Here is a 57671-nt window from a genome sequence, read left to right as displayed (position 1 = left end):
TTTACTGCCTCCCAAGCTGTAAAGAAAGACTCTAAATACGATTCTTGAGCATTTTTCTGAATTTCTTGAGCATCGCTTAGTGCTTTATTAAATGCTGGGTCTTTACTGTTATTTGATAAACCGAAAAGGATATCTCTAACAGAAATTTGAAGAATAACATTTAATCCACCTTTAAGGTCAAGACCAAGATTCATGGCTTTCTCCTTAACTTCTTTACCTGTAAAACTTGCAATACCCATATTGTAAGCTTCTATATTAGACAGCGAGTCTATATAGCGTACTTCCTCTGCATTGACATCATCTGGGTTGTCATATTTACTTTCTGCAAATGTCTTTGCAGCTTCATCGATTTGGTTGTTTTTGAATGTAAATGATAATTGGTAGATACTTACCAATCCAAATAACACTGCAAAAAGCTTAACTAGTCCTTTGTTTTGCATTGTACTTTTTTTAGGTCAAATTTTTAATCGCGCAAATATAGAATTCACACCGAATTTGACAATTGTTTTTTATAATTATATGAAATTGTTGTAAGGCTTTTCAACTTAGTTGATCACCATTTAATTGATTGAGATATATCTCAATTATATACTGAAAGTATTGTGGGAATCTTAAGCAAATTAGCTTAATAGATCACTCACATTTGTAGTAGGCCCTGCCCTAACCTCAGGGATTTTGCGTGACCTATTATCTATTGCGATTGCAATATTTTTATTGAATCTGTAAGCGACTTTAACAATTCTGCTAAGTGCTCTATCATCTATGTTCTTTGTAGATAGAAAACTATTAGGATTTGAGAATCTATCATTTTCTGCTTTAGTCTCTAAGGCCAGTTTCCCATCTAAACTTGAAGCATCATCACCTTTTAGAATTTCATAAACATCAACATTGTAAGTGATTGTTTTATCTTCGGAAGGCACTTTGTTTTGATTATCCTCTTTAGAAACATAATCTATGGAAAGGTTATCATCTTCAGAAAGCAATGCTTTTATAATGGATACATCCGAACTACTGTAGTAAGAAATTTTTAATTGTCCATTAAGCTGCTCTTGTACTTTGATATCTTTAACATCAGCCGTTTGAAGTTTCTGCTTTACAAGAGCAATCGCATGCTGCGTATCCTGAGATGTAATAGAGCTGGATGTAAACTGTAGAACAATCTCTTGATTAGGTACAGACGTTTGATCATTACTAGCTATACTACCTAGTAAAGTTAACGTTATTATGAGAATACTAATGTACCATCTCGAATTCATGCGCCAAATATATAAAAAATAAAGAATCTATTGTTACACTTAATCGTTTATAGCAGAAGAGTTGACGAACTTTAGCTTAGGAATACGTCTATGTGAATTTAAAACTAATGCTAATATTTGTGCTTTATCTAAGGTAAACCCTCCTGTGATTTCTGTTTTACCAGCACTAATTGGTCCACTTGACACTGTTGGAGCCGAGTATATAATATTATTTACTGTAATAGCTATTCGAGAACCTTTTTGATATGCTATCTCTGTCATTCTTTCCCAACGTTGTGCTCCCTTTTGATTCATTACCATACTTATGGATGGACGATCGTTGAATGAATAGATTTGTTCTGCACTAACAATATGGGTTTCATTTACAAAAGCCCTACCACTGGAAGTGGATCTAATCCCATAAACATCGCGTTCACCTATATCATTTGGCAGTCCGAATAAGAATTTTGTCTTTTTCAATTCAGCAGGTAGCAATGCTCTTATGTCTTTCCTATTCAAAAAATTACTAATGGTTGCTGTATCCTTTGTTGCTACTGAAAAGAGAGCTCCAAAATGATCAGTTGGTGCTTTGATTATATCTACCGCAGATCCTGAATCATCAACTTCACTTGCAAAAGTTCCGATGGCTTCAATTATAAATGTATTTAAGTCATTTAGTTGTAAACATTCCCAAAAATCTAATTGTCCGCGATTTTCCAAGATAAGCTGTAATCTATCTAACTTAGCATTGGAATTAATATTGATTTCAATTTGTTGTTTATTATTCAATGTCACTTCGACATCTGAAGCAAGAGGTTTTAATCGAGTAATTAATGTAGCGATGGTTCCCTGTTTATCATTAGCAGAAACCGTCTCCGAATTTTCAAATTCGTAAATGATACGATAGTGATGTTTAGGTTTTACATTTCCGCAGGAAAGAAACAATATTGTAATACTAATAATATAGAGATACTTCATAGGTTATAGAAATAATAAAGGCTGTCATATCTAATAACAGCCTTAAATATATTTAAAAATGTATTGGTATTATAATTCTAACAAACCGTTAGTTTTCTTAACACCTTCAGCACTTTCATTTAAATGAGCTTCTTCGGCATCACTCAAATTGATTTTTACAATCTCTTCAATACCATTGCGTCCTAAAATAACAGGAACACCAATGCATAGATCATTCAAGCCATATTCTCCTTCTAATAATGTAGAGCAAGGGAACATTTTCTTTTGATCGCAAGCTATAGCTTGAACTAATCCACTTACAGCAGCTCCTGGCGCATACCAAGCAGAAGTTCCTAATAATTTGGTTAGCGTTGCTCCACCAACTTTAGTATCTTCTTTCACTTGATTTAAACGTTCGTTTGATAAAAACTCCGAAACCTTCACACTATTCCTAGTTGCATGTGCAGTTAGAGGCACCATACCTTTATCGCTGTGACCTCCAATTACCATTCCATCAACATCACTAATAGGAGCTCCTAAAGCTTCTGCCAATCTGTATTTAAAACGTGCAGAATCTAGTGCACCTCCCATACCAATAATTCGGTTTTTAGGAAGATCAGTAGTTTTATGAACCAAGTAAGTCATAGTATCCATTGGGTTACTGACTACAATGATGATTGTATTTGGAGAATGTTCGATTAAACTAGAAGATACAGATTTAACGATTCCTGCATTAATGCCAATTAACTCTTCACGAGTCATACCTGGTTTACGCGGAATTCCAGAAGTAATCACACAAATATCGCTATTAGCTGTTTTTGTATAATCGTTAGTAACACCTGTAATTTTAGTATCAAAACCATTTAAAGAAGCGGTTTGCATTAAATCCATTGCTTTACCTTCTGCAAAACCTTCTTTAATGTCTAATAATACAACTTCGCTAGCAAAATCTTTAATTGCAATATATTCTGCGCAACTTGCACCTACTGCTCCTGCTCCAACTACTGTAACCTTCATATAATTTTATGTTTTAAATTGTGTTGTTATTTGAGAGTGCAAAATTACAAATTTTTAGGCTTTTAATGAAAAAAGCGTAAGATAAAATCCTACGCCTACTCATTACTTTTTAAATTTACAAAATGTTATCTGAAACTAAAGGCAATTCCTGCTGTTGCTGTATTATAGTCTTGAAACGTATAATCTGCAAAAATCTTAAAAAACCCAATATTTAATCGAGTTCCTAAAGTTGCTCGCATCCCGTTGGCTTCAAAATCTAAATTTATCGGATTACGAATTGATTCGTCAATGGTTCCGATGACATTACCGTTGCTATCTACAACATCATAGGTCAATATATAATCGCCTTTCATTTTAGCGGTCGTCTTACCTTGATTATAACCTAGACTTCCATATAGTGTAATAATTTTAAAATCTAACGAAGCAATGGCCTGGATTGTCCAAGTATTCATTTTAAATTCTGCTTCTCCGTTACTTACTGCAACCTCATCTTCGGTATTTTCATCATCAATATCATAGGTCACTTTCATATTAGTAAATGCACCTAATATAGATAAACTCAAAGGCAATTTATCTAATGGTCCCAAATACTGCATAAGATCATGTTGTAAACCAAATCCAATGAGATTAGCATTGACACTATCATCAAAATTTAATTCTGGGAATAGTCTAAGTTTTATATCTGTGTTGAAAGGGAGTCCAAATCCTAATTGTACCATTGGTGTAGGAACTGCATTAATTGGTAAGTCATCAGTAATACCTCCAGGCATATCAAAACTAGCTACTTTAAAAGTACCCTCTCCTGTTGGAATACTAATATCTATTTGGGTCTCAGCATCATTTTCGCTCATTACTGTATTTAAAGATGTTTCTCCATTAGGTAATGATAGAAATGTATAGTCTCCTGGTACAAATGCAAATAGTTGATCTTGACTAGGAACAAAAGAGGCATTGGCATTAATCATAATATCGAAACCAAATTTTTTATGAGTTTTAGCTGTCGAGTACCAACCACCATTCATACTATACATTAAACCTTCCATAGCTGGATTTAGATAGTTTTGAGTAAGTAAGCTAGCATCATCTGCAGCCAATAGAATTGTTTCGAGTTCTTGTGATTTTGAATTTTGTATCGAGAAGAGTAGTATGAATACAATCAATAGATTTTTCATAGCATTTGATTTATAGGTTATTATAAATGTAATAAAAAAACAAGAATATCTGCTTTTTATCGTCAAAAAACCACCTTTTGTCGATATGAAAATAAAGATATTGTATAAAAAAAGCAACTACAGATATGTATGTAGTTGCTTATATTTTTATACTTAAGTTTAAGTAAGTGTACTTATTTAATTATGCATCAATATTAGCATAGATAGCATTTTTCTCGATAAATTCTCTACGAGGTGGTACCTCATCTCCCATTAGCATTGAGAAAATACGATCGGCTTCTCCTCCATTATCAATTTGAACTAAACGCATAGTTCTAAACTCAGGATTCATAGTTGTATCCCAAAGTTGCTCGGCATTCATCTCACCAAGACCTTTATAACGTTGTATTTTTGATCCGTCACCAAAGCCTTCAACAATTTCATCACGCTCTTTATCACTCCAAGCATATTGTTTTTTTGCTCCCTTTTTTACTAAATACAAAGGTGGAGTAGCAATATAGATATGACCATTTTCAATTAACTCTTTCATATATCTAAAGAAGAAGGTTAAAATTAAAGTAGAAATATGGCTACCATCAATATCGGCATCACACATTATAACTACTTTATGATATCTTAATTTAGATAAGTTGAGTGCTTTACTATCTTCTTCGGTACCTATAGTCACACCAAGAGCTGTGAAGATATTTTTAATTTCTTCATTTTCAAATACCTTGTGTGTCATAGCTTTTTCAACATTTAAGATTTTTCCACGTAGTGGAAGAATCGCTTGAAATGCTCTATCACGACCTTGTTTGGCTGTTCCACCTGCCGAATCTCCCTCGACAAGAAATACTTCACATTTTGCAGGATCTTGCTCTGAGCAATCACTTAATTTCCCAGGTAATCCGCCAATACTCATAACTGTTTTACGCTGCACCATATCACGTGCTTTTTGTGCAGCATGACGTGCTTGAGCAGCAAGAATTACTTTTTGAACAATGGTTTTGGCATCATCTGGATGTTCTTCAAGATAATCGGTTAACATTTCGGATACTGCCTGACTTACAGATGCAGATACTTCCCTGTTTCCTAATTTAGTTTTGGTTTGTCCTTCAAATTGAGGCTCTTGAACTTTTACAGAAATAATCGCAGTTAATCCTTCGCGGAAATCATCACCTGCAATATCAAATTTCAGTTTATCTAACATTCCCGAAGCATCAGCATATTTCTTTAAGGTATGTGTTAGACCTCTTCTAAAACCTGATAAGTGTGTTCCACCTTCATGCGTGTTAATATTATTAACATACGAATGTAAATTTTCAGCATATGAAGTATTATAGATCATAGCTACTTCAACAGGCACGCCATTTTTCTCACCTTCAAAAGAAATCACTTCGCGCATTAAAGGCTCACGGTTTCCATCTAAGAATTTGATAAATTCTTTAAGACCTTCTTCAGAATAAAAGGTTTCACCTTCAAACTCACCATCGTCCTTTTTATGTCTTTTATCAATTAGATGTACAGTAATTCCTTTATTTAAGTAAGCTAATTCTCTAAGTCTACTAGCCAACGTATCATAGCTGTACTCTAAAGTTTGTGTAAAAATAGTAGCGTCAGGCTTAAAAGTAACGGTTGTTCCTCTTTTATCTGTATCGCCCACTGCCTTCACAGGGTACATTGCTTTACCACGTTCGTATTCTTGTTCATAAATTTTACCACCTCTGTAAACTGTAGCCTTCAAATGCTCAGATAAGGCATTTACACAACTTACACCAACACCATGCAATCCACCTGAAACCTTATAAGAGTCCTTATCGAACTTTCCACCTGCTCCAATTTTAGTCATCACAACCTCAAGTGCAGACACACCTTCCTTCTTATGGAGATCTACAGGAATACCACGACCATCATCCTCTGTAGTTATAGAATTATCTTCGTTTATGGTTACTGTAATATTATCACAATGACCTGCTAATGCTTCATCAATAGAGTTGTCTACTACTTCATATACTAAATGGTGCAAACCACGAGTACCAACATCTCCAATATACATGGAAGGACGCATACGTACATGTTCCATTCCTTCTAATGCCTGAATACTATCTGCCGAGTAATTGTGCTTGTTAAATTCTTCTTTTTTATCGCTCATAAATTGTGATTTATTTGAAATATTAAATACTTAAAATTCATTCAATTTTTTAATTCTTACTGAAATAAAAAAAGATGCTTTTATAGCATCCTTTTGAATACAAACAAAGATACGAAATAATCATGCATTTTAAAAGCTTTTTATCGATTGAAAACAATAATTATCAACATTTGTTAATTACTTAAAAATGTCTTAAATCGTCTAAAAAGTAGCTTAAAATCGATTTTCTTGCTTTTTAACACCTGTGTAAAAACACTAAAATTGAAAAAGGCTTTAGAGGTGATATTTCAGATTTAAAAAATGTCTACAACGTCTAAATTTCAGGCGTGTTTTTTCGCTTTTTAAGCCATGGGAAATCATTCCATTTCCAAATTAAATAGGTGACTGCTAAAAGGGTCAATATTAAGCGTGTTGCTATGGGATATCTAGATAACAAGTGTTTTATATTATTTGGCATTTTCCTCCTTAATGTGATTAACAAAGAGATTTGATTTAAATAAGAGCTTAAAACCTATTAGTGTCATTATAGAAGGAAAGAACCCTCTAAATAGTGAATAATAGAATTGATTCCATTCGGACAAGTCGGTTTTTGAAAGTTCGGTAAATAGCAGCTCTCCAAAAGGCTGACTTGGATAAAAGCAGGTCATTATAAAATTATAGCCTATATGAAGCCCCAAACCCAGCATGATTGATTTAGTTTTATGAAATCCATAAGCCCAAACATATCCAGTAAACCCTGTAACCAGAACAACGTATATGATAGGAACAATTCTATCATTCGTCATTCCATAAGAAAAGACATGATAAACCCCAAAGATAAATGCAGATATCAAAATTGCCCATTTACTTCCTATTCTACTTATGAGGATATACAAAAGGGCTCCTCTAAACACCAAATCTTCTGTTAAAGCAGATCTAAGGTGATAGATAAATGCACTACCCATTGATTTATAATTAATCACTTGTTGTTTCCATGTAATCGACTTTATCTGCGTTTCAATATAGATCATTAAAAGACAGATTAAGCTTATCATTATTAAGCCAATTATAAACTGGATTGTTCGATTTTTATTCGGAATGATTCCTAGAACATTTAAGTTCTTTTTCTCAATGAAATGCAACAGCACCCATGAGATTACTATTATGACTAATAATCCTAACATTTGAAATGAAATTTTAAAAAGATTAAACTTTACTTTTTGGTTTTAAAAATGGAATAGAAAGGGGATAGTAGTATGTCCCTTTGCTTAAGGCAGACATTAAACTCTTAATGCTAAATACAATACCAAAAAGAAATACAGCAACAGTTCCAAAAAAATTATACCCAGGTAATGGAAAAAACAGTAATAGTGATACAATTAACATGAGATTTAAGGTACAGTGAAAGTTAATGACTGCTCTCCCATGCTCATCATAAACTTTATTATCTTCGCTCTTGCTAACCCATATAAATATTGGAATCAAGATGTTTGCAAATGGTATGAGCAATCCAAAAAATGGAGAACCATGAATTAACATCATCCATTTTCTTTTAAGAGTTTCTTCATTTGGATTATCTAAAACTAGTAAATCATTAACATCAATTTCTAGACCTTCTGCTAATAATTTTACAGTTTGCAAATGAGGTTGCACCTCTCCTTTTTCAATACGCTGAATTGTACGAACAGTAACTCCAGTTTGATGAGAAAGTTCTTCTTGCGTGTACCCTTTTAACTTTCGTTGGTATACTAAATTTTCTTTAAGTGTACGTTGTTTCATTTTGGTCATTTTTATTGACACAAATCTATAGCGTATTCTTGGTCTTTAACACGACATTTAAATGTCACCTATATGTCACATACAGTATCCATAAGGGTTTCAGCAAATATATAGCTTTGATTTTTAAACTAGCAAAAAAAAGATTAAGCGTGTAACTATTAAGGTTTAACCCACTATAGATCTAACCATTGTTTAAAAGAAGATGCTTTATTTTTGCCAATAACGATATCAATTTCCGAAGCAGGTTTCGTTTCTATTTTAAGAGAACTATTCCCAAATTTAATGATCTTATCTATAGCGTAGATCGACACAATTATTTGCCTATTAGCCCTAAAAAATAATTTTTGATCCAAAGACGAATAAATTTGGTCTAAACTATCATTAGCTGTATAGCGCTTTCCATCCTTTCTAACAATATAAGTAATGGTGTTTTCAACATAGATATAAGAAATGTCTTCTATTGAAACAGGCATTAATTCATTCCTAATGTAGGTAAGAAGTCTTTTTTTAGGCAATTCTTTTACTTGGTCTTCATCTTCTTTTTCAAATGCTTCAATTTCGGCCTTAGCTTGCTGTTCTTTTATAATTGCAATATTTTTTTGGTAGTTCTCCAATGACGTATTGAGCTTTGATAAATTAAGCATTCCGTCTTCTAAACGAGAAGAACGTTGTTCTAAAGCTTCATAATAATAACTACCTATATAACGTGTGATTCCTAATAGAAAAATTAAAATTATGAGTCCGAGAATAAGAAACACAAACAAAAAGCCACTTTTAAAACTATCTAGTTTGCTAATAATGTTTTTTAAATTGATATGAGTAGCAATGATCATATCAGAATTTGGTATGGGATCAAGACGAATAATCTCAGAAGTGTTTTGCTCTTTACCTTCTAAATTATAATCGCTTATAAAAGCATAGAGGTCTTCAATTGAAACTTCATTTTTTACACTAGAGACCAAAGGGTTCTCCCTAGCATCAACGGCTCCAACCTTTGTAATATCTGGATAACAAACAATCTTACCAGACCAATCGATTACTGATAAAAAAATATTTTCTTCGTTAACATCTTCGATACTTTTTTGAATTGCGTCTACAACATTATTCTTTTCTAACTTATTTTCAAGAGCTTTTGAGCTTATCAAAGAAATCTCTTTAGCTCTTCTTTTTGCTGAATTAATTTCATTTTCAATGAGCAAAATTGAACTGCTCTTAGAAATAAAGTTTATTGCTAAATAAGATATTATCAAGTATAAAACACTAAAAATGATTGATATCAGAATATAAATTCTATAATTTTTCATTGTTGGTTTGTAAGGTTATCTAATTTATACCACTAATTTAAACGTTAGGTAATCAAAACATAAAAAATTCAAAGCTCAAAATTCCACTTTAAGATTCATTTTTCCGTTTCAATTATTTTGTGCTACTATAGACGTTTTTTTGGGAGTTTAATTACATACTTTTACATTAATTATTAGAAATAGTAACCAATTTAAGGTAGTATATAATAGGTTAAATAATTAATTAGAATTATGATAAAGCGACATTTGGATAAAATTTTTGTAGCCGTGTTTTTACTTATTTCGATTACAATTATAACAATAGATTTAATAACCAAATCTGATAGTAATACGAATCAGAAACAAACTACTAAACAACTAACAACAAATGAATTGATTTTTGAATATAAAAATCAATCGCTTGGACAATTTATAGAAAAAGCTATTGAAGTTGATGGTATTTTAAAAGAGATAAAATATAAAAATGATATCTATACGCTGTATTTAACTGATGGCAATCATAAAACATATATTTTATGCGAATTACAAAGTGATCAAATTGAAAAAGTATCACAACTTAACATAGGGAAAAGAGTTAAAATTAAAGGCATATTAAAAGGTCATTTAATGGATGTTATATTATTGAATTGTGTTATTATATAAAAAGAGTATTCATGAATAAAACTTTACTATTAATTCTTATCGCTTTTATTAATTACCCTTCTCATTTTCCAAACAAAAAAGATTATAAAGAAGAGTACATTGAAAGACAAGGCGAAGTCTCTTTTTTCTCTTATACTCCAGTAGAAAACATTCAAGCAACTAACAATCAAGCCTTAAGTATCTTTGACACCAAGACAAATGAAGTTGCGGTAAGAATTTTGATGAGGGCCTTCGTTTTTAAGAAATCATTAATGCATGAACATTTCAACGAAAGTTATATTGAATCCGACCTATATCCTGAAGCAACATTTAGTGGAAAAATCATAGATTTTGACCCAAGTATTGAAACCATGCAAACTCGCATTATAAAAGGTGATTTTACATTGAAAGATGTTACCAAATCAGTCGACATTAAAGCTACCATATCCATAGTTGATGGAAATTACATTATCAAAGGAGGTCTAGACATTTTAATAGACGATTATAATATCAAAGTACCCGCTTTATTGTCACCCAATATTTCAAAAAAAATAGAAGTTACTTTTAATTTTAAATATTCTCAACATGAAAAGTAAAATACTACAGTTTGTACTTTTCTTAAGTATACCATCATGTTTATCATCTCAAAATTTGCTAGACAAATTGGCCAATGAAGATTTAGAAACAAAAAATTATGTAATGTCTACATTTAAAGGTACTCGACTTTCTATTGGTCATTCTATTGAGACTCGGAAAAAGAATACATTAGAAATTTCCTTTATGAGCCGTTATTGGAATGTTCCACAAGAGACAAGTAATTCTTTTATAGCTGATAGAATGTGCACAAGAGTAGGATTGGATTATGGGATTTCCGATCGTTTAACCTTTGGAATAGGCTCTGGAAACCCAAATGGCATAATCGATTCTTACTTAAAGTATAGGCTATTTCAACAAAGTACAACAAAAAAAGGAAGTCCTGTAGGTATAACCTTATTGCAAACAAGCACTTACCGAACGCGATCCATAAAAGGAATTGAACGTAGAAATACTTTTGGTGAAAAATTGGCTTTTACAACTCAACTATTAATTGCAAGAAAAATAACGAGAGATTTTTCGCTTCAAATATCACCGACATTCGTTCATAGAACATCTTCTAATTTTAGTGTCGATGATCATAATCATTTCGCTGTAGGTTTTGGCTCACGTTATAAAGTAAGCAATCACGTCTCTATTGTTTCAGAATATTATTATGTTGCAAATCCTCTAAAATCTATAGAAACTTTTGGTGCGTTCTCACTAGGAGCAAATTGGGAAGTTAGTGACTTATTATTACAGTTTAAAATGACCAATAATCAAATTTTCACTGAAGATGCTTTCATCACTCAAACTGCCCAAAACTTTAATTTTAGAGATGGAAATTTCTTCTTTGGCTTCCACGCTACTTATCATATTCAATTGTAATAATCCTTTTGAAATAAATAAGTCTACAAATTTTCCGTTTTAACTGGCAATTTTCCGTTTCGCACTTTTTTGTTGTCAGGATGCATAAAAACAGACGTCATTTACGGTATCAAATAATTTAAACAAATTTAAACGCAATGAAAATGAAAAATTTTTTTTTATTCATGATACTAACAGCTTTATTTGCAAGCTGTAGTTCAGATGACGACACTATTAATCCAATTGATATTGGCGAGAGTATTATTCGCATTACAGAGGTAAATGCCGACACAGACGAAATTATTATTTCAAATTTTGGTGATGCTTCAGTAGATATTGGTACTTACTGGCTATGCTTAGGTCCTGGAACTTATGTTCAAATTTCCGATGCTACAAATAGTTCAACAAACTTAAGTCCAAATCAAAACATCACTCTATCATATGATGTTAACCCTACCGCAGACGGACTTAGTATTTTTACTACCAACACATTTGGATCATCAGACCCAAACGTACTTTTAGATTATGTACAATGGGGAGCTGCCAATCAAGCTCGAGTTAACCAAGCCATAACAGCTGGACGTTGGGATAATGCTAACAACTTCGTTCAAGAAGGGTCTCCTTACATTTTTAATGGACAAGCCAATCAATTTGGATCTACTTTTTGGGAAGGAACAACTGTAGTAGTCACACCAACTCCTAGTGTTGTAAAGATTTTGGAAGTCAATACCACAACAGACCAAGTTACGATATCTAACCTTGGAGGTACAGCAATAGATATAGGAGATTACTGGTTATGTCTTGGACCTGGAACCTATGTTCAAGTTTCTAATGCGGCTTCAGGTTCAACAAACTTAGCACCTAATGCTAGTATTACATTATCTTATGATGTGAATCCAACAGCAGATGGGTTAAGTATTTTTTCTACAAATTCATTTGGATCTACAGATCCAAACGTACTAGTAGATTATGTACAATGGGGTGCTGCCAATCAAGCTCGAGTTAACCAAGCGGTAACTGCTGGACGCTGGGATAATGCCGATAATTTTTTACAAGGAGGATCCCCTTACAACTTTACTGGAGAAGCTGATGATTTTGGCTCTACATTTTGGAATTAAGCCCGATTAACGTTACCTACTTATATTTAATAACCAACCTAAAAGGCATCAATAGTATTGATGCCTTTTTTCTTTATTATAATTCCTTGTGTCTTTTAGAATAAAACTAAACTCATTTAGATTAAATACAAAAAAGTCTCACTATGGTATATTAATACAATTCACTTAAAAAAGGTTTAATTCTTCAAAATTCTTCAAATAAACGCCAATAACTTCTAAGTCGTAGTGATTTCCAAACAAAAAGATGACAACACCACTGTTTACAATACTTTCAACAATTCCGTTTTAAAGCCCCATTTTCCGCTTCGCTATAATTTAATTGTATTAAGGTTCCTTTCCTCATTTTATTTGCATCATCAAATTAATAAAACATTTTAATCACAAAAAAAATTGAATGATGAAAAAAGTACTCAAAAAGTGGCCCACGATTTCTGCCACACATTTTAACAAAGTAGTGTTTCTTTTTTTCTTTTTATTCGCAGTTAGCTTTTCACAAGCTCAAATTGTTATAAATGAAGTTAAAGAAAACGGAAGCGTAGAACTTAAAAATTTAGGTGCTACAACAATAGATGTCTCAACCTATTGGTTATGTGACTTCCCTAGTTATAGACAATTGAATAATGGTTCTATCACTGTAGAGTCCGGAAACCTTAATATGACTCCAGGAGCAATCTTAGAAATAAGCGGATTCAACTTTATCGATAGTGCCGATGGTGAATTAGGTTTATACTCAACTAACTCTTTTGGAAGTAGTTCTGCTATAGTAGATTATATTCAATGGGGATCTGGAAATCACGGTCGTGCAAACGTTGCGGTAGGCGCAGGAGTTTGGAGTATTGCAACAGATTTTATTCCTGCATTTGGAGAATCTCTATCTCTACAATATGATGGCACAGGTGATAGCCCTTCTGATTATTTTGAAGATACTGACACTCTAGGTAGTGATAATAATATTGTTATATGTAATGCGCATGCTGCAGATATTACAATTGATAATACTAATTTAAACAATACCACTACAGTTGCTGCTGACGGTTTAAACGCTGTTATTTGTGTTGATAACCAAGATGACTTCATTAATGTAAATATAGGCTCTGGCAGTGTAGGTACTAATTCAGGATTTATTATTACTGATGCCGCTACGAATGAAATCTTAGGACTTCCAAGTAGTGGGCCTTTTAATTTAAATGGCGCAGGAACTGGTATATGTGAAATTTGGTATGTACGCTACGAGAATGATTTTTCTGGAAATATAGTTGGTAATAGCTTATCAGATTTAACTGGATGCTTTGATTTATCAAATCCAGTACAAGTCATCCGTGAAGCTGCCGATGGTGGTACTGTTGCTATCGATCTTGCAGCTACTGGAAATCCTAATAATACAACTTCTTTTAATGGTGACACTGAAGCTGTTATTTGTGTTGATTCACAAGCCGATCCTTTAGTGATCATTCATGAGAATCCTGGAGCTGAGAATTTATCTTATAGATATGTGATTACCAACGAAGATGCTTCGGTAATCTTAGCTATATCTCCTTCTGCAACTATCGATCTTAATGGCGCTGGTGTTGGTACTTGTCAAATTTGGGGATGGTCATACAGAGGAATGGCTGATAATGGTGCATCGTTTATTGGTGGACCTTTAGCTGATCTTGATGCTGCTGAATGTTCAGACATCTCTGATAATGCTGTAAATGTTATCCGCGAAGCTGCCGATGGTGGTACTGTTGCTATCGATCTTGCAGCCACTGGAAATCCTAATAATACAACATCTTTTAATGGTGACACTGAAGCTGTTATTTGTGTTGATTCACAAGCCGATCCTTTAGTGATCATTCATGAGAATCCTGGAGCTGAGAATTTATCTTATAGATATGTGATTACCAACGAAGATGCTTCGGTAATCTTAGCTATATCTCCTTCTGCAACTATCGATCTTAATGGTGCTGGTGCTGGTACTTGTCAAATTTGGGGATGGTCATACAGAGGAATGGCTGACAATGGTGCATCGTTTATTGGTGGACCTTTAGCTGATCTTGATGCTGCTGAATGTTCAGACATCTCTGATAATGCTGTAAATGTTATCCGTGAAGCTGCCGATGGTGGTACTGTTGCTATCGATCTTGCAGCTACTGGAAATCCTAATAATACAACTTCTTTTAATGGTGACACTGAAGCTGTTATTTGTGTTGATTCACAAGCCGATCCTTTAGTGATCATTCATGAGAATCCTGGAGCTGAGAATTTATCTTATAGATATGTGATTACCAACGAAGATGCTTCGGTAATCTTAGCTATATCTCCTTCTGCAACTATCGATCTTAATGGTGCTGGTGTTGGTACTTGTCAAATTTGGGGATGGTCATACAGAGGAATGGCTGATAATGGTGCATCGTTTATTGGTGGACCTTTAGCTGATCTTGATGCTGCTGAATGTTCAGACATCTCTGATAATGCTGTAAATGTTATCCGTGAAGCTGCCGATGGTGGTACTGTAAGTCTTTCAAATGGAGATACAGAAATTTCAATTTGCGCAGGAGATGGCCTTCCAAACCCGTTAGACGTTATACATGAAAATCCTGGTGCTGAAAATCTATCCTATAGATATGTTATTACAGACGCAAATACTGGATTAATTTTAAATGTTGTTAATACTAACGTTATTGATTTAGACGGTGCTGGAGCAGGTGTATGTGAAATTTGGGGATGGTCTTATAGAGGTGTTCCTAATAACGGACTTGATCAAATTGGCCAACCTTTATCATCTCTTGACAACTTAGATTGTTCTGATATTTCTGATAATGCAATTATTGTAACACGCTTAACTGGAACTGACTGCGAATCATTAAGTGTAGATGATTTTAGTCTTTCTAATACACTAAATGTATTTCCTAATCCAGCTATAGATATAATTAATATTAGCAATAATTCAAGTGAGAGTATTAATGCTTCAGTAGAAATGTACGATTTAAGAGGAAGAAAAGTATATCAAAATACTTCTAATTTAAGCAATGCTTTACAAATTAATATTTCAAATTTTGAAAGTGGTATGTATCTCATAAACATTACAGATACAAATAGTAAAGCCATTGTTACTAAGAGAATAATAAAAAGATAATTAAGCTGTTAATACTTGGGAAGGTGATTGTATTAACATAGCCTTCCCTTAAAAAAATGATTATGAAAACAACTAATAAAAAACAATTTAGCTTTTATAATTTAATATGGATTATACTATTTTCTATATCTAGCTTTGTTGCAATTTTAAGTCTTATAGAAATATATAAACTCGTAATAAAATAAGTCATACTCAGGTTTATAATTTTGGGATGGAGAGATTAATAATTTTTAGGGATAAAATTATTAATCGAAAAAAAAGGAGAGCTATTAGCCTCCTTTTTTCTTTTTATTAATAAGCATCGGCATGAACTTTTGCTACTGCTCTACCAGAAGGATCATTCATGTTTTTAAATGCCTCATCCCACTCTAAAGCAATTTTTGTACTACATGCAACACTAGGCTCTTGCGGAACACTTAAGGCTGCAGCATCGCTTGGGAAGTGACTTTCAAAAATGCTTCTGTAATAGTATTCCTCTTTATTTATTGGAGTTTGGATTGGATAACGAAATTTAGCATTGTTCATTTGCTCATCAGTAACTTCTCTCTCAACAAGCGCCTTTAGCGTATCAATCCAGCTATAACCTACTCCATCACTGAACTGTTCCTTTTGCCTCCAAGCTACACTTTCTGGTATCATATCTTCAAATGCTTTACGAATAACCCATTTCTCCATACGTTCGCCATTGATCATTTTATCTTTAGGATTGATACGCATGGCAACGTCCATAAATTCTTTATCTAAAAACGGAACTCTCCCTTCAATTCCCCAAGCTGCTAAACTTTTATTTGCTCTTAAACAATCATACATATGTAATTTATCTAATTTACGAACTGTTTCTTCATGAAACTCTCTTGCATTTGGTGCCTTATGAAAATATAAATAGCCTCCAAAAATTTCATCTGCGCCTTCACCAGATAACACCATTTTAATACCCATTGATTTAATTACTCTCGCCATTAAATACATTGGTGTGGATGAACGGATTGTCGTAATATCATAAGTTTCTATATTATATATCACATCTCTTATAGCATCTAAGCCTTCTTGAATTGTAAACTTTATTTCATGATGCACTGTACCAATGTGATCAGCTACTTTTTTAGCAGCAGCCAAATCAGGAGATCCCTCTAAACCAACAGAAAATGAGTGCAGCTGTGGCCACCAAGCTTTTTCTTTATCATTAGCTTCTATACGTCTTTCAGAGTATTTTTTAGCTATGGCTGATGTTACCGAAGAGTCCAATCCACCAGACAAAAGTACTCCATAAGGCACATCACTCATAAGCTGTCTATGTACAGCATCTTCTAAAGCTTGCTTTACTTCTTCAATACTTGTATCATTATCCTTTACAGCTTCATACTCGATCCAATCACGCTTATACCACTGTACAAATTTTCCATCTTTGCTAGACATATAATGTCCAGGAGGAAACAATTCAATTTTGGTACATACGCCTTCTAATGCTTTCAATTCTGAGGCGACATAAAATGTTCCGTTTTGATCCCAACCTATATAAAGAGGAATAATTCCCATATGATCTCGAGCTATAAAATACTCATCCTTTTCAGCATCATAAATTGCAAATCCGAAGATGCCGTTCATCTCATCCACAAAATCAACACCTTTTTCTTGATATAAGGCTAAAATCACTTCACAGTCGCTTTCGGTTTGAAACTGATATTTACCTTCAAATTGTGAGCGCAATAATCTATGGTTATAAATTTCTCCATTGGCAGCCAAAATGAGTTTTTTATCTTCACTAAATAAAGGTTGTTTACCCGAAGCTGGATCAACAATAGCTAAACGTTCATGAGCCAAAATGGCTTTCTCATCACTATAAATTCCACTCCAGTCCGGTCCTCTGTGACGAATACTTTTCGCCATTTCTAATATTTGAGGTCTTAAGTCTTCCGATTTCTGTTTTAAATCAAACGCACATACAATTCCACACATAGCTTTAATCTTTATATTTTTTTAGTATTTATTTAATTTGATAAAGCAAATATGATGCTAAGATTATAATTATTAAATATAAAACAATAAAATACTTATAATTTAAAACTTTATTTGATTATTTAATGCTTTATTGTAATTATTGTAACATGATTTCATCATTTTTTAGGAAAAATTGTAAACTTTAACATCAAGGCTCGACATTTAATATAATATTAAGACCTATGCGGTTTAACTTTATACAATTCAAATTAACTAAAAAACACATCATGAAAACAAAATCAATTATTTCTGCAATTACCATGGCATTCTTAATGCTTATATCGGTAAACATGAACGCTCAAGACTTTCCAAAAATGGATAAGAGTCCGATGGATGTCGCTTCCTTTCCTACAAACTGGAGAAATGCAGACAAGCTCATTAAAATATCATATAGCAGACCGCAGCTTAAAGGACGTAGTCTTGACAAATTGGCTCCAAAGGGAGAAGTTTGGAGAACTGGAGCTAATGAAGCTGCAGAACTAACACTATACAAAGATATGATGTTAGGTTCTACAAAAGTTCCTGCTGGGACTTACACATTTTATGTTATTCCTGGTGATACAGAATGGACCGCAATAATAAGTAAAGACCTCAACGTTTGGGGAAGTTATTTCTATAAAAAAGAAAATGATGTGGCGCGACTCAACGTACCTGTGACTACTGCTAAGGACTCTCTAGAATCTTTCGCTATCGTATTTGAAGATTCTAAAGATGGCGCTCATATGCATTTAGGTTGGGGAACTGTTAGGATAGCTGTTCCGTTTACCAAATAACTACTCTATTCAAACAAAAAAGCTCTGAAAATTCAGAGCTTTTTTTATGTTTTTTTGTTCAAATGTTCTCTAGTACTTAAAATGAATTTTAGCTTACTGTAAGCAATATTCCATTTTTCGGTATTCTTGAAGTAAATAATATTGTCATTTTTTAAATCTATGTTTTCTGTTAAATCAGAAGCTTCAAATGATTCTTCACATTGATGCAAACGTTTAAGATACCCAAGTAATTCTCTTGTATCTTTCTTTTCTAATTCCAAAGAACTTAATACTACAGGGTTCTTCCTCTTTGGCATATTAAATTTGATTAACTATACTATTCTATTCTATGGTATATTTAAATACTTGTGTGTTTGCAAAGAGACTTTCCATTTAGGATTATCCATGACATAGTCAACAATTTGAGGCACTACTTTATCACGCTTGCTCCATTCTGGTTGCAAGTATAAAATACAATCCTTACTAACTCTTGCAGCTTGTTCTTCGGCAAAGCGAAAATCATCTTTATTGTAAATGATGCATTTTAACTCATCTGCTTTGGCATAAACTTCTTCTGTAGGCAGTTTCATTTTTTTTGGTGAGAGGCAAATCCAATCCCAAATTCCTGATAACTTATAGGCTCCAGAAGTTTCAATATGTGTTTGTAAGCCTTTGGCTTTGAGCTGCTCTGTCAAAGGTCCCATATCCCAAGTTAATGGCTCTCCACCAGTAACTACAATAGTTTTACTGTATTTTGCAGCATTTTCAACTATTTTTTCTGTTGCTGTTGGAGGATGCAATTCAGCCAACCAGCTTTCTTTAACATCACACCAATGACAACCTACATCACAGCCACCAATTCTTACAAAATACGCAGCCGTTCCTTTATGATATCCTTCTCCTTGAATTGTATAAAATTCCTCCATTAAAGGAAGTAACAAACCTTTGTCTATCAGTTCTTGTCGTTCTCTTCTCGTCATAGCCTGCAAATATACTTTAAAAGTTAGAAGTTATTTTATTTATTTCACTGCAATAACGTCTATTTCGATATTAGCATTAACTGCTAAACCTGAAGCAGCGAATGTTGTTCTTGCTGGTTTATTAGGAAAATAAGTTTTATATACCTCATTGAAAGCAGCAAAATCGTTAATATCTTTTAGTACAACAGTACATTTCACAACACGATCCAAGGAAGATCCATGCAGACTCAAAACGGCTTTTATGTTTTCAATACATTGTTTCGTTTCTGCTTCTATTCCACCTTCTACTAATGTACGTGTACTATGATTCATTCCTACTTGGCCAGCCAAGAACAAAAGACCATTAGCTTCAACCACATCACTAAATGGTGCTTGAGCTTTTTTAGGTTCATGCGATTTATGAAATATAACATCTTGATTATTTTGTTGGCAAGACATCATTCCGAAGAGAAATAATAAAATTATAAAAGGAGATGTGTTTTTCATTTTAGTTCATTTTAAACTTGACTAAAATTACACTATTTTTATGCAAATTTTGAATTATGAGTAGAACGGACGATTTTTTAAAAGAAATCACAGACGGAAATACTAACAAAGGCGACTACATTACGCTAGGTTCTGCTATGTTAGATGGCGAAACATTAACCAATGCTTATGTCAATGTACCATTAAAAACCATGAATAGACATGGTTTAATTGCTGGTGCTACTGGAACTGGAAAAACAAAAACGCTTCAGGTTCTAGCTGAAAATTTGAGTGAAAAGGGTGTTCCAGTACTTTTAATGGATATCAAAGGAGATTTAAGTGGGTTAGCACAACCCAGTCCTGGACATCCAAAAATTGATGAGCGTCACGAAAAAATTGGTTTACAATTTGATCCTAAGTCATTTCCAGTAGAAATTTTAACATTATCAGAACAAGATGGTGTACGCTTACGTGCTACAGTTAGTGAGTTTGGGCCTGTACTACTCTCTCGAATTCTAGACCTATCTGAAACACAATCTGGTGTGGTTGCAGTTATCTTTAAATATTGTGACGATAATAAATTACCATTATTAGATTTAAAAGATTTTAAAAAGATACTTCAATACGCAACTCAAGAAGGGAAAAAAGAATTTACCGAAGCTTATGGAAGAATTTCTACCGCTTCGACAGGAGCAATTCTAAGAAAAGTTGTTGAAATAGAGCAACAAGGTGGCGAGCTCTTCTTTGGTGAAACATCATTTGAAGTAGACGATTTACTACGTGTTGATGATGACGGAAGAGGATACATCAACATTATTCGTTTAACAGACATTCAAGACAAACCTAAGTTGTTTTCAACTTTCATGCTAAGCTTACTGGCCGAAATATACTCGACATTTCCTGAGCAAGGTGATAGTGGTCGACCAGAGTTGGTTATGTTTATTGATGAAGCGCACTTAATCTTCAATGAAGCGTCCAAAGCACTACTAAACCAAATTGAAAGTATTGTCAAATTAATTAGAAGTAAAGGTATTGGTTTATATTTCGTCACTCAAAATCCAACAGACGTTCCTGAAGCTGTTTTAGGTCAATTAGGTTTAAAAGTTCAGCATGCATTGAGAGCCTTTACTGCAAAAGACAGGAAAGCAATCAAGCTAACTGCGCAAAATTATCCTGACACCGCATATTATGACACCGCAGATGTACTTACATCACTGGGAATTGGAGAAGCTTTAGTTTCGGCATTAAATGAAAAAGGAAAACCAACGCCGCTTGCTGCCACGATGATGCGTGCACCAATGAGCAGGATGGATGTATTAACTGAAACAGAATTAGGAAGTTTACTTGGGAAATCTAAACTTGCTAAAAAATACAACGAGGAAATTGACCGAGAGAGTGCCTATGAAATGCTCAATAAAAAAATTGAAGTCGCTGAAGCCGAAGAAGCTAAAGAAAAAGCGCGCAAAGAAAAAGAAGCTCTAGAAAAAGAAGAAAGCAAACGAAAAACATCTCGTTCCAGAAGTAGAAGCACAAGACAAAACCCTATTGTTAAAGTTTTGACAAGTCCAACTGTAATAAGAAGCGTTCTTGGTATCTTAACAAAGATGCTTAAATAAAAAACACCTCAAATTAATAACCATATTTAATACTAAATTAGTGAAAACACAATTAAAATACATTTCGATCTTAACCATAGCTTCAATAGTTATAGCTAGTTGTACTAAAGAAAAAAAGCAAGATCCTTTTCAAATTAGTAAGCAACATATTGGTTTACTAACAGACTCTACAATGGTGAAGGATTTAGATATTGCATTTCCTAACGACTCAATTGTAACCTCTATAAAAGGAGATGAATTTGCTGGAGATAATAATGACATAGAAATTTATAAAGAAGGGAAAAAGTCGCTTATCTTAACACCAAGTCAGGCATTAGATTCAACGGCTGTGATTGAGAGTGTTCTTATCTTAAACGAAAAGTACAAGACCGATAAAAATATTTCTACACTAAGCACGTTTAAAGACATTAATGACAACTATAAAATCTCCAGTATCAATAATTTGATTTCTACAGTGGTTGTCACCGTAAATGAAATCAATGCCTCATTTACCATTGATAAAAAAGAATTACCAGCAAATCTAAGATTTGATATGACGTTGAATATTGAAGCTGTTCAAATTCCAGATAATGCAAAAATTAAATATTTTATAGTGCATTGGTAATTAAAAGATCTTTATGTTGAGTAAAAAACCGTACATCATTCAAAATTCGCCATTTGTGGTACCAACAACAGATGGAAAACTAATTGAAGAACACTTTGGAAATGCTACTGATGGAAACACTCAATTAAGTATTGCCCACATGGTTGCTCCTCCTGGTTGGAGCGAACCTTTTCAAACTCCAGAATTTGATGAGTACACCTATATAATTAAAGGAAAAAAACAATTTATCATTAATGATGAAATTTTGATTCTTGAAGCAGGCCAATCCATTAAGATTAATAAAAATGTAAGAGTACAATACTCTAATCCATTTACAGATGCTTGTGAGTATATAGCCATTTGTGTGCCTGCATTTTCGATGGATTTAGTAAATAGAGAAGATTAATGAAACAGGTGCTTTTCAAAGTTATTGGAATGTCTATCAACATTATTAGTGTATTCTCACGCAAAACGGCTGGAAAACTTGCTATAAGGCTATTCTCTTCTCCACGTAAAGTAAAACTTAAAGAAATAGAAGTTGATTTCTTACAGACCGCTTATACTGAAGATCTAGATTATGAAAACTTAAGTATTAGGACCTACCGTTGGCTTGGCAATAAAGAAACTATATTACTAGCTCATGGTTGGGAAAGCAATTCATTTAGATGGAAAGCTTTAATAGAGAAACTAAAGGACTTAGATTATAACATTGTCGCTTTAGACGCACCTGCTCATGGGTATTCTACAGGTAAATTATTTAATGCTATTTTATATTCTGAATGCATTAATATTGTTGCAAAAAAGTTTAGTGCCAATATAATTATTGGACATTCTGTTGGTGGAATGGCTACTGCTTTTTTTCAACAGAAGTATCAATTAGACTCTGTTGAAAAGTTGGTATTACTTGGAGCGCCTTCTAATTTTGTTGGTGTTTTTAGTAGATATGTAAACATGATGAATTATAACAATCGTGTCTCTAAAAGTATGAACGACATTATACTTGAACGTTTTAATGAAAAGCCAGAGTATTTTAATGCTGCTCGTCTATCTGAAAATATAACTGCCGACGGGCTCATTATTCATGACGAGCTTGATAAGATCATACCTTATAACGATGCAGAAGACTTTAAAAATTTCTACAAAAAATCAAGACTTATAGCTACAAAAGGTTATGGTCATAGTTTACGTGCAGAAGAAGTAAATAATCATATTCTTGATTTTATTAATCCTAATATATGACTTTAGGAAAACTTATTATTTCAATACTCACGATTTTAGTAGCGTATTCTATTTCCGAAGTCATAAGATTTGTAAACTATTTGATTTCTGTTAATTAATCTTCGTTTTCATTGTCAGTAATCTTTATTGTACTTTTGTTTCATGTCTGAGCATCTAAAACGAATCAACAAATATTTAAGTGAAGTAGGTTACTGTTCACGTCGTGAGGCCGACAGACTCATTGAAGCTGGTCATGTTACAATAAATGGCACTGTACCAGAAATGGGAACTAAAATTGCTCCTAATGATGAAGTTCGTGTCGATGGTGAATTGATAAAAAACACCAAAGAGGCATTTGTATATCTGGCTTTTAATAAACCCATTGGTATTGTATGTACTACTGATACTCGTGTTGAAAAAGATAATATTATTGACTTTATCAATTATCCAAAACGTATTTTTCCAATTGGCCGATTAGATAAGCCTAGTGAAGGTTTAATACTATTAACAGATGATGGTGATATTGTCAATAAAATTTTAAGAGCGAGTAATAATCACGAAAAAGAATACATTGTTACTGTAGATAAACCAATTTCCCAAACCTTTATCAATAGAATGTCTGGAGGGATTTATCTAGAGGAATTGGGGCAAACAACAAAAAAGTGTATTGTAAGAAAAATCAATTCACATACCTTTAGCATTATATTAACTCAAGGTTTAAACAGGCAAATTCGTCGTATGTGTGATTATTTAACTTATGATGTACAAACATTAAAGCGGGTTCGTATCATGAACATTGAATTAGACGTGCCTGTTGGTAAATATCGTGAATTGACTTCAGAGGAATTTAAAGAATTAAGTACACTTTTAGAAGATTCGCATAAAACATTTAAGTCAGTAAAACCTAAATCCTAGCGTCGTGAAAAATCTCATGAGCAAAATATCAAATTTCAAACTAAGCATCTTTATTATTGCCTTAGTTCTCATTTTTGCCGTGATTTTTGAAACCTTTCAGCAAATCTATTTTGTGACTCGATACAACATCGTCGAAAACGTTTCCTTTTTTGATGTTTTGAAAAGTCAGTTAAACAGTTGGATTATCTGGAGTATGATGTCAAGCGTTTTATTTTTCTACACGAAATCTCAATCTACAAAGAAGCTTGATAACGTCAAGATTTTTAAATATGCACTAGTTATTTTCGCACTAGTCGTTCTATGTATTTTTATTATTTCACTTAGCCGACTGCTATACTCGAATGACGATTTCAGTTTTACATTATTAATAAAAGAATACTTTACGTTCTTTATGTTTCAAAAAGCAACGCTTTATACACTGGGCTATATTGCTATAGCTATGATTTTGCACTTATATTTTGAAAATGAAAAACTACAAATTGAGGTTCAGGAACTTTCAGAACTCAAATTAACCAACGCGCGACTTTTTAAAAAATTAAACTCTACAATTGATGAAAAGGCGAAAGTGCTTAATATCAAGATAGGAAATAAACGTAAAATCATTCCTGTAGAAGACATTAGTTGGATTGAAGCCGATGATTACTGTGTAAAAGTACACACAACAACTAATGGATCTTATACCATGCGCAGTTCATTAAAAGCCTTAGAAGAAAAACTAAGTACTAACTTTCTACGAGTACATAGAAAAGCTATAGTTAATATGTCGTTCGCTAAAGAATTACACATTTCAGGATCTCCAAATCTTATCCTTGAAAACGATATGCAAATTCCTGTATCTAAGAGCAACCTAAAAACCGTAAAAGATTTTCTTAATTAGCATTTTGTTAACTCTGTTTACTGCAAATTAGATACAACTCTCTGCAATTACTTAACAACCCACTATCTTTTTTCATTGCTTTGAGATAGGTTGATTTTCAATATTAGATATTGAGTTCAATTGATTTTTTGAATTAGTCTCTCTGGGTCTATATCACATGACTAACTAACTTTATTAAGACAAAGGATAGTGAGAAGGCTCAGATAGACATTAATAACTAACACTTTATACTATGAAATATCTAGCTTACAGTTTAATTTTTGTATTTACCATCACAGTTCATGCACAATATGAATATGATGCTTCGGAAAAACATCCTTACGGACAACCAAACCCTGAAGCTCCAGAACAGGTCAAAGATTTTGAAGCTATGATTGGCTCCTGTAATTGCAAATCAACAACGAGAAAACAAGATGGTGCTTGGAACGATACCGAAGATATGATTTGGCGATGGAAATATATTATGAACGGTACAGCTGTGCAAGATGAAACCTTAAAAGCTGATGGCGCCCATACAGGTAGCATTAGACAATTCGTTAAAGATAGTAGCAGATGGTATGTACATTTTTTCTCTACTAAGTTTCCTACAACATCGTTACCAACTTGGGAAGGAAATAAAACAGAAGACAATAAAATCATCTTGTATCGCGAAGCAAAAGCTCCGAACGGTATGGATGGATTTTATAGACTTACTTTCTATGACATGAGTAAAACTGGTTATAAATGGGTAGGAGAATGGGTAGATACGACCGAAAAAATTGTTTATCCAACATGGAAAATCGAATGCACGAGAAGTGAAGACTAAATCATGATGAATCATTTTAGAACATTCATTAACTCTATAAGTTGCTTATTAATAAGCTTTACGAGTATTGCCCAAACCGATAGTATTATAAAACCATCGCAAACCAATGTTGAAATTGAATCCTATACACTAGTTTGGTCGCAAACAGTAATAGAGCCTAATGGTACTAAAAGAAAAGGCATCAATACAATGACAGATAAAGTCATTGTTAGTAATGACAGTATCACTAGATCTATGTATTGGGTAGATACATCAAATAATACATATACTAAAACAGATGTACTAAAACAGTCTACTCTTAAACCCTTATCAATTGATATTAGGTGGAATCCAGAATATGTTCAACACACTGATATAATTGATAACACATACATCACCACATCATTAACTAATAGTACCAGCAACTCAAAACTGTCCATAAACACGCTTAACGATAGTGGTTTCACTTGGTCTTCTGATGGCTTTGCATTAACAAGCATCCTTAACCGCAATATTGAAGGTACATTTTCAATGCAAGTCATTCAAGGGCTTCCAAAAAACCCTAAACTTGGTGTAAAATCCTTCAAAATCATTGATACAGAAGTGCTAGACATAAAGCAAATTGGAAAAGTAAATACAAAAAAGATAGAAGTGCTTAATAATGGAAATACTCAAACCACTTATTGGCTTTCTACATCAAAACCTTATATTGTAAAAGTGATGTTCGAACAAGATAATGGTCAAACTACAATTTGGAATATTGAATCACTTAAATAATTGAACAGGATGGCAACCAAAATAAACATCTACAGTCTAAAAGCCGTTTTTATGGCATCACTGGTTGCAATTATCCTTGGCTGTAATACTACCAAAACTGAAAACAACAAACTTAATTACCTCAATCAAAACAAAGCCAGGCTGAATGACGGTTTAAAAGCAATTAGTGATAGTACTTACGGCACTATTCATAGTGTACTAATTATGCAAAACAACGAACTCATTTTTGAAAAGTACTTTAACGGTTGGACAAAAGATTCTCTACATATGATGCAATCGGCAACAAAAAGTGTTATTGCTACACTAATGGGAATTGCTATTCAAGAAGGATATATACAAGATGTAAATCAGAAAGTGCTTTCTTTTTATGAACATAAACCTATAGAAAACATTAATACATGGAAAGAGGACATGACTATTGAAGATCTATTAACCCAACAACATGGCTTAAAGTGGCAAGAAGCACCTTGGAACTCCCCTGATAATACTTGGCGTAAACTATTGGCTACACAGGGCGACTGGTATACATCCATATTAAGTACACCAATGGAATGTGAGCCGGGTACATTATTCAATTACAGTAATGCCGCACCAGTATTAACATCAGGAATTATTCAAGAAGCGTCTAAAATGTCTATAGACAGTTTTGCAAAAAGATATTTGTTTAAACCTTTAGAAATTAATTCATATCGTTTTTGGCAAGGTAATGATGGTCCGAAAAACAATGGTCTAGCATTATTATTTTTAACATCAAGGGATATGCTTAAAATAGGTCAACTATACCTAAATAATGGCCGTTGGAATAACAAGCAAATTTTACCCACAACTTGGACAAAAAAAGCCGCTAAAACACCTATAACTGAAAACCATCGTGACAATAGATTTTATCGCTTTGGTTATGGATACTTTTGGTGGAACACTCCTAAAGCTAGTGGAAACAATCCCGAAACCAACAGCGATATCTATTTAGCCAGAGGAGATGGAGGGCAATATATTATCATAGACCCAAAGCATAAAATAGTTGCTGTTATAACCGCCTGGGATTTACAAAAAGGAAATTACATTTTCAATCTCTATACCCGCTATTTTCAACCAGAAATTCATGACGTCATAACACCAAAACTTTTTGCAGAAAGCATTCTTTCAACGCATGTCGAAATTTCAGCCACTCTTACACCTAATAATCGTGAACTCTATTTTGCAAAAAAAGATTCTTTTTATGCGAACAATCAAAAAAGTACAATTTATAAATCTATTAATATAAATGGAAATTGGTCCAAGCCTCAAATAGCCAGTTTTTCCGGCTCCTATTCCGACTCATCTCCCTTTGTAACACCAAATGGGAAAAGAATCTATTTTACTTCAAACCGCCCAATTAGCGGAGATACGGAAAAGCAAGACAGAGACATTTGGTATGTTGAAAAAGAAAATAATACATGGGGTGCTCCAAAGTACCTGTCAATTTATAATTCTGAAAAATCAGAGTATAGCCCAACTTTAGACAAATATGGGAATCTTTATTTTAGCTCATATCGCGAAGGCGGTTTGGGATCTGGTGATATCTGGGTTTCTTACTTAGAGAATAACACCTATCAAACTCCGATCAATTTGGGTTCCAATATAAATACAAATACTGGTGAATGGGGAGGTTGTATTTCTCCCAATGGTGATTTCTTTATTTATGAAGCCAGCGGAAGAGACCAAAATATAACACATGATGGCGATTTATATATCAGCTATTTTAAAAATAATAAATGGTCAAAATCACAACATTTAAATGCTCTTAATTCTGGTGGTAGCGACTTGTCACCAAAAATTCACAACAACATGTTATACTTTGCCAGCAATAGACATAGCAACTTCCAAATAGAAATGAATAACAACAATGTAGATTTATACACAATACCATTAGACTCAGTTATGGCCTTAGACAAAAACTAATTACAGTGCATACAAATGAGTTTAAATTAAAACTTAATAGTAAAAAAATGAAACACTTAACTCTTATTTTTTATCTAATCGTTATCGTGTCTTGTCAAAAAAGCCTTCCTAGTCCTCAATATCCCGAGAGTTACAAAACACCAATTAACGATACACTTTTTGACCAAGTAATAACAGATAACTATAGGTGGTTAGAAGATTTAAATGATCAAGACACTAAAACATGGATTGACAATCAAGAAGCATTCTACAATACTCAATTCTTGGCAGATAAAAATAAAGTTGATTCTGTTTATAACAGAATGGCGGCCTATCAAAATTTCACTTGGCATGAACCTGTTTTTCAAAAAGGAGGCTATTTTTTCTATAGAAGAAAAGATCCTGAACGAAAATCAGAGATCATTATTAGAAAAAAGGACTTAAATGATAAAGGAGATATCATATTCAATCCAGAGAAAGAGCTCAAAGACAATGAGTCTTTTTTAGGATTTCACGACGTTAGCGATAATGGTAAATATCTTGCCATATTACCCAGTAAAGGAAGCTCTTCTTGGCATAACATAAGAATTAAAAATATTGAAACTAATACGTATCTGAAAGAAGAGATAAACGGGATACAAACTATAGGGCCTTCCGGAAATGTGCTTTGGAATGCTGACAGTAGTGGTTTTTTCTATTTAAAATTTGACGCACCAAACGTTGAAAATGAATTATCCTCTACGCTTTCAAATGCAAGAATTATGTTTCATCAATTATATACTTCTTCGCAAGAAGATATTTTGGTGTTTAATCAGCCTAACAAACCAGATAATTATTTTATTCCTTACTTAAGTAATGACCAGCAATACATTATAATTAAAGTTGTAAACTCCGATTCACCAGGAAATGATATATATTACAAAAAAGTAACTCATTTAAAAAGTACGCCAACAAAACTTCTTGGTGATACTATGGCTCGATTTACATTTGAAGCATCAGAAGGCACGAATTGGTATTTCAGTACAAATTTACAATCCCCAAATAAAAAAATAATCAAGATCAATATTGAAAACCCTTCTCCAGAGCATTGGAAAACTACAATAAAAGAAGGTAAACACCCAATGAATACTGTAAATAGAGTTGGTAAGCGTTTTGTGATAAAATATATTATAGATGCACATCAAGAATTACATGTGTATGATTTCGATGGAAATTTTAAAAATCAGATCAATTTACCTAAACTTGGCTATATTGTATTTTACCCAGATCATATTGAATCTCCAGAAACTTTTATAGGCATTTTTGGACCGTTTTTTCCTGTTGAAATCTATAAAATAAACAGCGAAACATATACTAGCGAATTAATATATCAAGGATTTAAAGATAATTTGAATGAGACCTATGAGCTAAAGCAAGTGTTTTACAAAAGTAAAGATGGCACTACAGTTCCTATGTATCTCACTCATAAAAAAGGGATAGAATTAAACTCTAAAAACAAAGTTCTATTATTTGGCTATGGTGCCTATGGTTCTATTGGTTTTCCTGGATACTCGCCTCAAATTCTACAATGGTTGAATATGGGAGGGATTTATGCCTATGCCAATATTAGAGGAGGTGGCGAATATGGTGAGTCATGGCATCAAGGAGGTATAAAACAACATAAACAAAATGCTTTTGACGATTTTAATTCAGCAGCAGAATGGCTTATAGATAACAACTATACATCACGTAAAATGATTGCTGCTAACGGAATTAGTGCAAGTGGTAGTACAGCAATAGCAAGTGTTATGCAACGTCCAGATTTATATGGCGCAGCACTTATAAGCGTACCAACCTTAGACCTGACGAGATTTCATCTATTTACTGGTGGAAAAACTAAAATGAACGAATTTGGGAATCCTAATGTTGAAGAAGACTTAGTTAACATTTTAAAATATTCACCATATCACAACCTTAACTCTATTGAATGCTTACCGCCTACTATAGTTCAAGTTGGTGAAAACGATCAAACCGCAGTTCCTAGCCATGGTTATAAATTTGTAGCTGCAGCTCAACAAAATCAAAACTGTAGTAATCCAATACTTCTTAAAGTTTCAAGACAATCTGGTCATGGCAAAGGCACCACAATTGAAGCGAGAAATTATACAGAAGCCCAAGAACTTGTTTTTATTTCCAAATACTTAACAGAACATGACTAAGACGTTTAAAGTACTCTGCTGTATACTACAAACTTTAGTTGTATTTAGCGCCTTTGGTCAAATTCCTAATGCAAAAAAGGAAGCAATTGAATTTCAATCAACCAGAGAGGCAACACTTAGAGGAGATCTATGGATACCTAACAACGCTGTTAAAAAAATGCCTTTGATTATTGCAGTTCATGGAAGCGGAAAAACCGACAGAAATGATAGTTTCATACTTGAAATGGTTAAACATTATACAGCCAATGGTATCGCCGTTCTAACTTATGACAAAAGAGGGGTTGGAAAATCTGATGGTGTCTATATTGGAAGTTACAGTAGCTCTATGATAACTTATGCTATTGACGTTATTGCCGCATTTGACAAAATGAAATTGGATGATAGGTTTGATTCTAAGAAAATTGGCGTATCGGGAATTAGTCAGGCAGGTTTTATTATCCCAATAGTGGTCTCTATTTTAAAAAAAGAACTTGCTTTCAGTATTATCTATTCTGGTCCAACCGTAAGCATTTATGAAGAGAATGTTTACAGTAATCTTACAGGCGATGCTAATGGGGCACCTACAAAAAACAGTAAGGAATTTATAGAAGCTGAAATGAGTAAACTTAATTCGGCTGGCTATGATCCATATCCATTTATTGAAGAAATGACCATTCCCTCTCTTTGGGTTTTTGGAACTCTTGATAAAAACATTCCTGTTTATCAATCCGTAATTGATTTAAAAGCTATTAAAAAAAGATGGAATAGAGATTTTGAATGGAAGCTATTCGAAAATGCAAATCATTCGTTAAAGAAATGCAAAACAGGAGGCAGCTGGGAAAAACCTGTCCCAAATGTGACTCATGTGCTCGTATTTCCTTATGTGATCAATTGGATTAACAATCATTGATCTTAAGTAAATATTTATAATACTAAACTTAAAGCGCAACAAATTATTTACCTTAGCTTTTAAGATGCAACAAACTCCTTCTTTTGATACCTGGACATCAGGATTCTTATTTGCAGTAGCAATGGGAATCTTTTTGTTTTTGATTCTTATAGCTAAAAGAAATAAAAAAAATTATCCAATTGCTTTTTTAGTATTGGCCTTTTCGGGAATACTATTTGCTTATGTACTCTACTGGACTAAATATGCGCATCAAATCCCTTATTTTAACTCATTCCAGTATATAGGTCTTTACTCAGCAGGCCCATTAATTTACACTTATGTTTCAAACATTTATAATGTAAAACTTAAACGCTTTATTTTTCATTTTGGTTTTAGTTTTTTATGGATTGGTTTAACCTTAATATTTTGGTCTCAATATCTTTTTAAATACCGTTTAGATTTAAGAGAGATCGTGAAGTTCTTTTCTAATTATGTGCTAATAATTATGCATTTAATTGGTTATCTCTTTGCTATTATATGGCTTTTTAAAAAGAATAATACCACAGACACTGAAGTTCAAAAAATAAGACATAAATGGATTAGGGTTTTAATTGTTCTCTATGCTCTATTTGTACTATCCTATATCTCGTATTACATATTGATAAATTTTTCTTTTTTTAATAACCAATGGGATTATATGATTTCGGTAAGCATGTCTTTAGCTATTTACGCTATTGGTTATTTTGTATATAAGGAACCACAAATTTTTGATGGCGAATTCATTTCGGATTTATTTTTACCCATAGAAAACAAAAAAGATAGCTTAGAGGATCATCTCATTAATGAACTTTATAATAATTTAGTACAATACATTGAAACCGATAAGCCGTTTACGGATAATGATTTGAGGTTAGCAAACCTTGCAGATCAAGTAGGTTACTCTACGCATCTTCTCTCAAAAGTGATTAATAAAAAATCTGGCAAAAATTTCAATCACTTTATAAATGATTACCGCTTATTAGAAGCCGAAAAACTATTAACCTCCTCAAATAGTTATAGTGTAAAGACTATTTATTTTGATGTAGGCTTTAATAACAAAGTTACCTTTTATAAGGCATTCAAAGGAAAGCATAACTGCACACCAACAGAATACAAAAAGATTCATATGTATTAAAAAAAGTAAACAATTATAATTACATACGACATCTAAATTTTTTTCATCTTTTTTTGAGTAGAATCAAAAAACTACTATTATGAAAAAAATTACTCTTAATACAAGTACATGTATACTCTTATGTCTTTTTTTTGTACATACACTATTCGCACAACTGCCTGAAGGTTCTCATTTATTAGTTAGCGACATAACTGCTCAAATTAGCTCAACGTCAGCTTATAAAATTTTAAAATTTGATCACAATGGTGAAAATGGTGAAATCTTCACCGATCAACAACTTGCTTGGCCTCAAGATATCGTTATTGCTCAAATACCAAATGAAGGCTTTAGAGTACTGGTATCTAATCTTAGTAGCGGAAGAATAACCAAATATGACTTAGAAGGGAACTATGTTGGTAATTTTGCTACAGGAATTGGTGGACCAACTCGAATGCGCATCAAAGACAACATACTATATGTACTTCAATGGTTTAATCAATCAGTGCCAGAATATGTGTTGCGTTTTGCTTTAGACGGAACACCTTTATCCAATTTTACAAATACAGGAATAAGACTTAGCATTGGTATGGATTGGGATGCGAACGATAATTTCTATGTAAGCTCTTATGGTCAACCTCCTTTTAATGGTAATCCAGCTATCCCAGCTCAAGTGTATAAATACAACAGCATGGGAGTATATGAAGGTATTTTTATTAGTGAACTTTCACTTTCTGGACCTACAAATATTTGGTTTGACACATCTGGAAATGGCGATTTATTGGTTATTGACTATAATGACAACTCTATTAAACGATTTAATAATAACGGTCTTTTAATAGGCACAATAGTTAGTGGTTTAAGTACTCCTGAAGGCGTGGCCTTTTTAAGTAACGGAAATTTCCTCGTAGGAAATGGCCTTACAGGATTGATTAAAATGTATGACAACGACGGAAATTTTATTGAAAACTTTATCGATTCAACTGCATCTTCTCAAGCTAATCTTATAAATCCTAATGCCTTTTATATTATGCCATCAACATTATCAATTTCAGAAGTTAATTCGAGAGAAGAGACGTTCATAACTCCAACTGTAGGCCACCAATTTAAATTTAATCCAGAAATTATTAAGCCTTCAGACAAGATATATATCTACAATACCATTGGAAAGCTTATAGAAACTATAGTATTAGACAACAATTTAGAATGGACACCAAGTACATACAGCAGCGGTGTATATTTTGTCCATATGATTTCCAACAACAAAAAAGAAGTTCAAAAAATAGTCATCAAAAACTAAAACATCATGAAAAAAGCACTTATAACCGTATGTCTTATTATTTTTATTCCTCAGTGCGGTATATCCCAAAATAATTCACCTTACCAACCTGACTTCAACAATAAAGATTATGAGAAGGTGATAACAACTGCTAAAAAGCAACTTAAAATAAATCCTAAAGATTCTATGGCCAGCTATTTTATGGGGTTCAGCTACTCAAATCTAAAACAGCATAAAAAAGCAATAAAAAACTTAGAGGCAGTAAAGAAAAGCGGACTTACAGGACCAGCCATCTTCTTAAGACTCGCAATAAGTTATACCGCCGAAAATCAACCTGATAATGCCCTTGTACAATTGGAGACATTAGATAGCTTGCAATTCGCTTTTTATAAGCGCTTAGACAAACCCGAATTTGATGCTTTAAGAGATAACAAACGTTTTATTAAAGTAAGAGAAAGTATGTATAAACGAGCCAACCCATGCAAGTTTAGTGATAGTTATAGACAATTCGACTTCTGGTTAGGTGAATGGGATGTTTATGCTCAACATCAAAAAATTGCCGAAAGTAGCATCACAAATACTAATGGCGACTGTGGAATTCTAGAAAATTGGAGACCTATTGGCAGTAATGGTGGAAACTCTATAAGCTATTATGACAGTAATGATAAAGTATGGAAACAAAACTGGGTAGCTTCAGGAAGTGTAAGCCATTACGAGCAACCTAAAACAGAAACCGATGGAGATATGTTGATGATTGCCAAAGGACCAAACGTTTGGTTTCGAATGATCTGGTATTATAACAAAGAAGACGATACGGTAAGACAAGTCCAAGAGTCAAGCTCAGATCAAGGGCAAACATGGACGAAAGCCTTTGACGGTTTATACAAACGAAAATCAGAGTAACTAATTGATAACTTGCTAATTAAAAAAAGACTTGCTAAAAAAACAGATTGTTTTTAGTAAGTCTTTTTTGCCTTTACATTGTAGTGATTAAATGTTATTTTTACCTGTAAATTATTTTAATCATGAATAACATAGCACCATTTCACATCGCAATTCCCGTTCATAACCTTAATGAATGTCGAACATTTTATAGAGATATACTCAATTGTGACGAAGGACGAAGTAGTGAACATTGGGTAGATTTTAACCTCTTTGGTCATCAACTTGTTATTCACTATAAACCAAAATCTGAAAATGATATTCATACAAATGCTGTAGACGGAAAAGCAGTTCCTGTCCCGCATTTTGGTGTAGTACTGCCATGGGATACCTTTCACAATTTTGCATATACACTTACAAAAAAAGGTATAAAATTTGTTATCGATCCTTACATACGATTTGAAGGTCTAGCAGGAGAACAGGCAACCATGTTTTTTTTAGACCCATCTGGAAATGCTTTAGAATTTAAAGCGTTTAAAGACATCAATCAATTGTTTGCTAAATGATTTCTTCGGAAATAAAATGGCAAATAAATAATAAGAAATAAAGGAATAATTATGAGCTGACAAATAATAATATAATACGGCCACTCTCCAAAATAATCTAATACAGAAGCGGACTCTGGTTTACTATTAAGGTAAAAATAATTAGAATCCAAAAGAAAATTTGCCAAGATCATGAGTATCACATAAATCTGCAATGCAAAAAAAGACTTAAAAACACTTTTGAGCTTCGGTTTGAGCTTAAAAACAAAAATACTGTAGAAGATAACAATCAGTAATCCTAAATGAACTATCCAATATCTAAAATAATCTAAACTTGGAAAACCTTCTGAAATATCTGGTGTAATTACAGCTTGTAGAGTTCCTGCGATAATCCAAAACACTAAAATTTCAAACATCCAATAGCGTTTATAATACGTGTATACAGGAATAATCACTCCTAATAAACTACACAAATACAAAGGGAGATCATTTTTAAAATCGTAGTCGCCTAATATCATGTGATAGATATGAAATGCTACAACTGTAATAGAAATAAAAACAGCTATGAGATGAATGAAATGCTGCTGCTTTTCAGTAGAAATAGTCCTTGCATACCGTATTAAGGTAATTGTAAAAACAACAGCCATAACAATTGGCAATACATGTTCCCAACTTAAAATAAGCACACGTTCTAAAGCAGCACAGAGATTAACCATACTGCAATATAAGTAAATAAGGAGACTACATACGCTGCTCTCTAGCAAGCAATGTGTTTTTAAGTAGCATAGCGATAGTCATTGGACCAACACCTCCTGGAACAGGTGTAATATAACTTGCTTTTTTACTTACATTTTGAAAATCAACATCACCAGTTATGATATATCCTTTAGGAGAATTATCATCTGGTACTCTAGTAATTCCAACATCGATAATAACAACATCATCTTTTACCATTTCTGCTTTTAAAAAGTTTGGAACGCCTAAAGCAGATATAATAATATCGGCTTGTGATGTAATTTGAGTGATGTTTTTTGTGTGACTGTGAGTTAATGTCACTGTTGAGTTCCCAGGAAATCCTTTACGTCCCATTAAGATACTCATTGGACGACCAACAATATGACTTCTTCCAATGACAACTGTATGTTTTCCTTTAGTTTCTACTCCGTAACGATCTAATAATTCTAAAATTCCAAAAGGTGTCGCCGGAATAAAGGTACTCATATCAAGTGCCATTTTTCCAAAGTTTTCAGGGTGAAATCCATCTACATCTTTACTGGGATCTACAGCCATCAGTACTTTTTGAGTATTAATTTGAGGAGGCAATGGCAACTGAATGATAAATCCGTCGATATCATTATTTTGGTTTAATTCTTCAATCTTATCTAATAATTCTATTTCACTGGTCGTGTTTGACATGCGTACCATTGTAGACTCAAAACCTACCCGTTCGCAAGCACGTACTTTACTTCCTACATAGGTTAAACTTGCTCCATCATTTCCAACAATAACAGCAGCTAAATGAGGAACTTTCTCTCCTTTAGCCTTCATCTTGTCAACCTGTTGTTTGATTTCGTCTTTAATGTCGTTACTTACCTTTTTTCCGTCTAGAATTACCATGTGTTGATTGTTGTGTGTTTTAATTATATAAAAAAAGCATGAGTTATTATCTCATGCCTTTCATAGCTTGCATCATTGCTTTTCCTTTTCCGCCTTGCATCATCTTCATCATCTTACTCATCTGATTGAATTGCTTTAAAAGCTGATTGACTTCTTGTACCGAGGTTCCAGAACCTTTTCCAATACGCTTTTTTCTACTTGCATTTATAATAGAAGGATTAGATCGTTCTCCTGGAGTCATAGAATGAATAATAGCTTCAATACCTTTAAAAGCATCGTCATCAATATCTATATTCTTCATCATTTTTCCTGCTCCTGGAATCATTCCAATCAAATCTTTCATGTTACCCATTTTCTTGATTTGCTGTATCTGCTTCAAGAAATCATCAAATCCGAACTGATTTTTGGCAATTTTCTTTTGGATTTTACGAGCTTCCTCTTCATCATATTGTTCTTGTGCTCTTTCTACAAGAGACACCACATCTCCCATTCCTAAGATACGATCTGCCATACGTGATGGATAGAAGACATCAATAGCTTCCATCTTTTCTCCTGTACCAATAAATTTAATTGGCTTATTTACCACAGACTTAATTGAAATGGCAGCACCACCTCGAGTATCACCATCTAATTTGGTAAGGATAACACCATCAAAATTTAAGATATCATTGAAGGCTTTTGCTGTATTCACAGCATCTTGACCTGTCATAGAATCGACTACAAATAAAGTTTCCTGCGGTTGTATTGCACTGTGGATATTAGAAATTTCATCCATCATGGCTTGATCAACTGCTAAACGTCCAGCAGTATCTATAATAACCACATTAAAACCATTAGCTTTTGCGTGCGCTATACCTGCTTGAGCAATAGCTACTGGATCACTATTACCTTTATCACTATAAACCTCAACATTAATTTGCTCTCCTACAACATGTAATTGGTCAATCGCAGCAGGACGGTAAACATCACAGGCTACTAAAAGAGGGCGTTTTGTTTTTTTATTTTTGAGATAGTTTGCCAATTTACCTGAAAACGTCGTTTTACCAGAACCTTGTAAACCAGACATTAAAATCACGCTTGGGTTTCCAGAAAGGTTAATACCTTCGGCATCTCCACCCATAAGTTCAGTCAATTCATCTTTAACAAGCTTGACCATTAATTGACCTGGTTGTAAGCTCGTCAATACGTTTTGGCCTAAAGCTTTTTCCTTGACTCTATTGGTAAATTCTTTAGCTATTTTAAAGTTGACATCGGCATCTAATAAGGCTCTACGAACTTCTTTTAAAGTTTCTGCTACATTGACTTCGGTAATACTACCATGCCCTTTTAAGACGTGTAATGCTTTATCTAACTTTTCACTTAAATTATTAAACATATTCTTATAGAATTTTAAAGATGCAAATTTAACGATTTGTGATGTATTTATAAAGCGAAGTTTGAAATTAAGCCATAAAAAAAGGATTGCTATGACCAACAATCCTTTTTTACCAACTAAAAACTAAAACTAACGGTTAAGTTTGCTTAACAATTACTTATATTTTTAATAGAACATTTATATCTTAAAAATTCCTACCTCAATAATTTTTATAACTTAGCGCAACCAAGAATAAAAATGTCAAAACCACTTAAGGAACATATTTGCGAAGAACAATTGTTTTCTTCTATCTTCAGAAAGTATTCTAAAGACTTATATGACTTTCTCTACTACAAGTTTGGAAGCCAGTTCAATCCGCAAGACAAAATGCAAGAAGCGTTTGTGAAATTGTGGGAAAATTGTGCTAAAGTACCACAGGACAAAGCAAAAAGTTTTTTGTTTACGACAGCTAATAATCTCATGTTAAACGAATTTGCCCATCGAAAAGTAGTATTAAGACATCAACAAATCAAACCAAAACACAGCACCAATATCAATCCCGAGTTTCTGTTACAAGAAAAGCAATACAAAGAGAAATTAGAAAAAGCCATTGCCAATCTAACCGAAGCACAACGTGTCGCCTTTTTAATGAATAGAGTTGAAGGAAAACGCTTCAAGGAAATTGCCCAATTACTTGATATTTCTACGAAAGCTGTAGAAAAGCGTATTTATGGTGCATTAAAAAAATTAAGACAAGATATTGATGAACTATAAAAGGTAGGAATTTTTATTCTTGAACTGTTATATGAGTGAATTTATATTATGAACAGAGAAAGCCTCATACAAAAATGGTTAGATCACGATCTTAACCCTCAAGAGCTTGAAGCATTCAAGCAGCTTGAAGATTATAATGATCTCATCAAATTAGACCTACAACTTAAAGGGTTTAAAGCAAAAGCTTTAGACACTGAAGATGAGTTAGATACTGTATGGAACACCGTCAAATCAAAACCTACAAAACGCTATAAACTCATATCAATCGTGTCTAAAATTGCTGCTGTACTAGTAATTTGCTTTGGTATTTATTTTTACAGCAATAGCTTAGATACGACCACAAGAACTCTGGTATCTGAACAAAAATCTTTGGTATTACCTGATGCATCACGTGTTGAACTTAATGCTGTATCCAGTATTGTGTTTAACGCCTCTAACTGGGACGATAATCGTAATTTATCACTTCAAGGAGAAGCTTTTTTTAATGTTGCTAAAGGACAACGTTTTGATGTAAAAACCGAAATAGGAACAGTAACAGTTCTCGGTACTCAATTTAATGTTAAGCAGCGAGACAAGTATTTTGAAGTGACTTGTTATGAAGGTAAAGTTGGTGTTCACACAAATACAAAACAAACAACACTCCTACCTGGAGATACTTTTTTAATTATTGATGGGAAATATATTGCTACAGAAAAAGAAGAATTACCAAGTCCATCGTGGTTAAACCATAAGAGTACCTTTAAAAGTATTCCATATAGAGAGGTCATTGCCGAATTCGAAAGACAATATAATGTGTCTGTTGAATTTAACAATATTGACGATTCTCAAAAATTTACAGGAAGTTTTATGCATAATGATATAGAAATTGCCTTAAAATCCATTACTTTACCATTACAATTGAAGTATAGTAAAACGGATAATATCATTAGGCTAAAACGTGAGTAAAAAAGGTGTCTTCTATCTTTTTATAACCTTATTCTTTTTGAATGCTAGTCGCACTTATGCACAAACTAATTCAAAAAAGAAACTTCCGCTTGTCGAAATTATTTTACAATTAGAGCAAAAATTCAATATTAACTTTAGTTATTTAGATCAAACTGTTGAAAACAAAACTGCTGTGCTACCTGATGATGAATTATCGTTAGAAGACGTTCTAAAGTTTTTAAAATCTGAAACCAACCTAGATTTCATACGCATCAATGACACTAATGTAGTCATCTCTAAACGTTCAAATCCATTTAGTAGCTTTATTACTCAAAAGCTGGAAGAAGTCGTCATTACTAATTTCTTAACCAAAGGTATTTCCAAAAAGAGTGACGGTAAAATCAATATTAAAACTGAAGATTTTGGAATACTCCCAGGATTAATAGAATCTGATGTTTTACAAAGTATACAAGCCTTACCAGGAATTCTTAGTGTAGATGAACGTGTCTCTAGCATCAATGTTAGAGGTGGCACTCACGATCAAAACTTAATTCTTTGGGATGGTATAAAAATGTATCAATCTGGACATTTTTTTGGTTTGGTATCTGCTTTTAATCCATACCTCACAAAAGAGGTTAATATTTCAAAAAATGGTACGAGCGTAAAATTTGGTGATGGTGTATCAAGTGTGATAGATATGACACAATCTAATAGTTTGGATCAAGATTTTATCGCTGGAGCTGGCTTTAATCTTATCAATGCTGATGGTTTTGCTAAAGTCCCCTTAAATGATTACACCGAAATACAAGTCTCAGCTCGACGCTCTGTTACCGATTTTATTTTCACGCCAACCTATGATCAATATCTACAACGTGTCTTTCAGGATAGTGACTTTTCTAATCCGCAACAAGGCAGCTCTGAAGTAATCTCTAATAATGAACGTTTTTACTTTTATGATATAGCGACAAAGTTTTTATACGATATCACAGATCAAGATCAATTTCGTTTTAATTTTTTAACCATAAACAACAAGCTTACCTATGACCAAAGGTCTGATGATGATTCTGGTATTCCTTTAAAAAATGAACTCATACAAAACAATTTTGCTACTGGTTTTCAATATCTAAAATACTGGAATAGTAAGCTTACGACCACAGCGCAATTTTACTATACAGGTTATGACTTAAGAGCCACAAACTTTGATATTGCAAGTAGTCAACGTACCAATCAAGACAATCGCGTTAACGATTTAGGTATTAAGATTAATGCTACAAATCATATAGATGACAATTTAAAATTACATGGTGGTTATCAATTTAGTGAGGTTATTATTAGTAATGCGGAAGACACTAATAATCCAGACTCAGAGAGTTTTATCAAAGAAGTTGTACGAACACATTCTATTTATGGTGAAGCCGAATTTACCTCAGCCAGTAAAAGCACATATGCACGAATTGGACTAAGAACTAATTACATTGAAAAATTCTCGGAATTTTTCACAGAACCGCGTTTATCGTTGAGCCACAAGCTGAGTAATGATTTTAGATTAGAATTTTTAGCCGAATTAAAAAGTCAGACTACCTCTCAAATCATCGATTTACAAAATGACTTCTTAGGTATTGAAAAACGACGTTGGATCTTATCTAATAACGAAGATATACCTATCATTAAAAGTGTTCAAGGCGCTGTTGGAATTCATTATAATAAAAACAAGCTACTTATTAGTGCCGAAGGTTTTATTAAAGATATTGACGGTATTACGTCTAGAAGTCAAGGATTTCAAAATCAGTTTCAATTCACAGATGCTATCGGAAAATATCAAGTAAGAGGTATCGATTTTTTAATCAACAAACAATTTGATTCATTTAGTACGTGGTTAAGTTATTCTTACAGCCAGAATGATTATGAATTTGACGACTTAAACAATGGTAACCCGTTTCCTAATAATATCGATGTAAGACATACCGCAACCTTTGCTGGCACTTACACTATTAATGATTTAAAATTAGCATTAGGCGTTAATTGGCATTCTGGAAAACCCCAAACATTGCCTTTATCAATGCAAGATGATACCAATTCGCAAATTGAATATACAACTCCAAATAGTAGTAGACAGAGTGATTACTTCAGAACAGATCTTTCTGCAACGTACCAGTTAAGACTTACCAATAGAATGAATGCATCTATTGGAGCGTCGATATGGAATCTATTAGACAGGGAAAATGTGATCAATACCTACTATTCAGAAAATACAAATGGTGATATTGTAACCATTGAAAATGTATCTTTAGGCATTACACCTAATATTAGTTTTAGAGTACGATTTTAAAATAAAATAATGGCATGATTTCAGAAGAATTATACAAATTACGATTTCCAATTGGTGAATTTACTGCTCCCAAAAATATCTCTTCGGAAATGATATCGGGTTGGATAAATGACATCGAACAATTTCCAAAAGCGATTAATGAAGCAATCAAAGATCTAAATGTAGACCAACTCAAATGGCAATACAGACCAGATGGATGGAACATCAAACAAGTGGTGCATCATTGTGCAGATAGTCATATGAATAGTATCATTAGGTTTAAACTTGCACTAACTGAAGATTCACCAACCATCAGACCTTATTATGAAGATCGCTGGGCAAATTTGATTGATAGCAATGATGATAGTTTAGATGATACACTAAGTTTACTCAAAGGACTACACGCCAAACTGAGTAAGCTACTTCGCAATATTTCAGAGGAAGAGTTATCTAGAGAGTTTGTACATCCAGAACATGGAAAACGGTTTAGATTAGACGAAACCATTGGTACATATGCATGGCATAGTAATCATCACTTGGCACATGTTAAACAAGCTATTAAATATAAAGGCAAGTTCAATGATTAGAATAACCATACTATTACTATTAGTTTTTTCATACACATTAAATGCACAAAATAATGAGTTTGATGACACTTTTATCTCTGAAAACTTTAAACTTTTAAATTCGGTTGATTCTGAATTGGCAATTGCTATATCTCCAATTATTGAGAAACGCTTAGTATTTGATCTTAAAGATTCAAGTAGCTTTTACAGTCCTTTGACAAAATTATCAAAATACGTGACTATAAAAACATCAGAAGATAGTTTGATAAAAACCTATAGTTGGGATAGAATAAATGGCGGAAGCTGGCATGATATGGCCTCATATGCCCAGTTTAAAACTAGTTCTGGACAAATTAAATATTTGAAATTAGATTCTGGAGATGAACATATGACTGGTGAACCAACATCGGTTATAATTTATGGCGTTTATCAAATCAAAGCCAAAAACGAATCGTTTTATTTATTACTAGGTTGGGGAACTTATGGTGGAGGACAACATCATTCATTAGCTAGGGTTTATAGATTTAAAGACAATACTTTAGAATTATGTGATTCTATGTTTGGTGGACAAAAACATTTACCCGTCTACGCAAATCGCGTCGATAAAATCAATCTTAAATACAATCCAAAATCTAAAGAACTCTCACATTTTTATTATGAATTTGATCCAGACAATGGATTTCATAAAAGAGAGCAGCAAAAAGTTACTTGGGTATTCAAGAATGGAACATTTCAAAAAAGACAAAAGTAAGGTCTACTCTACTTCAAAATCAAAATAAGTCTTGGGAAAAGGTTCCCAACGCAATGTGAAATGCCACCACTCTTTGGGATAATTTCTAAAATTATGTTTTAACATCACTTGTTGTAACATCTGCCTGTTATTCTTTTGTTCTTTGGTTAGATCTGGGTGCTCAACCCAAGATTCTTTTCCGAAGAAATCATACGGACTTCCCATATCTAATGGCTCGTTGGTATTACCATCGATAATTGTCAAATCTATAGTACTTCCTCGACTATGACCAGAGCGTGTTGCAATATACTCCTCTTTAAACAAATGTCGTTTTTCAACATCTGGATAAAACTGTTGTTTGTTAATCGTATCGTTTAAATCTTTAGCCCAACGCATAAAGTGGTTTACTGCGCGCTGAGGACGATACCCATCATAGACACGCAAACATAAATTTTGCTCTTGTAACTCATCTTGCACTTTTTTTAGAGCTTCGGCAGACTGTTTTGTTAAAATCAAAGTATTGGCCTTATAGCCTACAATAGTATCTCCAACAAAATTATTATTAGAAAAATAGCGTAGCTCCACATCAATATCTGGAATGATATCTTTAACATGTATAAACCCTTCAGGTAGCCCATTTTTTTCTTGTGCTGTAAACCCAAACACAATAGCTACAGCTATGATAATTAATATTTTGTGAATCTTCATGATATAGCTAATTTAGATAAAAATTAAGTGATGGACTTATTTTCCGAAGAAAAAACGATAATTAAACGACCAAATGCAGAACTCATTTACATTGAGGGTTTTTATAACTCGGATATTGCTAATCGTTATTTTGAAGTTTTAAAAAATACAATTAAATGGCAGCAAGACAGCATCACAATATTTGGAAAAACCCATCAACAGCCAAGATTAACAGCTCTATATGCTAATAACCACAGCACCTACTCCTACTCTGGGATTACCATGAAACCTCATCAGTTCTCTTCGGAACTATCAGAAATAAAGGCAGATATAGAACAAGAAATCAAACATCAATTTACAACTGTTCTTCTCAATTTATATCGCAATGGTAATGATAGTAATGGTTGGCATGCAGATAATGAAAAAGAGCTTGGTAAAAACCCAATAATAGCTTCGGTGAGTTTTGGGGAAATGAGACCCTTTCATTTTAAACATCGATATATAAAAGAAGAACGACATAAACTCAATTTACATCATGGAAGTTTATTGGTTATGAAAGGAGAAATGCAACATTTTTGGCTACATCAAATCGCTAAAACCAAAAAGACCATTGGTGAACGGATTAACTTGACCTTTAGAAGCATTATTTAAGTTCAACCATATAAAACGAAAAAACCAAGGTCCCTCAACCTTGGTTTTCCTAATTTGCTTTTTAAATATGTGGTAGATTTAGGGTCACTAAGCCATCACATATGCAAATATTAATTAATTAATCCATTGAACTAAAAACTAAATTTTAGTACACTTCAAATATAGAACTCTATTTCATTATACAAGTTAAAATACACAATTAATCGATGAAATACACTTAATTTTAACATTATAAGATGAAATATTGCATTTCATCGATGAAATGCAATATCGTCAAATAAAAAAAACTCATTATAAAGTCATAAAATCACATAATTTTCGTTTTAATTTTTAGTTAACTTTGGTACATCAATTATTAGGTGTTATAAAAAAACGACTATGAAATATTATATGAGTGTTCTCCTCTTTTGTTTAGGTACAATAATCTATGCCCAAGATTCTAAGTTTACATCACAAGAGGTTTCTGTAAATGAATTAATAGATGGTACTTTATTAGTACCAAAAGGCAATGAAAAACCTAAACTTGCCATTATTATTGCTGGTTCTGGGCCAACAGATAGAAATGGAAATCAAAATTTTTCGAATAACAATTCATTAAAAAAACTTGCAGAATCACTTTCTAATAGAGGTATTGCCACCTACAGATATGATAAACGTATTGTTAAACAAATTCTTAAAAAGAAAATAGACCCTAACATAACATTTGATGATTTTGTGACTGATGCCATTTCGGTTATTGATTACTTCAAAAATGAAGGTAAGTATTCAAGTATTTATGTTATTGGACATAGTCAAGGAAGCCTTGTTGGTATGTTGGCCGCTAAAGGGAAAGCAAATGGTTTTGTTTCATTAGCTGGTGCAGGACAATCTATAGACGATGTTATTACCGAACAAATTGCCGCAATGGATCCGTCATTAGTTGAAGGCACTAAAAAAGCATTTGACAGTTTAAAGGAAGGAAAATTAACTACAGAATATCCTCAGGCATTAGGATCAATTTTTAGAGCAGACGTTCAACCGTTTATCATGAATTGGATGCAATACAAACCACAAGAGATCATTAAAACTTTAGACATTCCTATACTTATAATCAATGGTACAAAGGATCTTCAGGTATCTGTAGATGAAGCAAAACTTCTAAAGCAAGGTTCTAATAAAGCAGAAATTGAAATCATTGATAATATGAACCATGTATTGTTTATTATTGCTGGTGATAAATTGGAAAACTCGAAATCTTACAATGAATCTTTTAGAAAAATTTCCGAAGATCTTATTATAAAAGTATCTGACTTTATTCTCAAAAAATAAACAACAGCATCTTATTAAAAGTTAAAAACGCATCTCAAAGTTCGAGATGCGTTTTTATTAACTAACCAACCAAATGATAAATGTTACTCCGTTATGTGAGGTAATCACTCCTCGTCTAACATCTTCATAAGCATTTACATTTTATATAAAGCAAATGGCGTGCCAAACTCAATTTGCAAATTAAAAATCTTTGATGTAAATTTGATATCAAAATAATATCATATTGAATTATTTAATTAAAACCTAATCAAATGAAAGAAGAAAAAATAATAGTTCCAGCAAACGGTTATCTTATGCTATTCATATTCCTTATACTATTCTTTGGACCAATAGCTTCAGCCATTATTACTGAAAGTGGTGAGTTTTTACTATTGCTTCCTATAGCAATTATTATTGCCCCTGGATTTATTATGGTACAACCTAATGGCTCGCGTGTATTATTACTATTTGGAAAATACATAGGTACTGTGAAGAAGAATGGCTTTTACTGGGTAAATCCATTTTATACTAAAAAGAAAATATCATTAAGGGCTCGAAATTTTGATAGCGAGCGATTAAAAGTAAACGACAAGCTGGGTAACCCTGTAATGATAAGCACTATTTTAGTATGGCGTGTTCAAAACACTTATAAAGCAGCTTTTGATGTCGATATCTACGAAAACTTTGTTCGTGTACAAACCGATGCTGCAGTACGTAAGCTAGCGAGTATGTATCCATATGACAATTTCGCAGATGAAGGGCACGATGAAGACATTACGTTACGCTCTAGTGTTAATGAAGTAAGTAACGCTTTAGAGAAAGAAATAGAAGAACGCTTGGCTATTGCTGGAATTGAAGTTTTAGAAGCACGTATTGGTTATTTAGCCTATGCACAAGAGATTGCTAATGCTATGCTAAAACGTCAGCAAGCAACAGCAATTGTAGCTGCTAGACATAAAATTGTTGAAGGTGCTGTAAGCATGGTAGAAATGGCTTTAGAAGAACTTGGTAAGAAACAAATTGTCGATTTAGATGAAGAACGCAAAGCTGCTATGGTAAGTAATTTAATGGTCATCCTTTGTGGCGACAAAGATGCCTCACCTGTTTTAAATACTGGAACATTAAACCACTAAAATGAACAAGAATCAAATTTATAGCATTGCTATTGGAAGCGCATTAGGAAGCAGCATTGGAACTACGATAGGAGCCGTTATTGGTGATGTGGCAATGGGAGTTGTTTACGGCGCTCTCATAGGGACTATTATTGGAGTTATATTAGCACTTGTGATTTTTAAAGGTGAGAATGACCCATCAGATAATGACCCACTTTAAACCCGTAAAACAAAACAGATGAAAGAATATAAAGTTGTTGTACCAAAACTCGGATTTAGAAATAGAACTAAACATTTTGAAGACTTGCTTAATCAATATTCAAGAGAGGGATGGGTAGTTAACCATATCACGCAAGGTTGGACAAGCGTAGTTTTTGAGCGAGATAAAAACAGATAAAATGAGTAATAATAGACCAAGAATAAAAGTGCCTTATGAACCCTTAGACATAGCTGTTGATTTGACATCTGTGACCCTATTGCTATTGATGATCGTATATACCATTATGTCTTATTCTGAATTACCAGACATCATCCCTTCACATCTTAATGTGAAAGGAGAAGTTGATGGTCACAGTGAAAAAAGCTTTTTATGGGTTTTACCTGGACTGGGTCTTATCATGTTTTTAGGATTGTCATATTTAAATAAGTTTCCACATATTCATAATTACATGGTGAATATCACAGAAGAAAATGCCCTCAAGAACTATCGCTTTAGTACTCGAATATTAAGGTTTACTAATTTGTTTGTTGTTCTCGTTTTTGCATGTATAGCTTATTTCACAATTCAAACAGCTAAAGGGCATGCCACTAGTATTGGTACTTGGTTTGTTCCAACTATTATAGGTCTTAGTATTATTTTACCCATTTTGGTTTTAATCTATAGTCGAAAAATTAATAAGTCATGATTATCAAAATAGTATTTTTGCTTTTAATACTTATATTAAGTTTCATAAAAGCTCTATTTATAACACAATAAAAATGGCAAAGAAAAAAGCATTTGCATTGCGAATAAACGAAGATATGCTCAAAGCGATCGAAAAATGGGCTTCTGATGAATTTAGAAGTACTAATGGCCAGATCGAATGGATGCTTATGCAATACCTTAAAGAACAAAACAGGCAACCCAAGCCAAAAAAGACCGATGAAAGCGACACTTAAAAACGTCGCTTTTTTTATGCGCTTTTATTTTGGTATTTTGCGAACTATAAAGACAACTACAATATGGACAATACACCTTTATTTACTGATGATACTATCGTTTTTGGACTTCTAATGCTCTCATTAGGGTTTGTATTCCTAACAGAATCTATAAAGACTGGCTTTTGGCCCAAGTTTTATAAAATAGTTCCTGGATTATTTATGGCTTATATGATTCCAGCAGTATTAACTACAGTTGGTCTTATATCTTCAGAATGGACAACAGTCTCTGATAGTGGAGAAGTAACAGAGCATAGTTCAAATTTGTATTATGTATCCAGTAGATATTTATTACCAGCAGCATTAGTTTTAATGACTTTAAGTATCGATTTAAAAGCCGTTTTTAATCTAGGTTGGAAAGCCTTGGTGATGTTTTTTACTGGAACTTTAGGAATTGTTATTGGTGGACCAATTGCTATTCTATTAATTGCAGCTGTCTCACCAGAAACTGTTGGTGGTGTTGGCCCAGATGCTGTTTGGAGAGGTCTTTCAACACTTGCTGGAAGCTGGATTGGTGGTGGCGCAAATCAAACTGCCATGTTAGAGATCTATGGGTATAATCAAAAACTTTATGGTGGAATGGTATTTGTCGATATCGTAGTTGCCAACATATGGATGGCTATCATATTGATTGGTATTGGAAAACGAAACAGAATTAATAAATGGTTAAAAGCTGATACATCGTCTATTGAAGAGCTTAAAGAAAAAGTATCTACATTCTCAGAAAAAGTAAAACGTAATCCGTCACTTACAGACATAATGATTATAGGAGCTATTGCGTTTGGAACAGTAAGTATTGCTCATTTATGTTCTAACTTTCTAGCGCCATTTTTTGACAACTTGGTGGCTGGCATAGAATCTCAAACTACTCGAAATATATTTACGTTCTTAGGATCAAAATTCTTTTGGATGATAAGTATAGCAACTCTTATCGCCATACTACTATCCTTTACAAAAGCTAAAAACTATGAAGGTGCAGGCGCTAGTAAATTTGGTAGTGTTTTTATCTATATCCTTGTTGCAAGTATTGGAATGAAAATGGATTTGACACTCATATTTGATAACTTGGGTCTCATAGCCATTGGTGTTGTTTGGATGACCATACATGCTCTTTTACTTATTGGAATAGCAAAACTTATCAAAGCACCATACTTCTTCTTAGCTGTTGGTAGTCAAGCAAATGTTGGTGGAGCTGCCTCTGCTCCTATTGTTGCATCTGCTTTTCACCCATCGTTAGCTACAGTTGGAGTGCTTCTTGCTGTCTTTGGTTATGCCATTGGAACTATAGCAGCTATTGGCTGTACAATTTTAATGGAATTAGCTGCTGTAAGTTAGTTTTTAATTATTTTTTATAAGATATTTGCGCACTCAAAATCAAAATTAAATGAAGCAATTTATTGTTGTATTACTAGCACTTTTATTGGTTTCCTGCGGAAAGGAAGAGCAACATGATTTCACACTTAATGGTCATGTTAAAGGTCTAAAAAAAGGAACCGTTTATTTACAGAAACAACAGGATACCATTATGGTGACTTTAGATTCTGTTGCTGTTAATGGTGATTCTAATTTTGTGCTTCATTCGAAACTACAAGAACCTGAGATTTTATTTTTAAAGCTGGATAAAAATGACAACGAAGAAGGCACTATTGCTTTTTTTGCAGATAAAGGAATTACTGAAATTAACTCTACACTTAAGAATTTTAATATTGACGCTACAGTAAAAGGATCGAAACAGCAAGCTGTTTTAGATAAATATCTAGACATGATGTCTAAGTTTAATGATAAAAATTTAGATATGATTAAGGAGAGTCTTGAGTCTCAAAAAGCAAAAGATACTAGTAAAGTTGAATCTTTAAAAACAGACTTTGACAACCTTTTAAAAAGTAAGTATCGCTACACAATTAATTTCGCCGTAAGTCATCCAGACAGTGAAGTTTCTCCTTATTTAGCTATAAGTGAAGTTCCAAATACAAGTATTAGTTATTTACAGCAAATTTACGATACACTTACGACTAATGTGAAAGCATCAAAATATGGTAAACAATTAGACGCGTTTATTAAAGAACGAAAAGCAGAAAAAGAAAAGCAAGATAAGAACAGCCAAGACTAGTTTTTATCTCATATGAATAAAAAAATCCCAAACATTACGTTTGGGATTTTTTTTGAGCCAATGGAGGGACTCGAACCCACGACCTGCTGATTACAAATCAGCTGCTCTAGCCAGCTGAGCTACATCGGCTTTTAAGAGGTGCAAATATAGTGTTGATATCTAAATTTGCAAATACACTCTCAAAAAAATTATCCTAATTTATTTAATTTATCGATCAAAGCTCTACCTTTTTCTTCGAGCTCATTATTGATCGCTTTAAAGTGTGCTTTTTTATTCTCAACACTTTTATCATTTACTTTTGCGATTAAGACGTCAAAAGTTTCGATTGCCTCATCAATAATCGCCTCACTCTTCTTTGTGTCTTTATCTGTGTTGCTATATTCCCAAACATAAACTGCTTCTATAATGTCTCCTAGAACAAAGTTAATGTCTTTTTTAAGGTCTCTAATATTTGCCATAATTACTTAATTTGTTTGCTACAAAATTAAACATAAACTTCCAATAGTTTCGCATTGTCAGATGTTATTTTATAGGTTTTTATTGCTGCGGGAAGTAGTATCGTTTCCCCTTGTTTTATAAATTCTGAAGCGTATTCGGTTTCTATGATTGCTTCACCTTCAACACACATGTATATAAAGAAGGAATCTTTGGTATTTAACTTCAAAATAGACTCAGTGACATGAAGTATACTTGTTGTAAAGTAATCACAACTCACCATTTCATTTGATATATTCTTTTCATTTGAATAATCTACTCTAAAATCGTCTTTCATTTCAAAATTAAACGCATCAATCGCTAAATCGTTATGCAGTTCTCTTTCGTTACCTTGATCATCCACACGATCCCAATCGTAAACTCTGTACGTGATATCACTTGTTTGTTGGATTTCGGCTAATAACACACCTGCACCAATGGCATGAACACGGCCAACTTCGATGAAGTAGGTATCTCCTGCTTTTACCTTATCGAAATTTAAAATTTGAGTAAGTGTTTTATCCTCAAGATGCTTCAGGTATTTTTCGGACGTCATTTCTTGATTAAAGCCAACAATTAAATTAGCATCGTCATCTGCTTGCATCACGTACCACATCTCCGTTTTTCCAAATGAATTATGGCGTTTTGCTGCAAGTTCATCATTAGGGTGCAATTGAATAGATAAATCCTCTTTAGCGTCAATAAATTTAATTAATAACGGAAATTTGTTTCCAAAGATTTTATAATTCTTTTCTCCTAATATATCTGCTTTGTAATCTTCAAGAAGTTTTTTTAAAGACTGTCCTTTTAAATCGCCATTTACAACGACTGAAGTATCTCCTTCAACATCACTAATTTCCCAACTTTCACCTACATTGGGTAAACTTGATGCTTTATTGAGTAGCGTCGCTAACTTTTGACCTCCCCAAATCTTATCTTTTAAAATGGGTTGAAACTTAATAGGATATAGTGATTTTTTCATTCTCCAGAATAGGTTACAAAATTACGAGGCGTTTCATATAATGTAATCTCTAAATCAAAATCAGTCTTAAGTTTGGGTTTGATCTTATCATAAATGACAACGACAATATTTTCGGCAGTAGGATTTAAATCTTTGAATTCTGGAACTTCTACATTCAGGTTTTTATGATCAAATGCATCTTCAATTTCAGATTTAATGATATCTTTTAATACTTTCATATCGATCACATATCCTGTTTCTGGATCTATTTCACCTGTAACACTAACAATCAATTCATAGTTGTGACCATGAAAGTTTGGATTATTACATTTTCCAAAGATCTCATCATTTTTCTCAAAACTCCAATCCTTACGATACAAGCGATGAGCTGCATTAAAATGTGCTTTTCTACTTACTGTTACTCGCATTACTTTGAAATATTAATGTGTTCGTAAAATTTATCAAAAATAATTTTAAACCACTCAGTATATTGATCTGGATTGAGTTCTATATCAACTTTAACGGCTTCTAAAGGTATCCATTTCCAAGCTTCAACTTCTTCACTGTTAATTATCGGTTCATCATTATAATGGCCTACCATCACATGATCGAGTTCATGTTCTGTTAATCCATTATCAAAAGAGGCTTTGTATATAAATGAAATCGTTTCTTTTAAATCTACAACAAACCCCATTTCTTCCATTAAACGACGTTTTCCTGCTTCAATATTAGTTTCACCTACACGCTGATGACTACAACAGGTATTGGTCCACAATAAAGGGGAATGGTATTTATGTTTTGCACGTTGCTGTAACATCAGTTCATTATCATCATTAAAGATAAATACTGAAAATGCACGATGCAATACTGCTTTTTCATGAGCTTCTAACTTTGGCATTGTACCAATTTGCTCATCATTTTCGTTTACAAGAATTACGTGTTCTTCTGCCATAGCGAACAAAAATAACAACTAAATGTTAAAAAAAATACTAGAAACAAAAAAGCTGCCTTAAAAAAGACAGCTTTTAACTTTTATTTAATAGATAATGTAATATCTAAATTAATTTTCTGGACACTTTTGACCATTAATACTAGTCACAATAAATTCACTTCTTCTATTAAGCTGATGTTCAGCTTCACTACATGACGAATTATTTGTTGGTTCACAACCACAATCGTTAACTAATCGTGATTCTCCATAACCTTTAGCTGTTAAACGCTCTGCTGCCACACCTTTATCAATTAAGTATTGACGTGTAGATTGTGCTCTATTATCAGATAATCTTTCATTGTAAGATGCAGGGCCTCTACAATCAGTATGACTTCTAACATCAATTGTTATGGTTGGGTATTTATTCATTACAGCCAATACTTTTTGCAACTCTACTTCTGCATCGTATCTAATATCATACTTATCAAAATCGAAGTAAATAATAGGAATATCTAAAATCTTAGCTAGATCTGCACAAGGCTCTAGCGCAACTACATCTTTTTCGAGTAATAATTCAATTTCTAATTTTTGTTTTTTCTTAGGAGTTGTAAAACGTTTTTCGTCTGAAGCATAGGTCTCTTTTTCTCCTCTTACCAAAAACTCCATTTCACAAGCTAATCCTTCAAATTTATATGAACCATCGTTTCCAACAGTCATTTGCTGCAATTGATTTCCTTCTCCATCAAATAAGGTAACAACAGCACCAGAGAGTAATTCCATAGTTTCTTTATCCTTAACAGTACCTTCAAGTACTTGTTCACATTCAGGAATAGTGAAACTATAAATATCATCATCTCCTTTACCTCCATCTCTATTAGATGTAAAGAATCCTTCTTTAGTTCCTAAGTTTTCGTAGTAACCAAAATCATCCATAGGACTATTAATTGGTCTACCAACATTTTCCAGTGACATTGGCTGATTTAAAGCACGTTTGTTTTCAAAATCTCTAATAACAAAAACATCCAATCCGCCTAAGCCACTAAACCCATTAGAAGATAAGTATAGGTCACCTTCTGAGTTTATAAAAGGAAAGGTTTCATGTCCTTCAGTATTTACTGAAGCTCCGAGGTTAACTGGATCTCCTAAAGAACCATCTTCATTGATATCTACTTCAAAAATATCAGACTTACCTAGCGTTCCATTCATATCTGATGCAAAGTACATTTTTGTTCCTTGTACATTAACAGTAGGATGAGCGACACTGTACTCATCACTATTAAAATGAACAGGTTCAATATCATCCCAATTGCCATTATCATTTAAAGTCGCTTTGAAGAGCTTCAATCTGTTAGTTCCATCTTCACTATTTCTATATTTCTTATTGTAATAATTATTACGTGTAAAATACATGACTTGATCATCTGGTGTGAATGCAACAGTAGATTCATGATACTTCGTATTAATACCACTATCTAATTTTGCTACATCATCGTAAGAACCATCATCTTGTTTGTTAGCTGAAAACAAATCAAGATAAGGTTGCTCATTCCATTTGTATTTTTTTCCTCCTCCACGAGAAGATGCAAATATCAATTGATCTTTATATTGTGTAGAACCAAAGTCTGAAACTTCAGAATTAATATCCAGATTATAAACTTCAAATTCTCTACTTGCTTCGTCGATCATAGATAAATAATCAACGGTAGAAGAAAATGCCCTTCCTCTTAGATCGCTTCTATCTTCAGCAGCGAACTTTTTCATCCACTTATCAGACTCGTCATAATTTTCAATAGACTTTAATGATTGTGCGTACCTGAAATAGTATTCAGGGTCTATACCATCAACATCCATTTTCATGAGTTCTCCATACCATTTAGCAGCGTCTTTCATTTGATTGTTGAAATAGAAAGAATTAGCCAATTTCTGCAATAAATCAACAGAAGTAAAGCCGTTTTCAGCAACTTCTAAAAGAATCTCACTTGTCTTTAAATAGGCCAAGTTATCATATTCTTTAGACGCTTGTCTAATTTTTCCTCTTTGCGAGTATCCCATCGAAAAAACTAAACTAAAAGCTAGGATACATATAATTTTATGTGTTTTACTCACGCCAATCTTATTGGCTATTTTGAGTTCGTGATTTAAAAAATTCATAATCATTATTTTTTAGAAGAATCTCGGTGATAATATTCTACCTACTTTCTGTAATTCAAAACGTAGCATGATCTCGTGTGAACCGCTATTATAGTTATTTAAGTTAGTGGTCGTTGCATCATAAGCATAACCTATATACAACCCATCAGTTACCTGGAAACCAGCTAAACCACTTACCGAATCATCCCATCTCCAAGCCAAGCCTAAAGTCAGTTTATTTTTAAATAAAAAGTTAGCTGAAAGATCTGCTATAAGTGGCGCTCCAGAAACTGCTTTTACAAGTGCAGCAGGTTTCAGTTTAGTATTTTCACTTAGATCAAACACATAACCAGCAATTAAGTAGTAGTTCATTCGTTCTTTAGCAACCGACTCTTGAAAATCGTCATAATGCTCGGTTGTTAAGAAGTTAGGTACAGATAAACCTACGTACCATTTTCTATTATGTAAATAAACACCTGCTCCAATTGTTGGTGAAAACCGACTAATATTTTGATTAAAAACAACATCTGGGTTTTGGAATTGACCTCTACTCCAATCAGTATCTAATAGATGTGCTCCTGCTTTCGCTCCAAATGATAATTTGGTTAGTGATTCATTTAATCGAATAGTATATGAAAAATTTGCATCTATATAGGTTTCATTTGCTGGACCTAATGCATCATTAACTATTGATAATCCCAAACCAATCTTATCATTTCTAAGTGGCGCATGGATACCTAAAGTTTGTGTTTGTGGCGCTCCATCTATGCCAACCCATTGTGTTCGATGCAAACCAGTAATACTTAATACTTCTCGCTGTCCAGCATATGCAGGATTCACACTCATTGTATTGTACATATATTGTGTATACTGCGGGTCTTGCTGCGCAAAACTAGTATTAATGGTCAGCGTACAAAACACTAACAGTATTAATCCTTTTACTAATGATGATTTTTGTATCATTTTAATATCGTTTTTAATCTTGCCTTTATTAATTATCTGTTTATGTATAACCATCCTACTCTAGGTTCAGAACCATTTCCTAAATCAATGACATAATAATATGTACCAACTGGTAACTGATCTCCTTGACTTAAAACAGCTCTTCCGTTGGAAGTTCCGTTCCAATCATTTCTATAGCCTTTGGTTTCATAAACAATATTTCCCCATCTGTTATAAATCTCCAAAGTATTATTTGGGAATGTTTCTATACAGTCGATGACAAAGAATTCATTAACGCCATCTCCATTTGGTGAGAATTCATTGTAAATTGTTAAACATATTGGTTCTACTCCTACAGAATCACTGTTGTTATTTTCATTTTGGTCATCTCCACCAGTAAATTGAGTAATGGTAGCTGTATTTAAGTAGTCACCAAATCCTAAAACTTCAACCGTTATTTGAAGTACTTCAACTTGACCTGGATCTAATTGACCTACTGTCCATTCTCCATCTACCTCAGAATATGTTCCAGCAGTTGTTATAGCCGAAACAAATGTATATCCACTTGGTAAAATATCTTCAACTACAACACCTGTTGCAGTTACAAACCCTTCATTAGCTACTGTAATTGTAAAGGTCACTTCATCTCCAATGATAGGCTCTAAAACATCAAGTTCTTTAGTAACCGACAATTCAAAATCTGAATCAGTCATTGTTTCTGTTGGATCGTCTTCTGTATTTCCATCTGTATCATCTCCATCATCACTAGTATCAGTTGTAGTAGTTCCATCTGGATCAGTTCCATCTGCGACAACACTATTAACTAAACCTCCAGCGTCAACATCATCTTGAGTAATTGTATACGTTGCAGTATATGTAGCTGTTTCACCAACTAATAAATCACCTTCTGCACTTCCTAAATCTGAATTTACAAACGTTGGTCCAGAATCAAGAGTTAAGACAATACCGTTAGCATCTGTGAATGTATCTACAATTACTACATTATCTAATGTCACATTTCCATCATTAGTCACTGTGATGGTATAAGTAATAACGTCTCCAACACCTACAACACCATCTCCATTATCTAGGATATCTGCAACTTTAACAACATCTAACGATGCTGTCTGCGGAAGGTCTGTATCGGTTGGATCATCTGGATCACCATCACCATTGTTATCCGTATCAGTTGGATCGGTTGGATCATCACTATCATCAGTAACTCCTCCTCCTAATGG

Annotated in this window: 59 protein-coding genes and 1 tRNA gene (1 of these 60 running past the window's edge); 35 read left to right on the top strand and 25 right to left on the bottom strand. The window is 33.2% G+C overall.

Annotated features, from left to right (window positions below; translation table 11 throughout):
• The 9 genes from secDF to Q0783_RS18235 all read right to left on the bottom strand — a co-directional run.
• Positions 1–440 carry the beginning of a protein translocase subunit SecDF gene (gene secDF / locus Q0783_RS18275; RefSeq protein WP_298897571.1) on the bottom strand. Its footprint begins 2575 nt before the window's first position, so 440 of the gene's 3015 nt are visible here — the first part of the coding sequence; its start codon is at positions 438–440; the stop codon falls past the left edge of the window.
• A 180-nt stretch (positions 441–620) separates the two neighbouring features.
• A complete protein-coding gene (locus Q0783_RS18270) occupies positions 621–1256 on the bottom strand; it encodes a hypothetical protein (RefSeq protein ID WP_298761842.1) in 636 nt (211 codons plus the stop codon).
• 39 nt (positions 1257–1295) lie between these two features.
• Positions 1296–2213 carry a hypothetical protein gene (locus Q0783_RS18265; protein WP_298897569.1) on the bottom strand — a complete coding sequence of 306 codons (918 nt, stop codon included), beginning with the start codon at positions 2211–2213 and terminating at the stop codon, positions 1296–1298.
• 69 nt (positions 2214–2282) lie between these two features.
• Positions 2283–3209 (bottom strand): malate dehydrogenase, encoded by a 927-nt coding sequence (mdh, locus tag Q0783_RS18260; RefSeq protein WP_230937299.1) that lies wholly within the window; start codon positions 3207–3209, stop codon positions 2283–2285.
• 125 nt (positions 3210–3334) lie between these two features.
• A complete protein-coding gene (locus Q0783_RS18255; RefSeq protein WP_298897567.1) occupies positions 3335–4381 on the bottom strand; it encodes a DUF6588 family protein in 1047 nt (348 codons plus the stop codon).
• Between the two features lie 181 nt (positions 4382–4562).
• Positions 4563–6512 (bottom strand): DNA topoisomerase (ATP-hydrolyzing) subunit B, encoded by a 1950-nt coding sequence (gyrB, locus tag Q0783_RS18250; protein ID WP_230937301.1) that lies wholly within the window; start codon positions 6510–6512, stop codon positions 4563–4565.
• 446 nt (positions 6513–6958) lie between these two features.
• On the bottom strand, positions 6959–7522 hold the full coding sequence (locus Q0783_RS18245) for a CPBP family intramembrane glutamic endopeptidase (RefSeq protein WP_298897565.1): 564 nt from the start codon (positions 7520–7522) through the stop codon (positions 6959–6961).
• Positions 7523–7697: 175 nt separating this feature from the next.
• Positions 7698–8270, bottom strand: coding sequence for a helix-turn-helix domain-containing protein (locus Q0783_RS18240; RefSeq protein WP_298897563.1), 573 nt, complete (start codon positions 8268–8270; stop codon positions 7698–7700).
• A gap of 173 nt (positions 8271–8443) precedes the next feature.
• Entirely contained in the window at positions 8444–9574 is a 1131-nt protein-coding gene (locus Q0783_RS18235; RefSeq protein ID WP_298897552.1) for a LytTR family DNA-binding domain-containing protein, read from the bottom strand.
• A gap of 231 nt (positions 9575–9805) precedes the next feature.
• Here Q0783_RS18235 and Q0783_RS18230 point away from each other — a divergent pair, with 231 nt between their 5' ends.
• The 5 genes from Q0783_RS18230 to Q0783_RS18210 all read left to right on the top strand — a co-directional run bounded on the left by Q0783_RS18230 (position 9806) and on the right by Q0783_RS18210 (position 15871).
• Positions 9806–10216 carry a hypothetical protein gene (locus Q0783_RS18230; RefSeq protein WP_298897550.1) on the top strand — a complete coding sequence of 137 codons (411 nt, stop codon included), beginning with the start codon at positions 9806–9808 and terminating at the stop codon, positions 10214–10216.
• 11 nt (positions 10217–10227) lie between these two features.
• Positions 10228–10791 carry a YceI family protein gene (locus Q0783_RS18225; protein WP_298761831.1) on the top strand — a complete coding sequence of 188 codons (564 nt, stop codon included), beginning with the start codon at positions 10228–10230 and terminating at the stop codon, positions 10789–10791.
• Positions 10781–11656, top strand: coding sequence for a DUF5777 family beta-barrel protein (locus tag Q0783_RS18220; protein ID WP_298897548.1), 876 nt, complete (start codon positions 10781–10783; stop codon positions 11654–11656). The genes Q0783_RS18225 and Q0783_RS18220 overlap by 11 nt, the downstream gene beginning before the upstream one ends.
• Before the next feature lie 143 nt (positions 11657–11799).
• Complete coding sequence (locus tag Q0783_RS18215) at positions 11800–12753, top strand: hypothetical protein (RefSeq protein ID WP_298897547.1); 954 nt, start codon at positions 11800–11802, stop codon at positions 12751–12753.
• A 394-nt stretch (positions 12754–13147) separates the two neighbouring features.
• Complete coding sequence (locus tag Q0783_RS18210) at positions 13148–15871, top strand: T9SS type A sorting domain-containing protein (RefSeq protein WP_298897545.1); 2724 nt, start codon at positions 13148–13150, stop codon at positions 15869–15871.
• 291 nt (positions 15872–16162) lie between these two features.
• On the opposite strand, the gene asnB is transcribed toward Q0783_RS18210, so the two are convergent.
• On the bottom strand, positions 16163–17827 hold the full coding sequence (gene asnB / locus Q0783_RS18205; RefSeq protein ID WP_298897544.1) for an asparagine synthase B: 1665 nt from the start codon (positions 17825–17827) through the stop codon (positions 16163–16165).
• 269 nt (positions 17828–18096) lie between these two features.
• Between asnB and Q0783_RS18200 the strand changes: the two genes are divergently transcribed.
• Positions 18097–18642 (top strand): DUF2911 domain-containing protein, encoded by a 546-nt coding sequence (locus Q0783_RS18200; RefSeq protein WP_298761822.1) that lies wholly within the window; start codon positions 18097–18099, stop codon positions 18640–18642.
• A gap of 44 nt (positions 18643–18686) precedes the next feature.
• Here Q0783_RS18200 and Q0783_RS18195 read toward each other — a convergent pair whose 3' ends face one another.
• From Q0783_RS18195 to Q0783_RS18185, 3 genes are read right to left on the bottom strand one after another with little or no spacing between them, the layout of a single operon-like run.
• Positions 18687–18938 (bottom strand): hypothetical protein, encoded by a 252-nt coding sequence (locus Q0783_RS18195; RefSeq protein ID WP_298897542.1) that lies wholly within the window; start codon positions 18936–18938, stop codon positions 18687–18689.
• 30 nt (positions 18939–18968) lie between these two features.
• The gene (locus Q0783_RS18190; protein ID WP_298897541.1) at positions 18969–19601 is read right to left on the bottom strand and encodes a 7-carboxy-7-deazaguanine synthase QueE; all 633 of its coding nucleotides are present in this window, start codon (positions 19599–19601) and stop codon (positions 18969–18971) included.
• A gap of 39 nt (positions 19602–19640) precedes the next feature.
• Positions 19641–20087: a Rid family detoxifying hydrolase gene (locus tag Q0783_RS18185; RefSeq protein ID WP_298897540.1), complete on the bottom strand. Its 447-nt coding sequence runs from the start codon at positions 20085–20087 to the stop codon at positions 19641–19643.
• A 56-nt stretch (positions 20088–20143) separates the two neighbouring features.
• Between Q0783_RS18185 and Q0783_RS18180 the strand changes: the two genes are divergently transcribed.
• The 15 genes from Q0783_RS18180 (at position 20144) to Q0783_RS18110 (ending at position 35699) form a co-directional block, all read left to right on the top strand.
• A complete protein-coding gene (locus Q0783_RS18180; RefSeq protein WP_298897539.1) occupies positions 20144–21682 on the top strand; it encodes a helicase HerA-like domain-containing protein in 1539 nt (512 codons plus the stop codon).
• Positions 21683–21722: 40 nt separating this feature from the next.
• Positions 21723–22286 (top strand): hypothetical protein, encoded by a 564-nt coding sequence (locus Q0783_RS18175; protein ID WP_298761816.1) that lies wholly within the window; start codon positions 21723–21725, stop codon positions 22284–22286.
• Between the two features lie 13 nt (positions 22287–22299).
• The gene (locus Q0783_RS18170; protein ID WP_298897538.1) at positions 22300–22671 is read left to right on the top strand and encodes a cupin domain-containing protein; all 372 of its coding nucleotides are present in this window, start codon (positions 22300–22302) and stop codon (positions 22669–22671) included.
• 29 nt (positions 22672–22700) lie between these two features.
• Positions 22701–23504, top strand: a complete 804-nt coding sequence (locus Q0783_RS18165) for an alpha/beta hydrolase (RefSeq protein ID WP_298897536.1) — start codon at positions 22701–22703, stop codon at positions 23502–23504.
• Positions 23505–23645: 141 nt separating this feature from the next.
• A complete protein-coding gene (gene rluF / locus Q0783_RS18160) occupies positions 23646–24398 on the top strand; it encodes a 23S rRNA pseudouridine(2604) synthase RluF (RefSeq protein WP_298897534.1) in 753 nt (250 codons plus the stop codon).
• 16 nt (positions 24399–24414) lie between these two features.
• Complete coding sequence (locus Q0783_RS18155; RefSeq protein WP_298897532.1) at positions 24415–25275, top strand: LytTR family DNA-binding domain-containing protein; 861 nt, start codon at positions 24415–24417, stop codon at positions 25273–25275.
• Between the two features lie 232 nt (positions 25276–25507).
• Positions 25508–26080 carry a hypothetical protein gene (locus tag Q0783_RS18150; RefSeq protein WP_298897530.1) on the top strand — a complete coding sequence of 191 codons (573 nt, stop codon included), beginning with the start codon at positions 25508–25510 and terminating at the stop codon, positions 26078–26080.
• A gap of 3 nt (positions 26081–26083) precedes the next feature.
• On the top strand, positions 26084–26836 hold the full coding sequence (locus tag Q0783_RS18145; protein ID WP_298897528.1) for a hypothetical protein: 753 nt from the start codon (positions 26084–26086) through the stop codon (positions 26834–26836).
• Positions 26837–26845: 9 nt separating this feature from the next.
• Positions 26846–28777 (top strand): serine hydrolase, encoded by a 1932-nt coding sequence (locus tag Q0783_RS18140; RefSeq protein ID WP_298897527.1) that lies wholly within the window; start codon positions 26846–26848, stop codon positions 28775–28777.
• Positions 28778–28824: 47 nt separating this feature from the next.
• Entirely contained in the window at positions 28825–30954 is a 2130-nt protein-coding gene (locus tag Q0783_RS18135; protein ID WP_298897525.1) for a prolyl oligopeptidase family serine peptidase, read from the top strand.
• On the top strand, positions 30947–31843 hold the full coding sequence (locus Q0783_RS18130) for an alpha/beta hydrolase (protein WP_298897523.1): 897 nt from the start codon (positions 30947–30949) through the stop codon (positions 31841–31843). Before Q0783_RS18135 ends, Q0783_RS18130 begins: the two co-directional genes overlap by 8 nt.
• Positions 31844–31907: 64 nt before the next feature.
• A complete protein-coding gene (locus tag Q0783_RS18125; protein ID WP_298897521.1) occupies positions 31908–32996 on the top strand; it encodes a helix-turn-helix domain-containing protein in 1089 nt (362 codons plus the stop codon).
• A 79-nt stretch (positions 32997–33075) separates the two neighbouring features.
• Complete coding sequence (locus tag Q0783_RS18120; protein WP_298897518.1) at positions 33076–34272, top strand: T9SS type A sorting domain-containing protein; 1197 nt, start codon at positions 33076–33078, stop codon at positions 34270–34272.
• A 6-nt stretch (positions 34273–34278) separates the two neighbouring features.
• Positions 34279–35154: a hypothetical protein gene (locus Q0783_RS18115; RefSeq protein WP_298897516.1), complete on the top strand. Its 876-nt coding sequence runs from the start codon at positions 34279–34281 to the stop codon at positions 35152–35154.
• A gap of 122 nt (positions 35155–35276) precedes the next feature.
• On the top strand, positions 35277–35699 hold the full coding sequence (locus tag Q0783_RS18110) for a VOC family protein (protein WP_298897514.1): 423 nt from the start codon (positions 35277–35279) through the stop codon (positions 35697–35699).
• Here Q0783_RS18110 and Q0783_RS18105 read toward each other — a convergent pair.
• The 3 genes from Q0783_RS18105 to ffh are packed head-to-tail and all read right to left on the bottom strand — an operon-like array spanning position 35681 to position 38670.
• Positions 35681–36394 (bottom strand): TIGR02206 family membrane protein, encoded by a 714-nt coding sequence (locus Q0783_RS18105; protein ID WP_298897511.1) that lies wholly within the window; start codon positions 36392–36394, stop codon positions 35681–35683. The two genes, Q0783_RS18110 and Q0783_RS18105, sit on opposite strands and share 19 nt — an antisense overlap.
• Positions 36395–36419: 25 nt before the next feature.
• Positions 36420–37295 (bottom strand): bifunctional 5,10-methylenetetrahydrofolate dehydrogenase/5,10-methenyltetrahydrofolate cyclohydrolase, encoded by an 876-nt coding sequence (locus Q0783_RS18100; protein ID WP_298897509.1) that lies wholly within the window; start codon positions 37293–37295, stop codon positions 36420–36422.
• Positions 37296–37341: 46 nt separating this feature from the next.
• Positions 37342–38670: a signal recognition particle protein gene (ffh, locus tag Q0783_RS18095; protein WP_298897506.1), complete on the bottom strand. Its 1329-nt coding sequence runs from the start codon at positions 38668–38670 to the stop codon at positions 37342–37344.
• Between the two features lie 237 nt (positions 38671–38907).
• On the opposite strand from ffh, the gene Q0783_RS18090 reads away from it, so the two are divergent.
• The 5 genes from Q0783_RS18090 to Q0783_RS18070 are packed head-to-tail and all read left to right on the top strand — an operon-like array spanning position 38908 to position 43972.
• The gene (locus tag Q0783_RS18090) at positions 38908–39423 is read left to right on the top strand and encodes a sigma-70 family RNA polymerase sigma factor (RefSeq protein WP_298897504.1); all 516 of its coding nucleotides are present in this window, start codon (positions 38908–38910) and stop codon (positions 39421–39423) included.
• 48 nt (positions 39424–39471) lie between these two features.
• Positions 39472–40368 carry a FecR family protein gene (locus Q0783_RS18085; protein ID WP_298897502.1) on the top strand — a complete coding sequence of 299 codons (897 nt, stop codon included), beginning with the start codon at positions 39472–39474 and terminating at the stop codon, positions 40366–40368.
• A complete protein-coding gene (locus Q0783_RS18080) occupies positions 40361–42676 on the top strand; it encodes a TonB-dependent receptor (protein WP_298897500.1) in 2316 nt (771 codons plus the stop codon). Before Q0783_RS18085 ends, Q0783_RS18080 begins: the two co-directional genes overlap by 8 nt.
• Before the next feature lie 14 nt (positions 42677–42690).
• Positions 42691–43242 carry a YfiT family bacillithiol transferase gene (locus tag Q0783_RS18075; RefSeq protein WP_298897497.1) on the top strand — a complete coding sequence of 184 codons (552 nt, stop codon included), beginning with the start codon at positions 42691–42693 and terminating at the stop codon, positions 43240–43242.
• Complete coding sequence (locus tag Q0783_RS18070) at positions 43235–43972, top strand: hypothetical protein (RefSeq protein WP_298897495.1); 738 nt, start codon at positions 43235–43237, stop codon at positions 43970–43972. Before Q0783_RS18075 ends, Q0783_RS18070 begins: the two co-directional genes overlap by 8 nt.
• A 3-nt stretch (positions 43973–43975) precedes the next feature.
• On the opposite strand, the gene Q0783_RS18065 is transcribed toward Q0783_RS18070, so the two are convergent.
• Complete coding sequence (locus Q0783_RS18065; protein WP_298897493.1) at positions 43976–44659, bottom strand: M15 family metallopeptidase; 684 nt, start codon at positions 44657–44659, stop codon at positions 43976–43978.
• Between the two features lie 30 nt (positions 44660–44689).
• Here Q0783_RS18065 and Q0783_RS18060 point away from each other — a divergent pair, with 30 nt between their 5' ends.
• The 9 genes from Q0783_RS18060 (at position 44690) to Q0783_RS18020 (ending at position 50995) form a co-directional block, all read left to right on the top strand.
• A complete protein-coding gene (locus tag Q0783_RS18060) occupies positions 44690–45289 on the top strand; it encodes an alpha-ketoglutarate-dependent dioxygenase AlkB (protein ID WP_298897491.1) in 600 nt (199 codons plus the stop codon).
• Positions 45290–45667: 378 nt separating this feature from the next.
• A complete protein-coding gene (locus Q0783_RS18055; RefSeq protein WP_298897489.1) occupies positions 45668–46597 on the top strand; it encodes an alpha/beta hydrolase in 930 nt (309 codons plus the stop codon).
• Positions 46598–46848: 251 nt separating this feature from the next.
• Positions 46849–47709 carry an SPFH domain-containing protein gene (locus tag Q0783_RS18050; protein WP_298897487.1) on the top strand — a complete coding sequence of 287 codons (861 nt, stop codon included), beginning with the start codon at positions 46849–46851 and terminating at the stop codon, positions 47707–47709.
• Position 47710: 1 nt separating this feature from the next.
• Complete coding sequence (locus Q0783_RS18045; RefSeq protein ID WP_298897485.1) at positions 47711–47908, top strand: hypothetical protein; 198 nt, start codon at positions 47711–47713, stop codon at positions 47906–47908.
• 18 nt (positions 47909–47926) lie between these two features.
• Positions 47927–48085 carry a hypothetical protein gene (locus Q0783_RS18040; protein WP_230937344.1) on the top strand — a complete coding sequence of 53 codons (159 nt, stop codon included), beginning with the start codon at positions 47927–47929 and terminating at the stop codon, positions 48083–48085.
• 1 nt (position 48086) lies between these two features.
• Positions 48087–48593, top strand: coding sequence for a DUF1648 domain-containing protein (locus Q0783_RS18035; protein ID WP_298897484.1), 507 nt, complete (start codon positions 48087–48089; stop codon positions 48591–48593).
• Positions 48594–48666: 73 nt separating this feature from the next.
• Positions 48667–48846, top strand: a complete 180-nt coding sequence (locus Q0783_RS18030) for an Arc family DNA binding domain-containing protein (RefSeq protein ID WP_230937346.1) — start codon at positions 48667–48669, stop codon at positions 48844–48846.
• A gap of 63 nt (positions 48847–48909) precedes the next feature.
• Positions 48910–50220 (top strand): DUF819 family protein, encoded by a 1311-nt coding sequence (locus tag Q0783_RS18025; RefSeq protein WP_298897482.1) that lies wholly within the window; start codon positions 48910–48912, stop codon positions 50218–50220.
• A gap of 49 nt (positions 50221–50269) precedes the next feature.
• The gene (locus tag Q0783_RS18020; protein WP_298761775.1) at positions 50270–50995 is read left to right on the top strand and encodes a DUF4369 domain-containing protein; all 726 of its coding nucleotides are present in this window, start codon (positions 50270–50272) and stop codon (positions 50993–50995) included.
• Between the two features lie 55 nt (positions 50996–51050).
• On the opposite strand, the gene Q0783_RS18015 is transcribed toward Q0783_RS18020, so the two are convergent.
• The 8 genes from Q0783_RS18015 to Q0783_RS17980 form a co-directional block, all read right to left on the bottom strand.
• Positions 51051–51124, bottom strand: a tRNA-Thr gene (locus Q0783_RS18015).
• Between the two features lie 59 nt (positions 51125–51183).
• Entirely contained in the window at positions 51184–51453 is a 270-nt protein-coding gene (locus Q0783_RS18010; protein ID WP_230937349.1) for a hypothetical protein, read from the bottom strand.
• Positions 51454–51479: 26 nt separating this feature from the next.
• Complete coding sequence (locus Q0783_RS18005) at positions 51480–52451, bottom strand: type I phosphomannose isomerase catalytic subunit (RefSeq protein ID WP_298897479.1); 972 nt, start codon at positions 52449–52451, stop codon at positions 51480–51482.
• Complete coding sequence (locus Q0783_RS18000) at positions 52448–52858, bottom strand: 6-carboxytetrahydropterin synthase (RefSeq protein WP_298761770.1); 411 nt, start codon at positions 52856–52858, stop codon at positions 52448–52450. Before Q0783_RS18000 ends, Q0783_RS18005 begins: the two co-directional genes overlap by 4 nt.
• Positions 52858–53382: an isopentenyl-diphosphate Delta-isomerase gene (idi, locus tag Q0783_RS17995; protein ID WP_298897477.1), complete on the bottom strand. Its 525-nt coding sequence runs from the start codon at positions 53380–53382 to the stop codon at positions 52858–52860. Before idi ends, Q0783_RS18000 begins: the two co-directional genes overlap by 1 nt.
• A 108-nt stretch (positions 53383–53490) precedes the next feature.
• Positions 53491–55512 (bottom strand): OmpA family protein, encoded by a 2022-nt coding sequence (locus tag Q0783_RS17990; RefSeq protein WP_298897475.1) that lies wholly within the window; start codon positions 55510–55512, stop codon positions 53491–53493.
• Positions 55513–55524: 12 nt separating this feature from the next.
• On the bottom strand, positions 55525–56454 hold the full coding sequence (locus Q0783_RS17985; protein ID WP_298897473.1) for a type IX secretion system membrane protein PorP/SprF: 930 nt from the start codon (positions 56452–56454) through the stop codon (positions 55525–55527).
• A gap of 32 nt (positions 56455–56486) precedes the next feature.
• A partial coding sequence (locus Q0783_RS17980; RefSeq protein WP_298897471.1) for a gliding motility-associated C-terminal domain-containing protein occupies positions 56487–57671 on the bottom strand: 1185 nt, incomplete at its 5' end.

This window comes from uncultured Psychroserpens sp. (assembly GCF_947500255.1).
GTDB lineage: Bacteria > Bacteroidota > Bacteroidia > Flavobacteriales > Flavobacteriaceae > Psychroserpens.
This window is presented reverse-complemented; position numbering and strand designations above follow the sequence as displayed.

What these genes read in the sequence shown, in the direction of transcription:
- Q0783_RS18270 (WP_298761842.1), bottom strand. Translation starts at nt 1,256, where the DNA reads ATGAATTCGAGATGGTACATTAGTATTCTCATAATAACGTTAACTTTA.
- Q0783_RS18265 (WP_298897569.1), bottom strand. Translation starts at nt 2,213, where the DNA reads ATGAAGTATCTCTATATTATTAGTATTACAATATTGTTTCTTTCCTGC.
- mdh (WP_230937299.1), bottom strand. Translation starts at nt 3,209, where the DNA reads ATGAAGGTTACAGTAGTTGGAGCAGGAGCAGTAGGTGCAAGTTGCGCA.
- Q0783_RS18255 (WP_298897567.1), bottom strand. Translation starts at nt 4,381, where the DNA reads ATGAAAAATCTATTGATTGTATTCATACTACTCTTCTCGATACAAAAT.
- gyrB (WP_230937301.1), bottom strand. Translation starts at nt 6,512, where the DNA reads ATGAGCGATAAAAAAGAAGAATTTAACAAGCACAATTACTCGGCAGAT.
- Q0783_RS18245 (WP_298897565.1), bottom strand. Translation starts at nt 7,522, where the DNA reads ATGATCTATATTGAAACGCAGATAAAGTCGATTACATGGAAACAACAA.
- Q0783_RS18240 (WP_298897563.1), bottom strand. Translation starts at nt 8,270, where the DNA reads ATGAAACAACGTACACTTAAAGAAAATTTAGTATACCAACGAAAGTTA.
- Q0783_RS18235 (WP_298897552.1), bottom strand. Translation starts at nt 9,574, where the DNA reads ATGAAAAATTATAGAATTTATATTCTGATATCAATCATTTTTAGTGTT.
- Q0783_RS18230 (WP_298897550.1), top strand. Translation starts at nt 9,806, where the DNA reads ATGATAAAGCGACATTTGGATAAAATTTTTGTAGCCGTGTTTTTACTT.
- Q0783_RS18225 (WP_298761831.1), top strand. Translation starts at nt 10,228, where the DNA reads ATGAATAAAACTTTACTATTAATTCTTATCGCTTTTATTAATTACCCT.
- Q0783_RS18220 (WP_298897548.1), top strand. Translation starts at nt 10,781, where the DNA reads ATGAAAAGTAAAATACTACAGTTTGTACTTTTCTTAAGTATACCATCA.
- Q0783_RS18215 (WP_298897547.1), top strand. Translation starts at nt 11,800, where the DNA reads ATGAAAAATTTTTTTTTATTCATGATACTAACAGCTTTATTTGCAAGC.
- Q0783_RS18210 (WP_298897545.1), top strand. Translation starts at nt 13,148, where the DNA reads ATGATGAAAAAAGTACTCAAAAAGTGGCCCACGATTTCTGCCACACAT.
- asnB (WP_298897544.1), bottom strand. Translation starts at nt 17,827, where the DNA reads ATGTGTGGAATTGTATGTGCGTTTGATTTAAAACAGAAATCGGAAGAC.
- Q0783_RS18200 (WP_298761822.1), top strand. Translation starts at nt 18,097, where the DNA reads ATGAAAACAAAATCAATTATTTCTGCAATTACCATGGCATTCTTAATG.
- Q0783_RS18195 (WP_298897542.1), bottom strand. Translation starts at nt 18,938, where the DNA reads ATGCCAAAGAGGAAGAACCCTGTAGTATTAAGTTCTTTGGAATTAGAA.
- Q0783_RS18190 (WP_298897541.1), bottom strand. Translation starts at nt 19,601, where the DNA reads ATGACGAGAAGAGAACGACAAGAACTGATAGACAAAGGTTTGTTACTT.
- Q0783_RS18185 (WP_298897540.1), bottom strand. Translation starts at nt 20,087, where the DNA reads ATGAAAAACACATCTCCTTTTATAATTTTATTATTTCTCTTCGGAATG.
- Q0783_RS18180 (WP_298897539.1), top strand. Translation starts at nt 20,144, where the DNA reads ATGAGTAGAACGGACGATTTTTTAAAAGAAATCACAGACGGAAATACT.
- Q0783_RS18170 (WP_298897538.1), top strand. Translation starts at nt 22,300, where the DNA reads ATGTTGAGTAAAAAACCGTACATCATTCAAAATTCGCCATTTGTGGTA.
- Q0783_RS18165 (WP_298897536.1), top strand. Translation starts at nt 22,701, where the DNA reads ATGTCTATCAACATTATTAGTGTATTCTCACGCAAAACGGCTGGAAAA.
- rluF (WP_298897534.1), top strand. Translation starts at nt 23,646, where the DNA reads ATGTCTGAGCATCTAAAACGAATCAACAAATATTTAAGTGAAGTAGGT.
- Q0783_RS18155 (WP_298897532.1), top strand. Translation starts at nt 24,415, where the DNA reads ATGAGCAAAATATCAAATTTCAAACTAAGCATCTTTATTATTGCCTTA.
- Q0783_RS18150 (WP_298897530.1), top strand. Translation starts at nt 25,508, where the DNA reads ATGAAATATCTAGCTTACAGTTTAATTTTTGTATTTACCATCACAGTT.
- Q0783_RS18145 (WP_298897528.1), top strand. Translation starts at nt 26,084, where the DNA reads ATGATGAATCATTTTAGAACATTCATTAACTCTATAAGTTGCTTATTA.
- Q0783_RS18140 (WP_298897527.1), top strand. Translation starts at nt 26,846, where the DNA reads ATGGCAACCAAAATAAACATCTACAGTCTAAAAGCCGTTTTTATGGCA.
- Q0783_RS18135 (WP_298897525.1), top strand. Translation starts at nt 28,825, where the DNA reads ATGAAACACTTAACTCTTATTTTTTATCTAATCGTTATCGTGTCTTGT.
- Q0783_RS18130 (WP_298897523.1), top strand. Translation starts at nt 30,947, where the DNA reads ATGACTAAGACGTTTAAAGTACTCTGCTGTATACTACAAACTTTAGTT.
- Q0783_RS18125 (WP_298897521.1), top strand. Translation starts at nt 31,908, where the DNA reads ATGCAACAAACTCCTTCTTTTGATACCTGGACATCAGGATTCTTATTT.
- Q0783_RS18120 (WP_298897518.1), top strand. Translation starts at nt 33,076, where the DNA reads ATGAAAAAAATTACTCTTAATACAAGTACATGTATACTCTTATGTCTT.
- Q0783_RS18115 (WP_298897516.1), top strand. Translation starts at nt 34,279, where the DNA reads ATGAAAAAAGCACTTATAACCGTATGTCTTATTATTTTTATTCCTCAG.
- Q0783_RS18110 (WP_298897514.1), top strand. Translation starts at nt 35,277, where the DNA reads ATGAATAACATAGCACCATTTCACATCGCAATTCCCGTTCATAACCTT.
- Q0783_RS18105 (WP_298897511.1), bottom strand. Translation starts at nt 36,394, where the DNA reads ATGGTTAATCTCTGTGCTGCTTTAGAACGTGTGCTTATTTTAAGTTGG.
- Q0783_RS18100 (WP_298897509.1), bottom strand. Translation starts at nt 37,295, where the DNA reads ATGGTAATTCTAGACGGAAAAAAGGTAAGTAACGACATTAAAGACGAA.
- ffh (WP_298897506.1), bottom strand. Translation starts at nt 38,670, where the DNA reads ATGTTTAATAATTTAAGTGAAAAGTTAGATAAAGCATTACACGTCTTA.
- Q0783_RS18090 (WP_298897504.1), top strand. Translation starts at nt 38,908, where the DNA reads ATGTCAAAACCACTTAAGGAACATATTTGCGAAGAACAATTGTTTTCT.
- Q0783_RS18085 (WP_298897502.1), top strand. Translation starts at nt 39,472, where the DNA reads ATGAACAGAGAAAGCCTCATACAAAAATGGTTAGATCACGATCTTAAC.
- Q0783_RS18075 (WP_298897497.1), top strand. Translation starts at nt 42,691, where the DNA reads ATGATTTCAGAAGAATTATACAAATTACGATTTCCAATTGGTGAATTT.
- Q0783_RS18070 (WP_298897495.1), top strand. Translation starts at nt 43,235, where the DNA reads ATGATTAGAATAACCATACTATTACTATTAGTTTTTTCATACACATTA.
- Q0783_RS18065 (WP_298897493.1), bottom strand. Translation starts at nt 44,659, where the DNA reads ATGAAGATTCACAAAATATTAATTATCATAGCTGTAGCTATTGTGTTT.
- Q0783_RS18060 (WP_298897491.1), top strand. Translation starts at nt 44,690, where the DNA reads ATGGACTTATTTTCCGAAGAAAAAACGATAATTAAACGACCAAATGCA.
- Q0783_RS18055 (WP_298897489.1), top strand. Translation starts at nt 45,668, where the DNA reads ATGAAATATTATATGAGTGTTCTCCTCTTTTGTTTAGGTACAATAATC.
- Q0783_RS18050 (WP_298897487.1), top strand. Translation starts at nt 46,849, where the DNA reads ATGAAAGAAGAAAAAATAATAGTTCCAGCAAACGGTTATCTTATGCTA.
- Q0783_RS18045 (WP_298897485.1), top strand. Translation starts at nt 47,711, where the DNA reads ATGAACAAGAATCAAATTTATAGCATTGCTATTGGAAGCGCATTAGGA.
- Q0783_RS18040 (WP_230937344.1), top strand. Translation starts at nt 47,927, where the DNA reads ATGAAAGAATATAAAGTTGTTGTACCAAAACTCGGATTTAGAAATAGA.
- Q0783_RS18035 (WP_298897484.1), top strand. Translation starts at nt 48,087, where the DNA reads ATGAGTAATAATAGACCAAGAATAAAAGTGCCTTATGAACCCTTAGAC.
- Q0783_RS18030 (WP_230937346.1), top strand. Translation starts at nt 48,667, where the DNA reads ATGGCAAAGAAAAAAGCATTTGCATTGCGAATAAACGAAGATATGCTC.
- Q0783_RS18025 (WP_298897482.1), top strand. Translation starts at nt 48,910, where the DNA reads ATGGACAATACACCTTTATTTACTGATGATACTATCGTTTTTGGACTT.
- Q0783_RS18020 (WP_298761775.1), top strand. Translation starts at nt 50,270, where the DNA reads ATGAAGCAATTTATTGTTGTATTACTAGCACTTTTATTGGTTTCCTGC.
- Q0783_RS18010 (WP_230937349.1), bottom strand. Translation starts at nt 51,453, where the DNA reads ATGGCAAATATTAGAGACCTTAAAAAAGACATTAACTTTGTTCTAGGA.
- Q0783_RS18005 (WP_298897479.1), bottom strand. Translation starts at nt 52,451, where the DNA reads ATGAAAAAATCACTATATCCTATTAAGTTTCAACCCATTTTAAAAGAT.
- Q0783_RS18000 (WP_298761770.1), bottom strand. Translation starts at nt 52,858, where the DNA reads ATGCGAGTAACAGTAAGTAGAAAAGCACATTTTAATGCAGCTCATCGC.
- idi (WP_298897477.1), bottom strand. Translation starts at nt 53,382, where the DNA reads ATGGCAGAAGAACACGTAATTCTTGTAAACGAAAATGATGAGCAAATT.
- Q0783_RS17990 (WP_298897475.1), bottom strand. Translation starts at nt 55,512, where the DNA reads ATGAATTTTTTAAATCACGAACTCAAAATAGCCAATAAGATTGGCGTG.
- Q0783_RS17985 (WP_298897473.1), bottom strand. Translation starts at nt 56,454, where the DNA reads ATGATACAAAAATCATCATTAGTAAAAGGATTAATACTGTTAGTGTTT.